At 69.0% G+C, this 45646-nt stretch carries 48 protein-coding genes and 1 pseudogene (1 of these 49 only partly in view); 28 read left to right on the top strand and 21 right to left on the bottom strand.

Translation table 11 applies throughout. From position 1 onward, the window contains the following. From VEC11_RS08375 to hemC, 3 genes and pseudogenes are all read right to left on the bottom strand, one after another. Nucleotides 1–357: pseudogene (locus VEC11_RS08375) on the bottom strand (hypothetical protein); the annotation flags it as partial. After that, on the bottom strand, nucleotides 354–1016 hold the full coding sequence (locus tag VEC11_RS08370) for a uroporphyrinogen-III synthase (RefSeq protein ID WP_464130251.1): 663 nt from the start codon (nucleotides 1014–1016) through the stop codon (nucleotides 354–356). The pseudogene VEC11_RS08375 and the gene VEC11_RS08370, both read right to left, overlap by 4 nt. Next, on the bottom strand, nucleotides 1013–1873 hold the full coding sequence (gene hemC / locus VEC11_RS08365; RefSeq protein WP_464130249.1) for a hydroxymethylbilane synthase: 861 nt from the start codon (nucleotides 1871–1873) through the stop codon (nucleotides 1013–1015). The genes VEC11_RS08370 and hemC overlap by 4 nt, the downstream gene beginning before the upstream one ends. A gap of 44 nt (nucleotides 1874–1917) precedes the next feature. Between hemC and tsaD the strand changes: the two genes are divergently transcribed. Both tsaD and VEC11_RS08355 read left to right on the top strand, forming a co-directional pair. Further along, a complete protein-coding gene (gene tsaD / locus VEC11_RS08360) occupies nucleotides 1918–2952 on the top strand; it encodes a tRNA (adenosine(37)-N6)-threonylcarbamoyltransferase complex transferase subunit TsaD (RefSeq protein ID WP_464130248.1) in 1035 nt (344 codons plus the stop codon). Beyond that, on the top strand, nucleotides 2949–3929 hold the full coding sequence (locus VEC11_RS08355; RefSeq protein WP_464130247.1) for an NAD(P)H-dependent glycerol-3-phosphate dehydrogenase: 981 nt from the start codon (nucleotides 2949–2951) through the stop codon (nucleotides 3927–3929). Before tsaD ends, VEC11_RS08355 begins: the two co-directional genes overlap by 4 nt. A gap of 109 nt (nucleotides 3930–4038) precedes the next feature. Here VEC11_RS08355 and VEC11_RS08350 read toward each other — a convergent pair whose 3' ends face one another. Beyond that, nucleotides 4039–4242, bottom strand: coding sequence for a DUF1674 domain-containing protein (locus VEC11_RS08350; protein ID WP_464130246.1), 204 nt, complete (start codon nucleotides 4240–4242; stop codon nucleotides 4039–4041). 29 nt (nucleotides 4243–4271) lie between these two features. Between VEC11_RS08350 and htpX the strand changes: the two genes are divergently transcribed. From htpX to purH, 5 genes are read left to right on the top strand one after another with little or no spacing between them, the layout of a single operon-like run. Beyond that, the gene (gene htpX, locus VEC11_RS08345; RefSeq protein WP_464130245.1) at nucleotides 4272–5225 is read left to right on the top strand and encodes a zinc metalloprotease HtpX; all 954 of its coding nucleotides are present in this window, start codon (nucleotides 4272–4274) and stop codon (nucleotides 5223–5225) included. Then, on the top strand, nucleotides 5222–6451 hold the full coding sequence (locus VEC11_RS08340; protein WP_464130254.1) for an RsmB/NOP family class I SAM-dependent RNA methyltransferase: 1230 nt from the start codon (nucleotides 5222–5224) through the stop codon (nucleotides 6449–6451). The genes htpX and VEC11_RS08340 overlap by 4 nt, the downstream gene beginning before the upstream one ends. 51 nt (nucleotides 6452–6502) lie before the next feature. Beyond that, nucleotides 6503–7162, top strand: coding sequence for a ribulose-phosphate 3-epimerase (rpe, locus tag VEC11_RS08335; protein ID WP_464130244.1), 660 nt, complete (start codon nucleotides 6503–6505; stop codon nucleotides 7160–7162). Next, nucleotides 7159–8901 (top strand): heparinase II/III family protein, encoded by a 1743-nt coding sequence (locus VEC11_RS08330; RefSeq protein ID WP_464130243.1) that lies wholly within the window; start codon nucleotides 7159–7161, stop codon nucleotides 8899–8901. The genes rpe and VEC11_RS08330 overlap by 4 nt, the downstream gene beginning before the upstream one ends. A gap of 55 nt (nucleotides 8902–8956) precedes the next feature. Then, nucleotides 8957–10546, top strand: a complete 1590-nt coding sequence (purH, locus tag VEC11_RS08325) for a bifunctional phosphoribosylaminoimidazolecarboxamide formyltransferase/IMP cyclohydrolase (protein WP_464130242.1) — start codon at nucleotides 8957–8959, stop codon at nucleotides 10544–10546. A gap of 53 nt (nucleotides 10547–10599) precedes the next feature. On the opposite strand, the gene VEC11_RS08320 is transcribed toward purH, so the two are convergent. Both VEC11_RS08320 and polA read right to left on the bottom strand, forming a co-directional pair. After that, on the bottom strand, nucleotides 10600–12174 hold the full coding sequence (locus VEC11_RS08320; RefSeq protein WP_464130241.1) for a lipopolysaccharide biosynthesis protein: 1575 nt from the start codon (nucleotides 12172–12174) through the stop codon (nucleotides 10600–10602). Continuing rightward, nucleotides 12171–14936, bottom strand: a complete 2766-nt coding sequence (polA, locus tag VEC11_RS08315; protein ID WP_464130240.1) for a DNA polymerase I — start codon at nucleotides 14934–14936, stop codon at nucleotides 12171–12173. Before polA ends, VEC11_RS08320 begins: the two co-directional genes overlap by 4 nt. Nucleotides 14937–14995: 59 nt before the next feature. Here polA and VEC11_RS08310 point away from each other — a divergent pair, with 59 nt between their 5' ends. Next, the gene (locus VEC11_RS08310; RefSeq protein WP_464130239.1) at nucleotides 14996–15838 is read left to right on the top strand and encodes an alpha/beta fold hydrolase; all 843 of its coding nucleotides are present in this window, start codon (nucleotides 14996–14998) and stop codon (nucleotides 15836–15838) included. Here VEC11_RS08310 and VEC11_RS08305 read toward each other — a convergent pair. Genes VEC11_RS08305 through VEC11_RS08295 form a run of 3 tightly spaced genes read right to left on the bottom strand, consistent with a single transcriptional unit; the run spans nucleotide 15825 to nucleotide 19190 of the window. Further along, nucleotides 15825–16661, bottom strand: coding sequence for a hypothetical protein (locus tag VEC11_RS08305; RefSeq protein ID WP_464130237.1), 837 nt, complete (start codon nucleotides 16659–16661; stop codon nucleotides 15825–15827). The two genes, VEC11_RS08310 and VEC11_RS08305, sit on opposite strands and share 14 nt — an antisense overlap. 28 nt (nucleotides 16662–16689) lie before the next feature. After that, complete coding sequence (nadB, locus tag VEC11_RS08300) at nucleotides 16690–18270, bottom strand: L-aspartate oxidase (RefSeq protein WP_464130236.1); 1581 nt, start codon at nucleotides 18268–18270, stop codon at nucleotides 16690–16692. Further along, on the bottom strand, nucleotides 18267–19190 hold the full coding sequence (locus VEC11_RS08295) for an ABC transporter ATP-binding protein (protein ID WP_464130235.1): 924 nt from the start codon (nucleotides 19188–19190) through the stop codon (nucleotides 18267–18269). Before VEC11_RS08295 ends, nadB begins: the two co-directional genes overlap by 4 nt. Before the next feature lie 65 nt (nucleotides 19191–19255). Here VEC11_RS08295 and VEC11_RS08290 point away from each other — a divergent pair, with 65 nt between their 5' ends. The 8 genes from VEC11_RS08290 (at nucleotide 19256) to VEC11_RS08255 (ending at nucleotide 24606) form a co-directional block, all read left to right on the top strand. After that, the gene (locus tag VEC11_RS08290; RefSeq protein ID WP_464130233.1) at nucleotides 19256–19456 is read left to right on the top strand and encodes a zinc-finger domain-containing protein; all 201 of its coding nucleotides are present in this window, start codon (nucleotides 19256–19258) and stop codon (nucleotides 19454–19456) included. Nucleotides 19457–19623: 167 nt separating this feature from the next. Then, nucleotides 19624–21048, top strand: a complete 1425-nt coding sequence (gene tldD, locus VEC11_RS08285) for a metalloprotease TldD (protein ID WP_464130232.1) — start codon at nucleotides 19624–19626, stop codon at nucleotides 21046–21048. An 8-nt stretch (nucleotides 21049–21056) separates the two neighbouring features. Beyond that, entirely contained in the window at nucleotides 21057–21482 is a 426-nt protein-coding gene (locus VEC11_RS08280; protein ID WP_464130230.1) for a hypothetical protein, read from the top strand. Between the two features lie 7 nt (nucleotides 21483–21489). Further along, nucleotides 21490–22047, top strand: coding sequence for a pyridoxamine 5'-phosphate oxidase family protein (locus VEC11_RS08275; protein WP_464130229.1), 558 nt, complete (start codon nucleotides 21490–21492; stop codon nucleotides 22045–22047). Nucleotides 22048–22049: 2 nt separating this feature from the next. Then, a complete protein-coding gene (locus VEC11_RS08270; RefSeq protein WP_464130228.1) occupies nucleotides 22050–22589 on the top strand; it encodes a DUF924 family protein in 540 nt (179 codons plus the stop codon). Next, on the top strand, nucleotides 22589–22795 hold the full coding sequence (locus VEC11_RS08265; protein WP_464130227.1) for a putative signal transducing protein: 207 nt from the start codon (nucleotides 22589–22591) through the stop codon (nucleotides 22793–22795). The genes VEC11_RS08270 and VEC11_RS08265 overlap by 1 nt, the downstream gene beginning before the upstream one ends. Before the next feature lie 43 nt (nucleotides 22796–22838). Beyond that, the gene (locus VEC11_RS08260; protein ID WP_464130226.1) at nucleotides 22839–23768 is read left to right on the top strand and encodes an ABC transporter ATP-binding protein; all 930 of its coding nucleotides are present in this window, start codon (nucleotides 22839–22841) and stop codon (nucleotides 23766–23768) included. After that, complete coding sequence (locus tag VEC11_RS08255) at nucleotides 23761–24606, top strand: ABC transporter permease (RefSeq protein ID WP_464130225.1); 846 nt, start codon at nucleotides 23761–23763, stop codon at nucleotides 24604–24606. The genes VEC11_RS08260 and VEC11_RS08255 overlap by 8 nt, the downstream gene beginning before the upstream one ends. On the opposite strand, the gene VEC11_RS08250 is transcribed toward VEC11_RS08255, so the two are convergent. Beyond that, nucleotides 24599–25027 carry a protein tyrosine phosphatase family protein gene (locus VEC11_RS08250; protein WP_464130224.1) on the bottom strand — a complete coding sequence of 143 codons (429 nt, stop codon included), beginning with the start codon at nucleotides 25025–25027 and terminating at the stop codon, nucleotides 24599–24601. The genes VEC11_RS08255 and VEC11_RS08250 overlap by 8 nt on opposite strands. Before the next feature lie 24 nt (nucleotides 25028–25051). Further along, nucleotides 25052–26821 carry a DNA helicase RecQ gene (gene recQ / locus VEC11_RS08245; protein ID WP_464130223.1) on the bottom strand — a complete coding sequence of 590 codons (1770 nt, stop codon included), beginning with the start codon at nucleotides 26819–26821 and terminating at the stop codon, nucleotides 25052–25054. Between the two features lie 160 nt (nucleotides 26822–26981). Between recQ and VEC11_RS08240 the strand changes: the two genes are divergently transcribed. Then, nucleotides 26982–27899: a hypothetical protein gene (locus tag VEC11_RS08240; protein WP_464130222.1), complete on the top strand. Its 918-nt coding sequence runs from the start codon at nucleotides 26982–26984 to the stop codon at nucleotides 27897–27899. Between the two features lie 3 nt (nucleotides 27900–27902). Here the strand turns inward: VEC11_RS08240 and VEC11_RS08235 are convergent, their stop codons facing one another. From VEC11_RS08235 to VEC11_RS08225, 3 genes are all read right to left on the bottom strand, one after another. Further along, nucleotides 27903–28430: a hypothetical protein gene (locus VEC11_RS08235; protein ID WP_464130221.1), complete on the bottom strand. Its 528-nt coding sequence runs from the start codon at nucleotides 28428–28430 to the stop codon at nucleotides 27903–27905. A gap of 90 nt (nucleotides 28431–28520) precedes the next feature. Next, a complete protein-coding gene (locus VEC11_RS08230; RefSeq protein WP_464130220.1) occupies nucleotides 28521–30590 on the bottom strand; it encodes a putative bifunctional diguanylate cyclase/phosphodiesterase in 2070 nt (689 codons plus the stop codon). 120 nt (nucleotides 30591–30710) lie between these two features. Further along, nucleotides 30711–32552, bottom strand: a complete 1842-nt coding sequence (locus VEC11_RS08225) for an ABCB family ABC transporter ATP-binding protein/permease (protein WP_464130219.1) — start codon at nucleotides 32550–32552, stop codon at nucleotides 30711–30713. Between the two features lie 107 nt (nucleotides 32553–32659). Between VEC11_RS08225 and VEC11_RS08220 the strand changes: the two genes are divergently transcribed. Next, nucleotides 32660–32959 carry a hypothetical protein gene (locus VEC11_RS08220; protein ID WP_464130218.1) on the top strand — a complete coding sequence of 100 codons (300 nt, stop codon included), beginning with the start codon at nucleotides 32660–32662 and terminating at the stop codon, nucleotides 32957–32959. Here VEC11_RS08220 and VEC11_RS08215 read toward each other — a convergent pair. After that, complete coding sequence (locus VEC11_RS08215; protein ID WP_464130217.1) at nucleotides 32943–35093, bottom strand: TonB-dependent receptor plug domain-containing protein; 2151 nt, start codon at nucleotides 35091–35093, stop codon at nucleotides 32943–32945. The two genes, VEC11_RS08220 and VEC11_RS08215, sit on opposite strands and share 17 nt — an antisense overlap. Before the next feature lie 200 nt (nucleotides 35094–35293). Between VEC11_RS08215 and VEC11_RS08210 the strand changes: the two genes are divergently transcribed. The 3 genes from VEC11_RS08210 to VEC11_RS08200 all read left to right on the top strand — a co-directional run bounded on the left by VEC11_RS08210 (nucleotide 35294) and on the right by VEC11_RS08200 (nucleotide 37779). Next, complete coding sequence (locus VEC11_RS08210; RefSeq protein ID WP_464130216.1) at nucleotides 35294–36160, top strand: SDR family oxidoreductase; 867 nt, start codon at nucleotides 35294–35296, stop codon at nucleotides 36158–36160. A 196-nt stretch (nucleotides 36161–36356) separates the two neighbouring features. Then, a complete protein-coding gene (locus VEC11_RS08205; protein ID WP_464130215.1) occupies nucleotides 36357–36767 on the top strand; it encodes a hypothetical protein in 411 nt (136 codons plus the stop codon). 736 nt (nucleotides 36768–37503) lie between these two features. Further along, nucleotides 37504–37779, top strand: a complete 276-nt coding sequence (locus VEC11_RS08200) for a hypothetical protein (protein ID WP_464130214.1) — start codon at nucleotides 37504–37506, stop codon at nucleotides 37777–37779. A 67-nt stretch (nucleotides 37780–37846) separates the two neighbouring features. On the opposite strand, the gene VEC11_RS08195 is transcribed toward VEC11_RS08200, so the two are convergent. Continuing rightward, on the bottom strand, nucleotides 37847–38086 hold the full coding sequence (locus VEC11_RS08195; RefSeq protein ID WP_464130213.1) for a hypothetical protein: 240 nt from the start codon (nucleotides 38084–38086) through the stop codon (nucleotides 37847–37849). A gap of 148 nt (nucleotides 38087–38234) precedes the next feature. After that, complete coding sequence (locus tag VEC11_RS08190; RefSeq protein WP_464130212.1) at nucleotides 38235–38690, bottom strand: hypothetical protein; 456 nt, start codon at nucleotides 38688–38690, stop codon at nucleotides 38235–38237. 623 nt (nucleotides 38691–39313) lie between these two features. Here VEC11_RS08190 and VEC11_RS08185 point away from each other — a divergent pair. After that, nucleotides 39314–39499, top strand: a complete 186-nt coding sequence (locus VEC11_RS08185) for a PspC domain-containing protein (protein ID WP_464130211.1) — start codon at nucleotides 39314–39316, stop codon at nucleotides 39497–39499. A 136-nt stretch (nucleotides 39500–39635) separates the two neighbouring features. On the opposite strand, the gene VEC11_RS08180 is transcribed toward VEC11_RS08185, so the two are convergent. Further along, entirely contained in the window at nucleotides 39636–40103 is a 468-nt protein-coding gene (locus VEC11_RS08180; protein ID WP_464130210.1) for a DUF2721 domain-containing protein, read from the bottom strand. Between the two features lie 89 nt (nucleotides 40104–40192). Here VEC11_RS08180 and VEC11_RS08175 point away from each other — a divergent pair, with 89 nt between their 5' ends. Further along, entirely contained in the window at nucleotides 40193–41521 is a 1329-nt protein-coding gene (locus tag VEC11_RS08175; protein ID WP_464130209.1) for a dicarboxylate/amino acid:cation symporter, read from the top strand. A 44-nt stretch (nucleotides 41522–41565) separates the two neighbouring features. After that, nucleotides 41566–41970, top strand: a complete 405-nt coding sequence (locus VEC11_RS08170; RefSeq protein ID WP_464130208.1) for an addiction module antidote protein — start codon at nucleotides 41566–41568, stop codon at nucleotides 41968–41970. On the opposite strand, the gene VEC11_RS08165 is transcribed toward VEC11_RS08170, so the two are convergent. Further along, a complete protein-coding gene (locus VEC11_RS08165; protein ID WP_464130207.1) occupies nucleotides 41967–42431 on the bottom strand; it encodes a hypothetical protein in 465 nt (154 codons plus the stop codon). The genes VEC11_RS08170 and VEC11_RS08165 overlap by 4 nt on opposite strands. A 177-nt stretch (nucleotides 42432–42608) precedes the next feature. Between VEC11_RS08165 and VEC11_RS08160 the strand changes: the two genes are divergently transcribed. From VEC11_RS08160 to ung, 4 genes are read left to right on the top strand one after another with little or no spacing between them, the layout of a single operon-like run. Continuing rightward, nucleotides 42609–43160: a peroxiredoxin gene (locus tag VEC11_RS08160; protein WP_464130206.1), complete on the top strand. Its 552-nt coding sequence runs from the start codon at nucleotides 42609–42611 to the stop codon at nucleotides 43158–43160. A gap of 12 nt (nucleotides 43161–43172) precedes the next feature. Beyond that, nucleotides 43173–44018 carry an SDR family NAD(P)-dependent oxidoreductase gene (locus tag VEC11_RS08155; RefSeq protein ID WP_464130205.1) on the top strand — a complete coding sequence of 282 codons (846 nt, stop codon included), beginning with the start codon at nucleotides 43173–43175 and terminating at the stop codon, nucleotides 44016–44018. Nucleotide 44019: 1 nt separating this feature from the next. Further along, nucleotides 44020–44442: a DUF1810 domain-containing protein gene (locus VEC11_RS08150; protein WP_464130204.1), complete on the top strand. Its 423-nt coding sequence runs from the start codon at nucleotides 44020–44022 to the stop codon at nucleotides 44440–44442. Then, the gene (ung, locus tag VEC11_RS08145) at nucleotides 44439–45137 is read left to right on the top strand and encodes a uracil-DNA glycosylase (protein WP_464130203.1); all 699 of its coding nucleotides are present in this window, start codon (nucleotides 44439–44441) and stop codon (nucleotides 45135–45137) included. Before VEC11_RS08150 ends, ung begins: the two co-directional genes overlap by 4 nt. On the opposite strand, the gene VEC11_RS08140 is transcribed toward ung, so the two are convergent. Continuing rightward, nucleotides 45134–45448, bottom strand: a complete 315-nt coding sequence (locus VEC11_RS08140; RefSeq protein WP_464130202.1) for a hypothetical protein — start codon at nucleotides 45446–45448, stop codon at nucleotides 45134–45136. The two genes, ung and VEC11_RS08140, sit on opposite strands and share 4 nt — an antisense overlap. 69 nt (nucleotides 45449–45517) lie before the next feature. Beyond that, nucleotides 45518–45646 carry the 3' portion of a peptidylprolyl isomerase gene (locus tag VEC11_RS08135; protein WP_464130201.1) on the bottom strand. The gene runs 546 nt beyond the window's last position, so 129 of the gene's 675 nt are visible here — the last part of the coding sequence; its start codon lies off the right edge, out of view; the stop codon is at nucleotides 45518–45520.

The raw sequence follows: 45646 nt of genomic DNA, 5'->3' as shown, positions 1-45646 counted from the left end.
GACGCGCGAGGAGGTGTCGATCTGGCCAAATCTCTGCTCCAGCGCCGCCAGCCGGCGCGCGACATCCTGCTCGGCGGGGGTGCCGGGCGCGGCGGTACCGGCCGTCGGCGGCGGCTCATATTGCACGACCGGCGGCGGTGCCTGCTGCTGCGGCGCCGGCTCGGGCGCCCTGGCCTCGGCCGCGGCCGGCTGCGGCGCGACGCCGAGGAAGCGCGCGCCCGCCTCCCAGTGCGAGAGCAGATAGCCCATCACCCCGAGCCCCAGCACGAAGCAGATAGCCGGCACCGCCGCCTTGCGCAGCCAGGGCCGGCGCGGCGGCAGCGGCGCCGTCTCGATCGGGTCGTAATCGCCGTTCATTCGCCCGCTTTCTGGCACAGCTCGGCGGCAAGCTCCAGCAGCGCCTGATCGCGGGGTCTGGGCGCGACCGAGACCGATTGCCAGCCCTCACCCGCGGCGCGGGCCGTCTTCATGCTGATCGCGGCGATCCCGATGCGCCCCTTGTCGCCCGCCAGCCCCGCGAACAGGGTCGCGGCGCGCGGCGAATGGAGCAGGGCCAGATGGTCCTCGGCCGCGACCGGCAGCCGCTCCAGCGCCTCGGCGGCATAGACCGGGATGCGGGTGATCGCGACCGCGGGATGGCCGATCGCCAGATGGTCCTCGCCGCAGGCGTGGAAGGCGCTGCGCACCTCGTCCTCGGCCATCATCAGCAGCAGCGCCTTGCCGTCGTCGGGGCCGACGCGGAGGTCGGTGAACCCGGCCTCTTCGGCGGCCGCCGCCGTCGCCTCGCCCACCGCATAGCAGGGCAGGGCCCTGAACGCGGCCAGCCCCGTGGCAGCCTGCCGGGCTGCACTCGCGCTGGTCAGCATCACCGCGTCGAAGCCGGCCGGGTCGGGCGGCGTCCAGGGCAGCGGCCGGACCGCGAAGAGCGGCGCCACCACCGGGTCCAGGCCCAAAGCCCGCGCCCGCGCCGCCGTCTCGTCGGCGCCGGGCTGCGGGCGGAGGATGAGGAGCTTCACGGCGCGAAGCTCGCGCGCAGCGCCGGGCTGGCGGCCTCGAGCAGGCGCCGGGCAAGCTCCGCTGGTTCGCCCTCGCCTGCATGCACCTCGCGCCCGTCCGCGCTCAGGATCTCTGCCTGCACGACGCCCCCCGTTGCCAGGGCCGCGACCGCGCTGTGGCAATTGCCTCCCAGGGCAGCGAGGAAGGCGCGCTCCGCATTCACGGCCTCATGCGTCGGCCGATGGTCGATCCTCTCTAGAAGCCGCCGCAGGTCGCCGCGTTCCGCCAGGATTTCGACCCCGATCGCGCCCTGCGCCGGGGCCGGCAGCAAATCGAGCGGCGCGCCCAGGTCGAGCCCGAGCCGGTCCAGCCCCGCCGCTGCGAGCAGGGTGGCGTCGAACGCCCCCGCCTCGATCCTGGCGAGGCGCGTCTGCACGTTGCCGCGGATGATCGCGCAGCGCAGGTCGGGCCGCCGTGCGAGCAATTGCGCGGTGCGCCGCGGCGAGGAGGTGCCGACCCGCGCGCCTTCGGGCAAGGCCGCGATGCTGTCCGCCCCGATCAGCCGGTCGCGCGTGTCCGCCCGCTCCAGCATGGCGGCGATGACCAGGGCGTCGGGCCGGAGCGTCTCCACATCCTTCATCGAATGGACGCTGAAGTCGGTGCGCCCATCGGCCAGCGCCCGGTCCAGCTCCTTGGTCCAGAGCGCCTTGCCGCCGACCTCGGCGAGGGCCCGGTCCTGGATCACGTCGCCCGTCGTGGTGATCGGCACGATCTCGGTCTCAACGCCGCAGCTTGCGTGCAGCGCGGCCGCCACCATCTGCGCCTGGGCGAGCGCCAGCGGCGAGCCGCGTGTTCCGATCCGCAGGGGCTGGGTCATGCGGCGCTTGAACTAGCGGGATCGCAAATGGCAGGGAAGCAAAGATGAGCCTCATCCTCGGCATCGAATCCAGCTGCGACGAGACGGCGGCCGCTCTGGTCACGTCGGAGCGGCGGATTCTCGCCCACCGCCTGGCCGGCCAGGAGGCCGCGCACCGGCCCTATGGCGGCGTCGTGCCCGAGATCGCCGCGCGCGCCCATGTCGAGATCCTGCCCGAGCTGATCGAGCAGGTGCTGCACGAGGGCCAGGTCGAGCTCGCCGAGGTCGACGCCATCGCCGCGACCGCCGGGCCCGGGCTGATCGGCGGGGTGATGGTCGGGCTGGTCACCGCCAAGGGGCTGGCTTTGGCGGCGAACAAGCCGCTGGTGGCCGTCAACCATCTGGAAGGCCACGCGCTCTCGCCGATGCTGAGCAGCCCGGACCTCAAATTCCCCTATCTGCTGCTGCTCGTCTCGGGCGGCCATTGCCAGCTGCTGCTGGTCGCTGGCGTCGGGCGCTATCGACGCCTTGCCACCACGATCGACGATGCCGCTGGCGAGGCCTTCGACAAGACCGCCAAATTGCTCGGCCTCGGCTTTCCGGGCGGCCCGGCCGTCGAGCGGGCCGCGGCCGGGGGCGATCCGCAGGCCGTGCCGCTGCCGCGTCCTTTGGTCGGCTCCGGCGAGCCGCATTTCAGCTTCGCGGGTCTGAAGAGTGCGGTGCTGCGCGCCAAGGAGAGCGGACGCTACAGCAACGCGGACATCGCCGCGAGCTTCCAGCAGGCCGTGGTCGATTGCTTCCTCGACCGCACCCGCCTGGCGCTGGAGGCGGCGGACGGCGCGACCGCGCTCGTCGTCGCCGGCGGCGTCGCGGCCAACGCCGAGGTCCGCACCGCGCTGAAGGCGCTCGCTGCCGGCCATGGCCTGCCCTTCGTCGCTCCGCCTCTGTGGCTCTGCACCGACAATGCGGCGATGATCGGCTGGGCCGGCGCGCTTCGCTTCGACGCGGGCCTGGTCGACGGCCTCGATGCGCCCGCCCGCGCCCGCTGGCCGCTCGATCCCGAGGCCGAGAAGGCGCGCGGCGCCGGGGTGAAGGCGTGAGAATCGGAATCGTCGGCGCAGGCGCCTGGGGCACGGCCCTCGCCCAGGTCGCCGCGGCCAATGATGAGCCCGTTTTGCTCTGGGCGCGCGAGCCCGAGGTGGTCGAAGCGGTCAACCGGGATCACGAGAACCCGCTGTTCCTGAAGGGCCTCGCCCTCAGCCCCTCGATCCGCGCCACCGGCGACCTCGCCGAGCTGGCGGCCTGCGAGGCGCTGCTGGTGGTCAGCCCGGCGCAGTTCCTGCGCGCGGTGCTCGGCGGCCTGCCCGCGAGCGGGACGCCACTGATCCTCTGCGCCAAGGGGATCGAGGACCGGACCGGCCTGCTCATGCACGAGATCGCGCACGAATTGCGCCCGGAGGCGCCGATCGCGGTGCTTTCCGGGCCAACCTTCGCGCATGAGGTCGCGGCGGGGCTGCCGACCGCGGTGACGCTGGCGGTCGAGGACCAGGCGCTTGGCGAGCGGCTGACGGCGCGGATCGCCCGGCCCTGGTTCCGGCCCTATCTCAGCGACGACGTCGCCGGCGCCGAGGTGGGCGGCGCGGTCAAGAACGTGCTCGCCATCGCCTGCGGCGTGGTCGAGGGCCGGCGGCTCGGCCAGAATGCCCGCGCCGCGCTCATCTCGCGCGGCTTTGCGGAAATGACCCGCTTCGGCCTCGCCAAGGGCGCGAGGGCCGAGACCCTGGCGGGCCTCGCCGGGCTCGGCGACCTCGTCCTCACCTGCTCGTCGACCAGCTCGCGCAATTTCTCGCTCGGCAAGGGGATCGGCGAGGGCGCGCGGCCGGCGGAGCTGCTGTCCGACCGCCGCACCGTCGCCGAAGGCGCCTTCACCGCCCCGGTGCTGAAGCGCGCGGCCGAGGGGCTCGGCGTCGACATGCCGATCGTCGCCGCGGTCTGCGCTTTGCTGGCGGAAGAGGCGTCGGTGGATGACGTGGTCGGCCGGCTGCTGGCGCGGCCGCTCAGGGCGGAGGGGGTCTAGGCACGACCGTGCTCCGGCGAAGGCCGGAGCGTTGCGACGCTCCATGGGATGCCATCGTCCAGCGCTCCGGCCTTCGCCGGAGCACAACGGAGCGTGCCTGCCGCGGGGCTCAAAAATCCCAGCAGATCCCCTTATTCTCCCAGTCGCCGTAGCGCGTGGGCTCCTTGCCCCTGGGGCCGCCGCTTTCGGAGCTCTCCTTCGCCTCCTCCGGCTCCGGCACGGGCGGGCTCGGCGTCAGATAGGCGGGGGCTTTGATGTGGGGCGGGCGCTCGGCCATGGTCCGTCCGTTGAATTCGACCTTTGATCCGCCCACATTTCATCCTCGGAGGATCGAAAGGCAAGATGAACACCATTCGCACGGCCATGCTGCTGGCGGCGCTGACCGCCTTGTTCATGGGCCTGGGCTATCTGATCGGCGGTACGAGCGGGGCGCTGATCGCGCTCGTCATCGCCGCCGGTATGAACCTCTTCACCTACTGGAATGCCGACAAGATCGTCCTTCGCATGCACAATGCGCAGGAGGTCGACGCCCGTTCCTGCCCGCAGCTCTTCGGCATCGTCGAGGAACTGGCCCGGCGCGGCGGCCTGCCAACCCCCCGCGTCTACCTGATCGACGAGCCCCATCCCAATGCCTTCGCCACCGGCCGCAACCCCCGGAATGCCGCGGTCGCGGCGACCACGGGCCTGCTCGCGATCCTCGACCGCGACGAGGTCGCGGCGGTGATGGCGCACGAGCTCGCCCACGTGAAGAATCGCGACACTCTGGTGATGACGATGACCGCGACCATCGCCGGCGCCATCTCCATGCTTGCCAATTTCGGCCTGTTCTTCGGCGGCGGTGACCGTGACCGGGGCGGCAACATGATCGCGATGATCCTTGCCGTGATCGTCGCCCCCTTCGCCGCGATGCTGGTCCAGCTCGCGATCAGCCGGGCCCGCGAATATGGCGCCGACGAGGGCGGCGCGCGCATGCACGGCAATCCGCGCAAGCTCGCCTCGGCGCTCGCCAAGCTGGCGCGCGGCGCCCAGGCCGTCCCCAATCCGATCGCGGCGCGCAACCCCGCCGCCGCCTCGCTCTACATCGTCCCCGGCCTCGGCCGCGGCGATTCCTGGTTCTCCACCCATCCGGCCACCGAGAACCGGATCGCGGCGCTCGAGCAAATGGCCGGCGAGATGGGCCTGCACAGCCCGCCGCCTCTGTTCGACCGGCCCATCGAGGCGCCGCGCGGATCCTCGTCGGTGCCGCGCAGCCATAAGCCGGCGAGCGCGCTGGATCCGCACGGGCGCCGGCGCTGAGCAGCAACGATCCTCCCGGCACGGAGGCACGCCGCACCGCGCTGCGCCTGCTCGACGCGGTGCTGCGCAAGGGCCTGCCGCTTGAAGCCGCGCTCGACAATGCGGCACGCGACCTGACCCGTGCCGACGACCGCGCCTTCGCCCATGCCATCGCCGCCGAGGCGCTGCGCCGGCTGCCCGATCTCGACGCCCTGATCGACGGCGCGACCCGCAAGCGCCTGCCCGACGATGCCAAGGCCCGCTTCGCCCTGCGCCTCGCCCTCGTCCAGGCGCTCGCCCTCGGCACGCCGCCCCATGCGGCCATCTCCACGGTGCTCCCTTTAGTCGACGGCGGCCCGCGCAAGCTGGTCCATGGCGTGTTCGGCGCTCTGATTCGGCAGCAGGCCGCGCTGCCCGAATTGCCCAGCCTGCCCGCGCCGGTCGCCGAGCGCTGGCGCGAGCAATGGGGTGAGGCGGTGGTCGCCGCCGCCGCCCGCTCCATCGCTGCGCCGCCGCCCGTCGACCTGATCGGCGCGCCACCGGCCGGTCTCGAGGGGATCAGCCTGGAACCGGACCATCTTCGCCTGCCGCGCGGCACCGCCGTCGCGGGCCTGCCGGGCTATGAGGAGGGCAAATGGTGGGTACAGGACATTTCGGCCTCCATGCCGGCCCGCCTGCTCGGCTCTGGCGAGGGGCGCACGGTGCTCGATCTCTGCGCCGCGCCCGGCGGCAAGACCATGCAGCTGGCCAAAGCCGGCTGGAACGTCACCGCAATCGACATTTCCGAAAGTCGTCTCGCGCGACTTTCGCAGAATCTGGCGCGCACCGGCCTTTCGGCCAGGGTCGTGGCCGCTGACGTCATGACGTGGTCGCCGCCGGCTTTGGTCGACGCGATCCTGCTCGACGCGCCCTGCTCCGCCACCGGCATCTTCCGCCGCCATCCCGACGTGCTGCACCGGGTCCGCCCGAAGGCGATCGCCGCGCTGGCCGAGGTCCAGGGCGCGATGCTGACGCGCGTGGCGGGCTGGCTGAAGCCGGGCGGCAGGCTCGTCTATTCGGTCTGCTCGCTGGAACGGCGGGAGGGGGAGGAGGTCGTCGGTGCCTTCCTCGACCGGCGCGACGATTACCGGATCGAGGAGGAGCAGCGCCTCTTGCCGGGCCGCTACGAGGCCGAGGGCGGCGCCGACAGCTTTTTCATCGCGTCCCTGACTCGGCTCGGCTCGCCGCCGTCCGATAACCGGGGATAAGTCCGGCACTTTCCTTGCTCCCCGAGTCGCGCCTCTGTTAGGCTCGCGGGCGTGCAGCAGCCGGTCCGCATCGCTCCCTCCATCCTCTCCGCCGATTTCGCGCGGCTGGGCGAGGAAGTCCGCGCCGTCGACGCGGCCGGCGCCGACTGGATCCATGTCGACGTCATGGACGGGCATTTCGTGCCGAACCTCACGATCGGGCCGATGGTGGTGAAGGCGCTGCGGCCGCACACTGCCAAGCCGCTCGACGTTCATCTGATGATCTCGCCGGCCGAGCCCTTCCTCGAGGCCTTCGCCGAGGCGGGCGCGGACATCATGACCGTCCATCCCGAGGCGGGTCCGCATCTGCACCGCACGCTCCAGGCGATCCGCAAGCTCGGCAAGCGCGCCGGCGTCTCGCTCAACCCGGCGACCCCGGCCAAGGCGCTCGATTATGTGCTCGAGGAGGTCGATCTCGTCCTGGTGATGAGCGTCAATCCCGGCTTTGGCGGGCAGGGCTTCATCGAGAGCCAGCTCAGGAAGATCGATGCGATCCGGAACCGGATCGACAAGGAGGGCCTGAAGGTCGACCTGGAGGTGGACGGCGGCATTGACCAGGGCAATGCCAGGCGGGTGATCGCGGCGGGCGCGGACGTGCTCGTCGCGGGCACCGCAACCTTCCGCGGCGGCGCGGAATCCTATGCGGAGAATATCAAGGGCCTCAGGGGATGAGCATCCTCGGACGGGTGGAGAGCGAGACGGGCGAGGAAGAGATCGGGGCGGGCAAAAGGCTGATCCGCGTCGGCGACGACCGCGGCCTCTCCCTGTTCGAGCGCCTGAGCTACAGGCTGCACCGCTTCGGCTGGCGCACCCCGCTCCATGCCCTGCGCCTGCGCGGCAAGGTCCCGCTGAAGCTGATCGCCGTGCCCAAGGACCCGATCGCCGGCGACAAGGCGGCGGGCGAGGCCCTGCTCGAAGGCGTGATCCGCCACGGCGGCACCGAAGTGCCGGTGCCCCAGTTCGATTTCGCGACTTTGGGCTATGCCGCCGATTTCAGCGACTATCTGCAGAGCTTCGCCTGGCTGCGCGACCTCTCCGCCGCGGCGACCCGCGAGCGCGGGGCGGTCCGCGCCGAGGGGCTGATGCGCAAATGGCTCGCCGCCCATGCCGACGAGGTCAGCGAGCCCGCCTGGCGCGCCGACCTCTGGGGCCGCCGCATCCTCTTCTGGACGGCCTATGCGCCCTACATCCTGTCCAGCGCCGATCCGGTCTACCGCTCCTCGGTCCTCTACGCCCTCGCGCGGGGCGCCCGCCATCTCGAGCGGGGCGCCGACAAGGCCCCGCCCGGCCTCGCCCGCATCGCCGCCTGGAGCGGGGTGATCGCCGCCGCTCTGGTCGTGCAGGGCGGGCCGGCGCGCCTCAGGACGGGCGAGGTCGGCCTGTCGCGCGCGCTCGGCGTCTCGCTGCATGACGATGGCGGCCTGGTCAGCCGCTCGCCGGCCGAGCAGGTCTCGGTCGTCGAGATATTGGGCCAGCTGCGCGGCGTCTACATTGCCGGCCGCCGCGACGTGCCGGAATGGCTGACCGACGCCCTCTCCGCCGGGGTCGCGGCCCTGCTCTCGATCACGCTCGGCGACGAGGCTTTGTCGAGCTGGCAGGGCGGCAACATGGCGAGCCGCCGCCGGGTCGCGGCCGCAATCGAGGGCGCCGGCATCGCGGTCAGGCCGCTGCGCCAGGCGCGCGGCTGGGGTTATCAAAGGCTGCAGGCGAAGCAGAGCATCCTCGTCTTCGACGCCGCCCCGCCCCCGCCGCCGCGCTCCCTGTCGGGCGCCTGCGCCTCCACGCTCGCCTTCGAGTTCAGCGACGGCCCGGCGCGGCTGATCGTCAATTGCGGCGGCGCCGGCGACGCGGCGGGCGCCCTGCCCGCGGAGCTCAGCTTCGCCTTGCGCACCACCGCCGCCCATTCGACCCTGACCTTGGGCGACCGCAATTCGACCGCGATCCACGAGGACGGCTCGCTGGGCAAGGGCGTGGCCGAGGTCGAGCTGGTTCGCGACGAGACCGCCGGCGTCGCCCGCTGCGAGGCCAGCCATGACGGCTATGTCCGCCGCTACGGCCTCGTCCACGAGCGCCGGCTCAACCTCTCCAGCGACGGCCGGCTGCTGAACGGCGAGGACCGGCTGATCGCTGCCGGCCGCAAGCGGAAGCAGGAGACGATCGCCTTCGCCGTCCGCTTCCACCTCGCCCCCGCCGTCGAGGTGACCAGCACCGCCGACGGCCAGGGCGCGCTCCTGCGCCTCAGGGGCGGCGCGGTCTGGCAGTTCCGCTGCCGGGGCGGCCAGCTCGCCGCGGAGGACAGCCTCTGGATCGACGGCGAGGCCCGTCCCCATGCCTCGCTCCAGCTCGTCATCACCGGCGAGACGCCCTCCGACGGCATGACCATAAGCTGGGAATTGAAGCGGGCGGGGTGACGCCCCGGAAGGGCGGCGCTAAGGCGTCCCCGAATCCAGCTTCGAAGGACCTTCCATGACGGACGTGAAAGTCGCCCGCGCCCTCCTGTCCGTGTCGGACAAGACCGGCCTCGTCGAGCTCGGCCAGGCGCTGGCCCGGCACGGGGTCGAGCTGGTCTCGACCGGCGGCACCGCGAGGGCGCTGCGCGAGGCCGGGCTCGAGGTCCGCGACATTGCCGATCTGACCGGCTTCCCGGAGATGATGGACGGCCGCGTGAAGACGCTGCATCCGAAGGTCCATGGCGGCCTGCTCGCGGTCCGCGACGATCCCGCGCATGCGGCGGCGATGGCCGAGCACGAGATCGGCGCGATCGACCTCGTCGTGGTCAATCTCTACCCCTTCGCCCGGACCGTGGCCCGGGGCGCCGACCGGCCCGAGATCATCGAGAATATCGATATTGGCGGCCCGTCCATGGTCCGTTCGGCCGCCAAGAATCACTGCTTCGTCGCCATCGTCACCGATCCTGCCGATTATGCGGAGCTGGTCGAAGCGCTGGACGGAAGCGGTGGCAGGACGTCACTCGATCTGCGCAAGCGTCTCGCCGCAAAGGCCTTTGCCGCCACTGCGGCCTATGATGCCGCGATCGCCGGCTGGTTCGCCCATGTCGACCAGGGCGAACGTTTCCCCGCCCGGGTCGCCCTGCCGATGATCAAGCAGGCGGAGCTCCGCTATGGCGAGAATCCGCACCAGATCGCGGCGCTCTACACCCAGGCGGCGGGCGGCGTGAACGGCATCGCCCAAGCCCGCCAGATCCAGGGTAAGGCGCTCAGCTACAACAATTACAACGATGCCGACGCCGCGCTCGAGCTGGTCAGCGAGTTTCGCGGTGGCCCGCCGACCGTGGTCATCGTCAAGCACGCCAATCCCTGCGGCGTCGCCACGGCGGACAATCTGGCCGCGGCCTATGACGCCGCCTTCGCCTGCGACACTGTCTCGGCTTTCGGCGGGATCATCGCGGTCAACCGCCCGCTCGACGGACCGACCGCGGAGGCGATCTCGGGCATCTTCACCGAGGTCGTCTGCGCCCCCGATGCCGATGAGGCCGCCTTGGCGGTCTTCGCCCGCAAGAAGAACCTGCGCCTGCTGCTGACCGGCGACCTGCCCGATCCGGCCCGGCGCGGGCGGGCGATGAAGTCGATTGCCGGCGGCTTCCTGGTCCAATCGCGCGACGACGGCATGATCGGCCCCGACGACCTCCGGCTCGTCACCAGGCGCGCGCCGACCGGACGGGAGCTGGCCGACTGCCTGTTCGCCTGGACGGTTGCCAAGCATGTGAAGTCCAACGCCATCGTCTATGCCAAAGACGGCGCCACCGCCGGGATCGGCGCGGGCCAGATGAACCGGCTCGAATCCGCGCGCATCGCCGCCTGGAAGGCGAAGGATGCGGCGGACAAAGCCGGCTGGCCTGAGCCGCGCACGATCGGCTCCGCGGTCGCCTCGGACGCCTTCTTCCCCTTTGCGGACGGCCTGCTGGCCGCGGCGGAGGCCGGGGCGACGGCGGTGATCCAGCCCGGCGGCTCGATCCGCGACGAGGAGGTGATCGCCGCGGCCGACGAAGCCGGCCTCGCCATGGTCTTCACGGACATGCGGCACTTCCGCCACTGAGCGATTTCAAGTCGGGCAACGTCCGACGACCCGGAAATCGCGGCACCAGGGAGTCAGGGCGTGGCGGGCTCCGAGCCCGGGAGGCCCGGTTTCTCCTTCTTGCCCATGCGGAACAGGGTCCGGTCGTCGTCGGTGAAGCCGCGATACCAGACCACCAGGCCGAAGGTGAGGAGGATGGCCGGCGCGCCGACGCTGAGCTCCAGCCATTCCGGCAGCAGGGTGCCGAGAAAGCCGACCAGGGACGCCGCCGCGCCCGCGAGGATCAGGGACCAGCGCCAGCCCTGCACGGGCGCGCCGAGCAGCCGCGCGAGCAGCCGGGACTTGAGGATCGAGGCCATGCCGAGCGCCAGCGCCAGGCCGGCCGCCGCGCCCGCCGCCTGATAGGCCTGCAGGTCGCTCGGGCTCAGCGGCAGCGAGCGCATGCCGAGGATCAGGCCGACGGTCAGCGCCGCCTGGGTCGCGATCATCAGGCAGGAGATCATCAGATTGCGGTGCCGCGCGACATAGACCAAGGCCGCCTCCGACACTGCCGCCGTCGCCGCGACCACCTCGGCGGCGAGCAGGAAGGCGAGCGCCGCGGTGCCGCCGACGAAGGCGCTCTCCTTGCCGAACAGGCCCATCAGCGCCTCGCCGGGAATGCCGAGCGACAGCGCGATCCCGGCCTGGGCGGCGATGATCCAGAAGCCGACCTGCCGGACCTGCTTGGCTACTGCCACGCGGTCGCCCTCGGCCAGTTTCTGCGTCACCACGGGGGCGAGGATCGGGTCGAAGCTGGTCTTCAGCTTCTGCGGCATCGAGGCGACCTGCTGCGCCACATAGTAGATGCCGACATATTGCGGCGCCACGAACAGGCCCAGAATGGCGATGTCCAGCCGGCGCGAGAACCATTCGATCGCATCGGCCGCGGCCAGCGGGATGTTGCGCTGCGCGAGATAGATGAGGCTGCCCGGATAGGGCCGCCAGCCCTTGGCCATCCCGTAGGAGCGGAACAGCCGCCAGAGCGCGGCGGCGAGCCCGGCAATGACCGACGCGACATAAGCGAGGATCAGGCCGTCGTCCCGGAACTGGGTGTAGAAGAAGGCGCCGGCGGCGATGCTGATCACCCAGGGCTCGACGATCGCGCGAACGTGCACGGTCGACTTGACGTCATGCTTGTAGGCCAGGGCGGCGAGCGCGACGTCGGCGCCGGCAATACCGAAAATGACCAAGGGCAGCAGGAATTCCAGGTTGCGCACGTCGTTCTGCGGGAACATCGCCTGCGGGAAGACCATCAGCAAGGCGCTCGCCAGCGCCGAGGCGATGAAGGCGCAGAGCAGGCCGTCGGCGATGACGTGGCTGTGCGGCTTGTCGGTCGTCGACAATTGCTGGGCGAGCCCCCGCTTCAGCCCGAGCGTCGAGAGCTGCGCGGCAAGCTCGACGACGATCACCGCATAGGCGAAGCGGCCGAGCAGAGACGGGCCGTAGAGCTGGCCGGCGATGAACAGGAAGGGGATCCGCGCCAGCAGGCGGATGACGAAGCCGAAGAAATTGGTCCGTCCGCCCTTGGCGAGGGCGGCGATGTCGTCATCGGGGCGCGCGGCAGCCGCTTCGGCCTCTGTGGCCCGCGAAGAGCCTGCGCCCTTCGTCAATGCGCGGCGCCCCAGTTCGGGCCGGTCCCGATTTCCACACCCAGCGGCACGCTGAGCTCAATCGCCGGCTCCGCCGCGCGTTCCATGACCCGGCGGATCACCCCGGTGGCCCCCGCCACCTCCGCCTCGGGCACCTCGAAGACCAGTTCGTCATGGACCTGCATCAGCATCTTCGTGCCGGTCAGCCCCTCCTCGTGCAGCGCCGGCCCCATCCGGGCCATGGCGCGCTTGATGATGTCGGCGGCCGTGCCCTGGATCGGCGCGTTGATCGCGGCGCGCTCGGCGCCCTGGCGCTCGTGCTGGACGTTGGACCTGATCCGCGGGAAATGCGTCTTGCGGCCGAACAAAGTGGTGGTGAAGCCGGTCTCGCGGGCGAAGGTGAGCGTATCGCCGATATAGGCGCGGATGCCCGGGAAGCGCTCGAAATAGGCGTCGATCATCGCCTGCGCCTCGTCGGGCGTGGTCTCCAGCCGCTGCGCCAGGCCCCAGCGGGAAATGCCGTAGAGGATCGCGAAGTTGATCGTCTTCGCCCGGCCGCGCGTGTCGCGGTTCACCTCGCCGAACAATTCCTGCGCGGTGCGGTTGTGGATATCCTCTCCGGCCTCGAAGGCGGCCTTGAGCGGCGGCACGTTGCAGATATGGGCGGCGAGGCGGAGCTCGATCTGGCTGTAGTCCGCCGACATCATCACGAAGCCCGGTTCGGCGACGAAGGCGTCGCGGATCCGCCGGCCGATCTCGGTGCGGATCGGGATGTTCATGAGATTGGGGTCGGTGGAGGCGAGGCGGCCGGTCTGCGCGCCGGAGAGGCTGTAGCTGGTATGGACCCGGCCGGTGTCGCGGTTGATCTGCTCCTGGAGGGCGTCGGTGTAGGTGGACTTGAGCTTGGTCAGCTGCCGCCATTCCAGCACCAGCCGGGCGATCGGCACGCCCTCGCGCTCCAGCCGCTCGAGCTCGTTCTGGTCGGTCGAATAGACGCCCGACTTGCCCTTGCGCCCGCCCGAAAGCCCCATCTTGTTGAAGAGGATGTCGCCGAGCTGCTGCGGCGAGCCGATCGTGAAGCGGCAGCCCGCCTCGCCGCAGATCGTCTCCTCGAGCGCGGCGATCTCGGTGTTGAACTCGGCCGAGAGGCCCTTCAGCACCGCGCGGTCGACCTTGACCCCGTCCCGCTCCATGGCGCCGATCACGGCGACCATCGGCCGGTCGACCAGCTCGTAGACCCGCGTCGCCTTCTCGAAGGGCAGCCGCGCCCGGAAGCGGAGCCAGAGCCGCAAGGCGACGTCCGCATCCTCCGCCGCATATTCGGTGGCGCGGTCGACCGGGACCTTGTCGAAGGTGATCTGCTTCTGCCCGGTCCCGCAGAGGTCCTTGTAGGCGATGCAGTCATGGTCGAGATGCTTCTTCGCCAGGTCGTCGAGCGCATGGCTGTTCAGCCCGCCCGCGTCGAGATTGAAGCTCATGACGAGCGTGTCGTCATAGGGCGCGACGCGGATGCCCCTTTTCTCGAGCACCACCCAGTCGAACTTGAGATTGTGCCCGATCTTGAGCACCGCCGGGTCCTCGAACAGCGGCTTCAGCTTCGCGAGCACCAAGGCCGACGGCAGCTGCTCCGGCCGCTCCGCGAACATGTCGTCCCCGCCATGTTCGAGCGGGATGTAGCAGGCCTTGTTGCAGTCGGTGGCGAGGCTGATCCCGACCAGTTTAGCCGAGACGCAGTCGCGCCCGTCCGTCTCCGTGTCGAAGGCGACCAGGCCCTTGGCGTTTGCTTCCGCGATCCACCGGTCGAGCGCGTCCTCGGTCGTCACCGTCTCGTAGAGCGACCGGTCGATCTTCGGCTCGGGCCGGACCTCGCGCTGGGTCGTGGTCTCGGTCGCGACTGGCGCGGCCGTCGCCTGCGACTGCGCCCCCAATCGGGCGAGCAGCGAGCGGAAGCCGTGATGGTCGAGGAACTCCCGGAGCGGCTCCTCCGGAATCCCCTTCATCGCCAGCCCCTCGAGCGGCTCCGGCAAGGGCGAATCGCAGATCAATTCGACCAGCTTGCGCGAGATCCGGGCCTTTTCCGCATGCTCGATCAGATTGTCGCGCATCTTCGACGGCTTCATCTCCGGCGCCGCCGCCAGTACCGCCTCGACGTCGCCATATTCCTGGATCAGCTTGGAGGCCGTCTTCGGGCCGATGCCGGGGACGCCGGGGACGTTGTCGACGCTGTCGCCCATCAGCGCCAGCACCTCGCCCACCTTCTCGGGCCCGACGCCGAACTTCTCGATCACCTCCTCGCGCCCGATCCGCCGGTCGTTCATCGTGTCGAGCATGTCGACGCCCGGCTCGATCAGCTGCATCAGATCCTTGTCCGAGGAGACGATGGTGACCTGCCAGCCCTCGCGCACCGCCGCCTTGGCATAGCAGGCGATGATGTCGTCCGCTTCCAGGCCGTCCTCCTCGAGGCAGGGGATGGAGAAAGCGCGGGTGGCGTCGCGGATCAGGGGGAATTGCGGGACCAGCTCGGGCGGCGGCGGTGGCCGGTTCGCCTTGTACTGGTCGTAGAGCTGGTTGCGGAAGGTGCTCTCCGACGCGTCGAGGATGACCGCCAGATGGGTCGGCCCGTCCGCCTTGTTGAGGCTGTCGGCCAGCTTCCAGAGCATCGTCGTATAGCCGTAGACCGCGCCGACATTGAGCCCGTGCTTGTTGGTCAAAGGCGGCAGCCGGTGGAAGGCGCGGAAGATGTAGGACGAACCGTCGACGAGGTAGAGATGCGGGGAAGCCATGAAGGCGATCTAAACCAAGGTAAGGCGCCGTTCAAACATTCGGCGCTAGGAAGGCAGGCGTGAATCGCCGTCTTTTCATGCTTTGCGTCGCCGTTCTGGCGCTCGCCCCCGGCGCTGCCGCCGCGGCGCCCTTCACCTCGACCCGCCTCAGCGTCGAGACGCGGGGCGCCGGCCCCGACGTGATCCTGATCCCGGGGCTCAGCACCGGGCGCAGCGTCTGGTCGTCGACCGTGCGCGCCGTCCCCGGCTATCGCTATCACCTCGTCCAGGTCGCGGGCTTCGCCGGCGACCCGGCGCGCGGCAATGCAAGCGGCCCCGTCGTCCAGCCGCTGGCGCGCGAGCTCGCCCGCTATATCGAGCAGAGCGGGCTCCGCCGGCCCGCGATCATCGGCCATTCGATGGGTGGCACGCTGGCGATGTTGCTCGCCGCCGATCATCCGCGCCTCGTCGGCCGGATCATGGTCGTCGACATGCTGCCCGCGCCCGCCGGCCTGTTCGGCCAGACCAGCGCCGATGCCGGCATCTTCGCCCGCAGCATCGAGAGTCTGACCCGGACCGAGGGCGGCCGCCGGCTCTATTCCTCCTTCGTCAACGTCTTCGCCCCGCCCGGCTCCGGCTTCCGCACCAGCGACCCCGCTCTGGTCGGCCGGACGATGACCGAGCTTGCGGCGATGGACCTGACGGACAGGCTCCCCGCGATCCGCGTGCCCTTCACGATCGTCTATGCCGCGCTCGACGCGCGCCTCGCCCCGGCCGCCGACCGCCGCTACCGCACCGCCTATGCCGACGCGCGCAATCCCCGCTTCGTCCGCATCGACGACAGCGGCCACATGATCATGCTCGACCGGCCCGAGCGGCTGGCGGAGGCGATGCGGGAGTTTCTGGGGGCTAGTCCCACATGACGACAAACCGGCTCACGCGCATGGGGCCTATTCGGACAACACGATGCGCTGCGGCCGTTTCAACATCGATTTGAAGGCCGAGGGTGATCTCGCGATCCCTGTGTGCAGGATCACGGAAATGGGCTTTGACTCTGTAGAGTGAGGGGCCGATGGCCTCGCTGTCGATGTTCGTGAGATCGTCCAGCGTAACCGGTCGGAGAACTACACGCGGATCGCGACAGGGGTCGAACACGAAATGTGGCCCGGCGCACTGCAGGTCAGTCGCTGTGCCGGCGCGGGCCTCGGCCGAGGCCCGCTGCACTGCGACGACTGCGGGCCTGATATCGAGCGCTCCATCGAAGAAAAAATAGGCTGGCCTCGACGTGCCGCCGGTGTCGCTCGTGAGTACGGGGCCTGCCTGCCGGCATCTGGCAAGCTGTCGAGCCCGGTCCTCGGTCTGCCATTCGCCGTCCCAGTTGAAATCCCCGGCGAGGCGATAGACTGAATGGACGGAGATGTGGCTCGGACGAACAGGCAGACTCTCTCCGTTGGCACTTTCCGGTGCGTCGCTCTCGTAGCTGACATTGATCACTCTCGCGCTGCAGAGCCCGGGCCCAGCTGCTTCGGGTGCGAAAGCGAAACTCAGGAATTTCAGGCGGTCATCGGGATAGGGCGCGCCCTGACGAATGGGCCTTGCCACTTCCTGCACCTGCTCCGCCAGGTCGTTCAGGGTAATCCGAGCGATATCCCGAGGGGACAGGGTGCGCGCCTGCTGGCGTGTGAGACCGGCGGGGTTCTCTGCGGTCTCTGGCAAGGAGACAATTGCCGCGAAGGAAAGCACCATCGTCCATAGCGATAACATCGATTCCTCCCTAAGGTGCCAGCACCGTATCCACCGCCTTCGCCAGCGTCTTCGGATAATCCAGCGTATAGTGCAGCCCGCGGCTTTCCCGCCGCTTCAGCGCCGAGCGCACGATCAGCTCCGCGGTCTGCAGCAGGTTGCGGAGCTCGACCAGGTCCGGCGTCACCCGGAAATGGCCGTAATAATCCTCCACCTCGTCGGTCAGCAGCTTGATCCGGTGCTGCGCCCGCTCGAGCCGCTTCGTGGTCCGCACGATGCCGACATAATTCCACATGAAGCGGCGGATCTCGGTCCAGTTCTGCTTGATCACCACCTCCTCGTCGGAATCGGTGACCCGGCTCTCGTCCCAGGCGCGGATCGGCGGCGGCGGGGGGAGCTCGTCCCAGTTAGCGTCGATGTGCCTGGCCGCCGCCTCGCCGAACACGAAGCATTCGAGCAGGCTGTTGGACGCAAGCCGGTTCGCCCCGTGCAGCCCCGACTGGCTGACCTCGCCCACCGCATAGAGGCCCGGCAGATCGGTCCGCCCGTCCAGGTCGATCACCACCCCGCCGCAGGTATAATGCTGGGCCGGCACGACCGGGATCGGCTCCCTGGTCATGTCGATGCCGAGCCCGAGCAGTTTCTCGTGGATGTTCGGGAAATGCCCGCGGACGAAGTCGGCGCCCATCGCGCTGATGTCGAGGTGGACGTAGTCGAGGCCGTAGCGCTTGATCTCGGCGTCGTTGGCCCGCGCCACCACGTCGCGCGGCGCCAGCTCCAGCCGCTCCGGATCATAGTCGGTCATGAAACGCCTGCCGGTGACCGGATTGATCAGCCGCCCGCCCTCGCCGCGCACCGCCTCGGTGATCAGGAAGTTCTTGACCTCCAGATTGTAGAGGCAGGTCGGGTGGAACTGCATGAACTCCATGTTGGAGACGCGGCAGCCCGCCCGCCAGGCCATGGCGATGCCGTCGCCGGTCGCGCCGCTCGGCGCCGTCGAGAAGAGATAGACCCGGCCCGCCCCGCCGGTGGCGAGGATGGTGGCCCGGGCGCAGAAGGTCTCGACCTTCCCCTTCGCCTTGTTCAGCGCATAGACGCCCCAGACATGGCCGTCCCCTGAGTAACGGTGGCCGTGGCGGCTGGTGACGAGGTCGATCGCCACCATGTCGGGAATGAGCGTGATGTTCGGATGCGCTGCCGCCGCTTTCTCCAGCGCCTGCTGCACCGCCCAGCCGGTGGCGTCGTCGACATGGACGATGCGCCGGTGGCTGTGCCCGCCCTCGCGGGTCAGGTGCCAGCCCTCGCCGTCGCTGTCGCTGTTGAACGGCACGCCGAGCTCCGCCAGCCGGGCGATCGCCGCCGGCGCATGCTCGACGACGAACTCGACCGTGGCGCGGTTGTTGAGCCCCGCGCCGGCGATCATCGTGTCCTCGACATGGCTCTCGAACGTGTCGCCGGGCTCCAGCACCGCCGCGATCCCGCCCTGCGCCCAGCCCGTCGCGCCTTCCCCTTTGGCCAGCACCGCCACCCTGAAGCGCGGCGCGAGGTTCAGCGCCGCCGTGAGCCCGGCCGCGCCGGAGCCGAGGATCAGGACGTCCCAGGCGCTGCTCAAATGTTCGCCGCCCTGGTGAGGTTGAGGAACACGTCCTCCAGGTCCGCCTCGCGGGTGGAGACGTCGACTACGCCGAGCCCTTCCCGCTGCACCGCCGCCAGCACCTCGCCGGCATTCACCCGGTCCTTGCGATAGGTGATGGTGAGCGTGCGCTCGCCCGCCAATTCGATCTTGTCGAAGCAGAGATTCTCCGGCGCCTTCTCGATGTCGCGGTCGACGGTCACCTCGACCACCTTCTCCTGGGCCAGCGCCAGCAGGTCCCTCGTCGCCTCATTGGCGATCAGCCTGCCATGGTTGATGATCGCGATCCGGTCGCAGAGCTGCTCCGCCTCCTCCAGATAATGGGTGGTGAGCACGATGGTGACGCCCTGGGCGTGCAGCGAGCGCACATAATCCCAGAGCTGCTGGCGGAGCTCGACGTCGACACCCGCGGTCGGCTCGTCGAGGACGAGGATGGGCGGCGCATGGACCATCGCCTTGGCGACGAGCAGCCGCCGCTTCATGCCCCCGGAGAGGGTACGCGAATAGGCGTTGGCCTTGTCCTCGAGATGGACGGCGCGGAGCAGCTCCATCGTCCGCCGCTCGCTTTTCGGGATGCCGTAGAGGCCCGCCTGGATCTCCAGCGCCTCCTTCGGCGTGAAGAAGGGATCGAAGAGGATTTCCTGCGGCACGATGCCGATGGCGCGCTTGGCGTTGCGCGGATGCGCGTCGATGTCGAAGCCCCAGATGCTGGCGGTCCCGCCGCTCTTCATGACCAGGCCGGCGAGGATGTTGATCATCGTCGACTTGCCGGCCCCGTTCGGCCCGAGCAGCCCGAAAATGCCGCCGCGCGGGATTTCCAGGCTGACCCCGTCCAGCGCGCGCTTGCCGCCCTTGTAGGTCTTCTGCAGGTCGACGATCGAGATGGCCGCTTCGCTCATGCGGCAAGCGCATAGCTGCTCTTTCCCGTCTGGCGAAGCCCCATCGCCTTCGCTAAGGCTCGCTCATGGCCGATATCGACCCCTATGAGCCCGAGCTCGCCTATACCGAAAGCGCCCGCGTCGCCTGCGACGGCGCCGCCGACATCTCGCCCGCGCTCGGCCATCCGCGCGTCTGGCTGCAGATCGACGAGAAGGGCTATGTCGATTGCGGCTATTGCGACAAGCGCTTCATCCTGAAGGGCGGCCCGGCGGACAAACGGCACTGAGCCTCGGCTGACGGGCCCCCTCCTCCGTTCGTCCTGAGCCTGTCGAAGGACCGCTTTCTTGCCGCGAAAGGGAAGGGCAGGGCTTTGACAGGCTCAGCCCGAACGGTTTCGGGAATTGCGCTGCGTCCCTTTCGACATTTGCCCTGGCCCTCCCTATATCCGGTCTGATGACCACTGATCCCCGCGCTTTCCTCTATCGCCCCGGCGGCCTCGATCCCGACGCCGCGCTCCGTCTCACCGCCGATGCGCTGAAGGGCTGCGACGATGGCGAGCTCTATCTCCAGTATACCGCCTCGGAGAGCTTCGGCTTCGACGACGGCCGGCTGAAGACCGCGGATTTCAACACCCAGGCGGGCTTCGGCCTGCGCGGCGTCTCGGGCGAGACCACCGCCTTCGCCCAGGCGAACGAGCTCAGCGAGTCCGCGATCCGCCGCGCCGCCGAGACCATGCAGGTGCTCGATCCGATGAAGGGCGCGCGGCAGGGCCCGCCCCTCAGGACCAACGCGAAGCTCTACACCGACGCCGACCCGCTCAGCCTGATCCCCTTCGCGAGGAAGGTCGCGCTCTGCCAGCAGATCGACGCCGCCGCCCGCGCCCGCGATCCGCGCGTCTCGCAGGTCTCGGTGATGCTCGCCGGCTCGTGGAGTGTGATCGACATCGTCCGCCCGGACGGCTTCGTCGCCCACGACATCCGCCCGCTCGTCCGGCTCAACGTGCAGATCGTCGCCGAGCAGAACGGCCGGCGCGAGAGCGGCTATCACGGCCTTGGCGGCCGCTATCTCTATGACGAGCTGTTCGAGCCCGCGACCTGGAACCGGGCGATCGACATCGCTTTGGCCCAGGCATTGGTGAACCTCGATTCGGTCGACGCCCCCGCGGGCGAGATGACCGTCGTGCTCGGCCCCGGCTGGCCCGGCGTGCTGCTGCACGAGGCGGTCGGCCACGGTCTCGAGGGCGATTTCAACCGCAAGGGCACCTCGGCCTTCTCCGGCCGGATCGGCGAGCGCGTCGCCGCGCCCGGGGTCACCGTGATCGACGACGGCTCGATCGGCGGCCGCCGCGGCTCGCTGACCATCGACGACGAGGGCACGCCGACCCAGCGCAACGTCCTCATCGAGGACGGCATCCTCAAGGGCTATATCCAGGACCGGCTCAACGCGCGCCTGATGGGCGTCGCCCCCACCGGCAACGGCCGCCGCGAGAGCTACGCCCACGCGCCGATGCCGCGCATGACCAACACCTTCATGCTCGGCGGCAGGGACGATCCGGCCGGGATCCTCTCCCGGGCGAAGAACGGCATCTATGCCAAGAGCTTCGGCGGCGGCCAGGTGGACATCACCTCGGGCAAGTTCGTCTTCTCCTGCACCGAGGCCTACCGGATCGAGAACGGGAAGCTCGGCGCGCCCGTGAAGGGCGCGACCCTGATCGGCGACGGCCCGACCGTGCTCACCCGCGTCGCCGCGATCGGCGACGACATGTGCCTCGACGAGGGCGTCGGCGTCTGCGGCAAGGGCGGCCAGTCCGTCCCCGCCGGCGTCGGCCAGCCGACCCTGCTGATCGAGGGGCTGACCGTTGGAGGGACTGCGGCATAGCGGGGGAAATGATGACAGAAGAGCAGTATCTAATGCTCTGCCAGCGGCGGCAGGGATTTGATTCTTTTGTTTGGCAGACGCCACCTCTCGCGATTGCCGCTCAAGCATTTCTCTTAACGGCCTCGTTCGACCACGATACCACGCGGTGGGTAGCCGTTCTCTTGGCAATATTTTCCGGACTGCTGGGGGCAGCTTCCGTGCAGCTCCTGATGAAACACCGGCTGTGCGAAATCGAAGATTCCGAGCGCCTTCGTGTATTTGAGGAAGCCAATGCAGCCAAAGGGTATGCTGTGCTGCACGGCCCGAGAGGTCCCGTTGCGGGAGTGCCGAGAAATTGGATTGTTCGTAGAAGTTCGTTTCGTGTCTGGACTGGCACCTTGTTGGGGTTCGTCGGGTTGGCAATTGTTGCGGCGATAACCGCAGTCATAGGATAGTTGGAATATGGCGGACTTCACCGATCACCTGACCGAGGACCACCAAGCCTTCATCGCCAGGCAGCCCGTTTTCTTCACCGCCACCGCGGCGGCGGACGGGCGGATCAACCTCTCGCCCAAGGGCTATGACGTCTTCCGTATCCTCGACGCCAACCGCGTCGCCTGGCTCGATCTCGGCGGTTCGGGCAACGAGACCCACGCCCATCTCACCGCCGACGGCCGGATCACGATGATGTTCTGCGCCTTCGACAATCCGGCCCTGATCCTGCGCATCTACGGCCGCGGCCGCCCGATCCTGCCGCAGGACGAGGGCTTCGCGGATCTCGCCGCTCTGTTCCCGCGCCTGCCCGGCGCCCGCCAGGTTTTCGACATCCAGGTGGAGAGCGTGCAGACCAGCTGCGGCTGGGGCGTGCCGCGCATGACGCTCGAAAAGGAGCGGCACACTTTGGTCAAATATCACGCCCAGCAGGACCCGGCCGCGCGGCTCGCCAAGATCGCCGGCCGCACCGAGAGCATCGACGGCCTGCCGGTGCGGGTGCAGACCATTATCCCGGCCTGGGATTGAGCATGACGCCCGATCAGGTCCAGGCGGTCCTCACCTTCTGGTTCTCCCGCGGCTGGGACGATTGGTGGAAGGCGAACCCGGCCTTCGACGAGGAAATCCGCAAGCATTTCCTCAGCTTGTGGGAGGAGGAGCGCGGGCATGAAGCGGACGATTTCCTCACCGACCCGGACGCCGCCCTCGCCGCAGTGATCCTGTTCGACCAGTTCCCGCGCAACATGTTCCGCGGCCATGCCGACCAATTCTCCACCGATCCGCTCGCCCTCGCCATTGCGAAGGGCGCGGTCGAGCGCGGCTATGACGACGGCATGACGTCAGCGCAGCGCGGCTTCCTCTATATGCCCTTCGAGCATAGCGAGAACCTGGCCGACCAGCGCCAGTGCCTGCTGCTGTTCACTGCTCTCGGGGACAGGGACATGCTGACTTATGCGAAGAAGCATCACGACGTGATCGAGAGGTTCGGCCGCTTCCCGCACCGCAACAGGATGCTCGGCCGCAAGCCGACCGCGCTTGAGGAAGCGGCGGGCGAAGTGGTGCCCTGGTAATGGCCTTGGTCGAGGCCGCCCGCTTCTTCACGCGCATCGAGGCGGAGATCGCCAGGGGCGCGCTCGAGGCGGCCGACATTCCGGCAATCCTGTTCGACACGGAGACCAATTGGGGCGGCGCCGATCTCGGCGTCGTGCCGGTCCGGCTGATGGTCCATGAGGACGATCTCGCCGAGGCGCAGCGCCTGCTTGCCGAAGGCGCTTGACACCAAGCTGTATTATATCTCTAATACACCAATGGATGTGAGCGTGACCGAAGCCGGCGCCCCGGTGCTGGCGCTGACCGATCTCGGCAAGACCTACGGGCGGCGCGGCGGCGCCGTGCGGGCCGTGCGCGGCGTCTCGCTCGCGGTCGGCGCGGGCGAGGTCTACGGCTTTCTCGGGCCCAACGGCGCCGGCAAGAGCACCACGATCCGCATGCTGATCGGGCTGATCGCGCCGAGCGCGGGGCGGGTCTCCCTGTTCGGCCAGGACCTGGCCGCCGAGCCGTCTTTGCTCCGCCGGGTCGGCTCTTTGGTCGACGGCGGCGCCTTCTATCCCTTCCTGTCCGGCCGCCGGAACCTCGAAGTGCTGGCGCTGACCCATGGCGGCGGTGCCGAACGGATCGACGCCCTGCTCGACCAGGTCGGCCTCGCCAAAGACGCGAAGCGCAAGGTGAAGGCCTATTCCACCGGCATGCGCCAGCGGCTCGGCGTCGCCGCCGCCCTGCTCAACGATCCCGAGATCGTGATCCTCGACGAGCCGGTGAACGGCCTCGACGTCGCCGGCATCCAGGAGATGCGCCAGCTGATCCGCAGCCTCGCCTCGGACCGCGGCAAGACCGTCTTCCTCTCCAGCCATCTGCTCAGCGAGGTGCAGCAGGTCTGCGACCGCGTCGCCATCATCAACAAGGGTGAGCTGGTCCGCGAAGCCACCGTCGCCGGCCTGCTCGACCAGGAGTCGACGCAGCTCAGGGTCGAGGCCGCGCCGCTCGACGCCGCGGAGGCGGCGCTGCGCCCGCACTGGCCCGTGACGCGGGAGGGTGCTGGCCTCATGGTCACCGCCGCGCGCGCCGAGGCGCCCGAGGTGGCAAGGCGCCTGGTCGAGGCCGGGGCCGCCCTGTTCAGCCTGGCGCCGGTCCAGGCCAATCTGGAGGAGGTCTTCCTCGCCTTGACCCAGGAGGATCCCGCCGATGCTTGATCCGATCCGGGCCGAAGCGCTCAAGTTCCGCCGCCACCGCGCCACCTGGGGCCTGGTCTGGATCTGGCCGATCGGGGTCACCCTGATCCTGTCGCTCGCCATCGCCATTCAGGTCGCCAAGGGCGAGGTCGGCCGGCCCGAAAGTGCCGCCGGCTGGATCGCGGACGCGGTCGGCTTCTGGAACGTGCCGCTCGAGCCCTTGGGCCGCTATCTGGTCTGCGCCTTCGTCGCGGTGGTCTTCGCCGGCGAATATGGCTGGAACACCTGGAAATTGATCGTCCCGCATCGCGCGCGGAGCAGCCTGATCGCCGCCAAATATGTCGTCGCTTTGGCCCTGCTCGCTCTGGGCTTCGCGCTCGGCGCGATCCTGTTCAACCTGCTGAGCTGGCTCAAGGACCTCGCCACGGGCACGCCCGTCCCTCCGGACCTCGGCACGGCGGCGCTGGTCAAGGCGCACGGCCTCGCCGCCTTGGCCGCGCTCGGCCCGCTCCTGCTCAGCGTCGCCTATACCAGCCTCGCCGCGATCCTGACGCGTTCGACCATCGCCGCGCTCGTCATCGGCCTGGTCATCACCACCGTGGAGCGGCTGTTCCGCTTCTTCGCCCCGATGCTCGAGCCCTGGGCCCCGGGCCTGATCGGCGGCCTCTACCAGATCCTGCCCGGCTACCATCTCGCCAATCTGGCGGAATGGCTGACCGGGGGCCATGTCCTCGTCATCCCCTTCCCCTCGGGGCCCTTCTCGATGGCGCCGGCGGCCTCGCTCGCCATCGTCGCGGCCTGGACGCTCGCTTTGGTCGTTCTGACCTTCCGGCTGTTCCGCCGGCAGGACATCAACTAGGCGAAGCGCCCTCGCCCTCGCGCGGCTTCAGCCACTTCATCAGCGGACCCAGATTATAGCCGGCCCGCGCCGCATTCTGCGCCAGCGCTTCCGGCACCGCCCCTTCCCGGGCCCGGGCCAGCGCCCAGAGATAGGCCGAGCGCGTCCCGCTGCGGCAGAAGAGCAGGACGCGGCCCTCGGCGCTGTTCATCGCGTCGAGCAGGGCCTCGACCTTGTCCCCGCTGAACTCCAGCTCGATCGGGAGGTGCAGATAATCGAGGCCCGCCGCCCTGGCGGCCTCGCCGAGCGTCGCCGCGTCGAGCTGGTCGAAGGCCTCGCCGTCCGGCCGGTTGTTGACCGCCAGCGTCACCCCGCGCGCCGCCGCCGCTGCCATGTCCTGCAGCCGCATGGGCGAATCCGCGACGAGCACCTTTTTGTCCAATTCCCTGAAAAACATGCGCGTCCCCTAGACGGTCGAGAGATGGGCGTCGATCACTTCGACGAAGTCGGCGCCGTAGCGCTCGAGCTTGGCATCGCCCACGCCCGAGACCTGCGCCAGGGCCTGCAGCGTCGCCGGCTTCCGCTCCGCCATCTCGCGCAGGGTGGCATCGTGGAAGATGACATAGGGCGGCACGCCCGCCGCCGCCGCCAGCTCCCGCCGCCGCGCGCGCAGCGCCTCGAACAGGGGATCGTGCGGATAGTCCCGCGCCGCCCTGCCGCGGCTGCGCGCGCGCTTCGGCGGCAGCACGATCTCGAGCCCCGCCTCGCCCTTCAGGATCGCCCTGGCCGAGGGGCCGAAGGAGAGGCCGCCGAAATCGTCGGCGCGCAGCGCGTCGCGGGCGATCAGCGCCCGGGCGACCGGCTTGAGCAGGGCCAGCTCCTCCGCCCCGGCGATGCCGAACACGCTGAGCCGCTGGTGGCCGAAGTTCAGCACCTTGTCCGTCTCCCGCCCGGCGAGCACGTCGGTCAGGTGCTGGACGCCGAAGCGCATCTCCGTGCGGAAGGCGGCGGAGAGCAGTTTCTGCGCGACCAATGTGACGTCGAGCGCGGTCGGCGGGCTCAGACAATTGTCGCAATTGCCGCATTCGGCCGGCGGCTGTTCCCCGAAATGCCTGAGCAGGATGGCGCGGCGGCAGGTCGCGGCCTCGACCAGGGAGGCGAGCGCGTTCAGCCGCTCGCGCTCGGCGGGACGGCGGCCCTCCTCCACCTCGCTCTCGATCCGCCGCCGGGCGCGGGCGAAATCCTCGGCGCCCCAGAACAAGACCGCCTCGGCCGGCTCGCCGTCGCGCCCGGCGCGCCCCGTCTCCTGATAATAAGCCTCGATCGACCTGGGCGCGCCGAGATGCGCGACGAAGCGGACGTCCGGCTTGTCGATGCCCATGCCGAAGGCGATGGTCGCGACCATCACCATCTCCTCGCTTGCCACGAAAGCCGCCTGGTTGCGGGCGCGGACCTGCGGCTCGAGCCCGGCATGATAGGGCAGAGCCGGCCGCCCCGTCGCCGCGATCTGCGCGGCGATCTGCTCCGCCTTGTCGCGGCTCTGGACGTAGACGATGCCCGGCCCGCCCTGCTCGCCGAGCAGGGCCTTGAGCTGCGCCGCATGGCCGTCGCGCGGGCGGATCGCGTAGCGGATGTTGGGCCGGTCGAAGCCGGCGACGATCAGCCCGTCCCCCGGAATGCCGAGCTGGCCGAGGATGTCGGCCTGCGTCCGCGCGTCGGCGGTCGCGGTCAGTGCCAGCCGCGGCACCTCCGGAAAGGCGTCGAGCAAGGGGCGCAGCAGCCGATAGTCCGGCCGGAAGTCGTGCCCCCATTCCGACACGCAATGCGCCTCGTCGATCGCGATCAGCGCCAGCGGGATTCGCGCGATGAGCTGGCGGAAGCCCTCCCCCGTCGCCCGCTCCGGCGCCACATAGAGCAGATCCAGCTCGCCCCGCTTCAGCCGCTCGACCGTCTCGGCGCGGTTGGCGTCGGCCGAGGTCAGCGACGCCGCCTTGATCCCGAAGGCTTCGGCCGCCCTGATCTGGTCGTGCATCAGGGCGATGAGCGGCGAGACGACCAAAGCCGTCCCTTCCCGCGCCAGCGCCGGAATCTGGTAGCAGAGCGACTTGCCCGCCCCGGTCGGCATCACCGCGAGGCTGTGCTTTCCCGCCATCACCCGGCCGATGACCTGTTCCTGCACGCCGCGGAAAGCGGGGAAGCCGAACACATGATGGAGGATGTCGAGCGGGTCGGTCACCGGCCCCGCCTAGCGCGTCGCCCCGGGCAAATCACCCCCGCCGGACGGCAATTGCATCCGATTTGCGACCGTCTTCGCCGCCTCGCCTCGGCACGCCGGGGCCCCATTCCCGCCGCAATCGCGCGCCAGCCTGCGCGGCGCAGGGGATCGGGGAGGTTGTATGCGTTTCAGTCCATTGCTCTGTCTCGTCCTCGTTTCCGCTTCCGCCGGCGCACAGCGGCGCCAGCCGGAGGAAAGGGTGGTGAGCGGCGACGGCATCGTCGCCGTCACCCTCAACGGCGCGCCCGGCCGGATCCGGATCGATCCCGCCGCGCCCGCCATCCCGATGTTCACCGCGCCCTTCGCTGCCGGTCAGGCGCGCCTGCGCGCCGGGCCCTTCGCCTTCGGCTATATGGTGGGCCCCCAGCAGGTGCCGGGCCTCACCGCGGTCGGCCGGATCGCGATCGGCGACGGCGCACGCCCGCGCAAGCGTCGGATCGGCTGGACCCCCCGCACCTATGTCCAGGGCGCCGACGGCGTGATTGGGCCCGGCGGAGTGCCCGAGCGGGTGGTCCGCTTCGTGCTCCGTCCCTCGCTGCCCGGCGAACGCACCGTGACCCTGCCGCTGGAGGATGAAGGCGGCCTGTTCGGCGGCTGGGGCGGATCCTATGCGCTGATCGACCTCGCCGGCCAGCCGCTGCGCGTCCGCTTCGATCCGCATGCACCGCGCACCCTGGCCACGGCCGGCGCGGCGGTGCGGATCGCCAACGCGCAGGACGGCATCGTCAGCGGCGATGCCGTCCCGATGCACATCGCCTTCGGGATCAGCCGGCCCGTACGCAATATGCGGCTCGGCCGGCCGCTGACGGTGGGCCCGCTCACCATCACCGAGCTCGGCATCCGCACCGGCGACTTCGGCAATACCGCGACGATCCGCGAGGCAGGCGGGGACCCCGACGAGATCGTCGTCACCGGCGACCGCCGCCGCACCAGCCGGTGGGACCGGCTCGCCCTCGGCGCGGACCAGCTGCGCCACTGCTCGTCGATCGTCTTCGACCGGCGCCGGCGCGAGGTCAGGCTGACCTGCGCCCCGGGCTGAGGCTCATTCGCAGGTCGGCCTGCGCCCCGGCGCCCAGGGGATGAAGCGGAAGTCGTAGAGTTCGAGCCGGTGGATCGGGAAGGCCCAATGCTCGTAGCTGGGCAAACGGGGGAGGACGACGCAGACGTCGGTCGGGTGCGTGCCCTGGTCCGTCGTCATCCGCGCGCGATAGGCGAGCGCCCGTCCCTGGCCGTTCTCCACCACCAGCAAGGTATGCCGGCCGTCGATCGAGAGCGCGCGCACCCGCACCACGTCCGCCGGGATCGGGTCGGGCCGCGCCTCGTCGGTCGAGGGCAGCAAGGTGCCTTCCGTCTCCGGCGCCTCGGGCGGCGCGATGCCCGCGAGATGACGGGCGGCGAACAGATCGTAGCGGGACCAGGCGGCGCGGCCCCGCTCGGGCGGCCCGACCCGGCCGCCATCGTCGAAGCGCAGGGTAATTGCTTCCCCGGGCGCCAGGCTGAGGGCCGGGATCTCCTGCGCCGCGGCCGGCGCGGCGGCCAACAGGCCCAGCAGCAAAGCGACAGCCTTCATCCCGTCCTCCTTCGGCCGGAGCCGAGGAAACACCGGCAGGCGCTGGATTTCAATCGCTTCCTGGACCGCTGCCCGTGCAGGAGCGGCCGGTCAGGCGGCGTCGCTCAACCCGTCCTTGGCCGGCCGCTGGGAGCTCTCGTCCTCGCAGGGCTGCGTCATCACCACGGGCGACGGGCCCGGCAGGCCGAGCAGGAAGCCCTGCACCTCGTCGCAGCCCTCGCGGATCAGCACGTCGAGCTGGTCGCGCGTCTCGATGCCCTCGGCCAGGATCGGAATGGAGAGGCTCCGGCCGAGCGCGAGCACGGCGCGGATGATCGCCGTCGCCTGCGGGCTGCCCTCCAGTTCCGAGACGAAGAAGCGGTCGAGCTTGATCTTGTCGAAGGGGAAGGCACGCAGGGTCTCGAGCGAGGAATAGCCCGTCCCGAAATCGTCGAGCGCGACGCCGACGCCGAGCGCCTTGATCTGCCGCAGCACGTGGAGCGCCCGCTCCCGGTCCGCCATGATCGCGCTTTCGGTCAGCTCGACCTCGAGCCGGCGCGGCGGCAGCCCGGTCTCGAGCATCACCTGGTGGAAGAGCTGCGGCAGGTCGATATGGGCGAGCTGCAGTGCGGAGACGTTGACTGCGACCTTCGATTCATGGTCCCAGCCCGCGGCATCCGCGCAGGCGCGGCGAAGCACCCATTCGCCGAGCTGGAGGATCAGGCCGTTCTCCTCGGCGATCGGGATGAACACTGCCGGCGGGATCTGGCCGCGCTCGGGATGGGTCCAGCGCAGCAGCGCCTCGTAGCCGGTAATCTCCCGGGTCACGACCGAGGCCTGCAACTGATAATGCATTTCCAGCTGGTTGCGGTCGATCGCCAGCCTGAGGTCGTTGGCGAGCTCGCGCCGTTCGCGAATGGCCTCGTCGAGCGCCGAATCGTAATAGCATGGCGCGAGCGAGCCTTCGCACTTGGCCCGGTACATGGCCAGATCGGCATTGTTGGCGAGGGTCTGGGCGTCGGCCGCGTCGCGCGGATAGACGGCGATGCCGATGCTCGCCCCGACCCGGGTCGTGAAATGGCTGAGGTCCAGCGGCTGCTTCAGCGCGCTCTCGAGACGGTTGACGAGCGTCGCCAGGCGGGCCGGGTCCTCGAAGCTGGCGATCGCGACGAACTCGTCGCCGCCGAGGCGGGCCACGATGTCGTCCGGGCCCATCGCCTCCCGCATGCGGTCCGCCAGTCTGGCGAGCACCTCGTCGCCGGCCTTGTGGCCGTGGACGTCGTTAATCTCCTTGAAGCGCGTCAGGTCGATCGCGCAGAGGCCGATCTGCGTTCGCCCGTCCCGCGCGGCGCCGAACCGGCGGGCCAGCTCGGTCTGGAAGGCCACGCGGTTCGGCAGGCCGGTCAGCGCGTCATTATTGGCCATGTGGTGCAGCCGGCGCATCGCGTCGGAGCGGGTGTGGCGGTCGATCAGCGCCGCGAAGATGCCCGCGGCGATCACGATCAGGCCGACCAGGGCGGTCGCCAGCGCCAGCGCGCGCATCTCCGCCGGGTCCAGCGGCGTCTCGCTGATCCTGAGCGGGGTGATCTGCATCGCGGTCATCGCGACGAAGTGCAGGGTGGCGATCGCCACGACGATCAGGCCGGTCCCGAGCAGGATCCGATTCCTGTCGCGGATCGCCGAGCAGAGGACGCTCAGGGCCAGCGCCGAGAAGATGGCGGCGCAGAGCACCGACGCCGTGACATAGGTCCAGCTCCAGGTCACGATGCCGTCGACCCGATAGGCGGCCATGCCGGTGAAATGCATGGCCGAGATGGCGCCGCCGAAGATGGCGCCGCCGATCGGTGCATGGGCTCGGCCGCGCGCCCAGCCCGCCACGGCGAAGCCGGCGAGCGAGCCGACGACGGCGATCATCAGCGAGGCGATGGTCAGCACCGGATCGAGATGGACCGGCGCGCCGGCCTCGAACGCCAGCATCGCCACGAAATGCGTGCACCAGATCGTCGCGCCGGCGGCGACCGAGGTGAGGAAGGCCCAGCCGAGCCGCGGCACGCCCTCCGTGTGGCGCGCCCGCTCGAACATCTGGACGATCGAAAAGGCGCCCGCGCAGCAGATGATCACCGCCAGCCCGACCAGCCAGGGGTCGTGCTGCATGGCGATGCAAAAGGCGACGTCGAACATTAGCCACTCCAGTCATGGCGAAAGACACGCCGCGTCGACATATTCCGCCGCCTTGGAGGAAAGCGGTTACAATGCAGTAAATGCAGAAGGCCGGGTTATACAATCTGGGTTAAGACCCGCTTACTCCGCCGCTTCGGCTTCTGCGGTCTCGGCGTCGCGCTCGCTCTGCTGGCGCGTCCACATTTCGGCATAGAGGCCGCTGCGGCGCAGCAATTGCGCATGGCTGCCGCGCTCGGCGACGCGGCCCTCGTCGAGCACCACGATCTGGTCGGCGTCGACCACGGTCGAGAGGCGGTGGGCGATGACCAGGGAGGTGCGCTTGCGGGTGACGTCGCTGAGCGTCTCCTGGATCGCCGCCTCGGTGCGGCTGTCGAGCGCGCTGGTCGCCTCGTCGAGGATCAGGATCGGCGGGTCCTTCAGCAATGTCCGGGCGATGGCGACGCGCTGCTTCTCGCCGCCGGACAGCTTGAGGCCGCGCTCGCCGACCATCGCCTCATAGCCTTCGGGCAGGCTGGCGATGAAGTCGTGGATCGCCGCCCCGCGCGCCGCCGCCTCGATCTCCTCCGGCCCGGCACCCTCGCGGCCATAGCCGATATTGTAGCCGATCGTGTCGTTGAACAGCACCGTGTCCTGCGGGACGATGCCCAGCGCCGCGCGCAGGCTCTTCTGGGACACCTGCCTGATGTCCTGCCCGTCGATCGTGATCCGCCCGGCCTGCGGGTCGTAGAAGCGAAACAGCAGCCGCGAGAGGGTGGACTTGCCGGCGCCCGACGGGCCGACGATCGCCGTGGTCGAGCCGGGCTTCACCTCCAGGTCGACGCCCTTCAGGATCATTCGCTCCGGTTCGTAGCCGAAATGCACGTCCTCGAACCGGATCAGCCCGGCGGAGACGCGCAGGTCGGGCGCGCCCGGCACGTCGACCACCTCGGCCGGCGTGTCGACCAGCTCGAACATCGCCTCCATGTCGATCAGGCCCTGGCGGATCGTGCGGTAGACCATGCCGAGCAGGTCGAGCGGCCGGAAGAGCTGGGCGAGCAGGGTGTTGACCACCACCACGTCGCCGACGCTGAACCGCCCGACGCTCCAGCCCCAGACGGTGAAGCCCATCGCTCCGGCCATCATCAGATTGGTGATCAGCGACTGGCCGATATTGAGCCAGGCGAGGCTGGTCTCGTTCTTCACCGCGGCCTCGGCATAGCGCTTCACCGCCTTGCCGTAGCGCGCCGCCTCCCGCTCCTCGGCGCCGAAATATTTGACCGTCTCGTAGTTGAGCAGGCTGTCCACCGCCCGCGCCACCGCGCCGGTGTCGAGATCGTTCATCTCGACGCGCAGCTTGGTCCGCCAGTCCGTCACCACCCGGGTGAAGCGGATGTAGGCGGCGACCATCACCGCCGTCGCCGCGACCAGGCCGAGCCCGAACTTCACCCAGAAGAGCGAGAGCACGATCAGCAGCTGCAGCACCGTCGGGCCGATGTTGAACAGGATGAAATAGAGCATCATGTCGATGCTCTTCGTCCCCCGCTCGACGATCTTGGTGACCGCGCCCGTCCGGCGCTCGAGATGGAAGCGGAGCGACAGGTCGTGCAGGTGCCGGAAGGTGGTCTCCGCCAGCCGCCGCGTCGCATCCTGCCCGACCCGCTCGAAAATCCCGTTCCTCAGATTGTCGAACAGCACCCCGCCGAACCGTGCCGCCGCATAGGCGACGACGAGCGCGATGGCGATCGGCACGCCCGGCTCCAGCCCCGCCGTCATCCGGTTCACCGCCGCCCCGAAGGCCAGCGGCATGACGAGGGTGGTGACTCCGATCGAGACCAGAACCAGCGAGAGCGACAGCAGCACGCGCGCCTTCAGGGCCGGCTCGCCCGCCGGCCAGAGATAGGGAAGGAACCGGCGGAGCACGGCAAGGCCCGGCTCGCCCCGCCTGGCAATCCTGTTCGCGGTCCCGGTCGCAGCGTCCGTCATCTTCGTCGCTAGATAGGCGAGGGCGTGCGCGATCCCAAGTAACGGCCGCGCAACAACTGGAACAAGCGGCGCGGCTGAGGGATTTGGCGCTGTGAAGGAGCGGGTCAATGCAGTCCCTGATGTACGTGATGGCGATCCTCGGGTGCGGCGAAAGCGACGCCGCCTGCCGCGAGGTGAGGACCGAGCCGCAGAGCTATGCGAGCGAGGCGAGCTGCCGCGCCGCGACGGCGTCGGCGCTCGCCCGCCACACCGATCTCGAATTCCCGACCGTGGTCGCGCGCTGCCGCCGCGCCGACGCCCGCGCCCGGGTGCTGCGCGGCAGCGACGTGCTGCTCCCGGGCCCCGGCCGCCTGGCCGCCGAGGGCGTCCGCTACGCGGCCGGCTGGACCGCTAGATCGTCCCGCTGATCGTCAGGGTGAAGATCGGGCCGTAGAAGCGGTCCCGATGCTCGGTGAACAGGATCGGGCTCGGCCGGTTGCCGGCGAAGAAGGTCCGCTCGAAGCTCTCGTTCGTGTCGAGCAGATTGTCGACGCTCGCCCGCACCGTCAGCCCGAACACGTCCTTGTGCTCGACATAGGCGCCGAGGCTGCCCGGCGTGTCGAGATAGTGGAAGCGCTGGTCGAGCCGGAAGCCCTCGGCCTGGCGGAACTGGTAGAAGTTGACGCCATAGGCCCACTGGCTGCGCGGGATGTCGTGGCGGAACTGCAGGTTCACCTCGCGGGTCAGGTTCTCGTTGATCGCCCTGTGCTGCCCGGTCAGCGGGTCGGTCAGCCGTGACCTTTGCAGCGTGATGTTGGCGTCGAGCTTGGCGCCGGGGATGCCGATCGGATCGAAGTTGAACGTGCTCGTCCACTGGATGCCGTAGATCCGCGCCGTGCCCTCGAGGTTGCCCGGCGACTGGCCGCCGCCGGCGATCGGCACGACGTCGACGATGTCGGAGATCAGCCGCCCGTAGAGCCGCGCCGTGATCGTGCCCCAGGCGCCGAGGTTGCGCGTCGCCTGCAGCTGCGCGTTCCAGTTCTGCGGCGGCACCAGATTGGCGTTGCCGGCATTGGTCGTCCCGCCCGACACATTGGCCGAGGCGACGAAATCGAAGAAGTTGAGCTGACCGACGGCGCGCTCGATCCGCGCGCTGATGTCGAGCCCCGGCCGCGGCCGCCAGGCGAGGTTCAGGAAGCCCTTGGGCCGGAAGAAGGTGCGGCTGAGCCCGCCGGCGCCCTCCTGGGTGAGCTGCGAATATTCGCCGGCGAGCGAGACCTGCAGGGTGAGGTTCGAGGTCAGGGGCCGGCCATAGGTGATCGCCGCCTCCGCGCGCCGCTCCTGCACGATGGCGGTGCTGTTCGGGAAGGGGATCGGCACGAAGTCGCCCGCCGGGTTGATCTCGAACAGCCCGTTCTCGACCTCGAGCCGGTTCAGCGCGCCCTCCAGGCTGACCTGCCAGTCGGCGCTGCCGCCGCGCCAGCGATATTCGCCGCGCCCGATCGTCTCGCTCTCGTCGCCGACCTGGCTGAAGCGCTGGCCGAGCGTCGGCGTGTTGTCGGAGAAGGTCTGGATCAGGGTCTGGCGGAACCTTGTGTTGGTGAAGCGGTGCAGCCCGATCAGCTTCAGCCGCCCGCCGCCGAGCCCGAACTCATAGTCGCCGCCAAGCTCGTAATTATGGCCCCGCGTCCTTTCCTCGACGAAGCGCGTCCGGTCCGGCTGGCCCGGGCCGATGCGGATTCCGTTCTCCTCGACGTCCTGCCAGCGCATGCCGCCCGCGGCATTGAGGTTGAGCACCGAGCCGCCCGCGAAATTGTGCCGGAGCGAGCCGGACAGGCGCGGCTCGTCGCCGTTCACGCTCAGCACCTCGTCGCGCGTATCGATGATATTGCCGGCGCCGTCCGTGACCAGCTCGGGCCCGGCATTGCCGTTGCGGAAGCTGTTGTTGCGCGCGCTCAGCGTATAGGTCGTGCCCGTGCCGAGCGCGCCGTTCACCGAGACCTCGCCCTGGAGCAGCCGCGCCGGGGTGCGGTGGGCGCGGATCTGCGGGCTCCAGCGATAATTGCCGGAAAGGCCGCCGGACCGGGTCACGACATTGGCGACTTGGCCGCTGAGCCCGGAAATGTTCAGCGTGGCGCCGTCGACGATCTCGATCCTGACGACGTTCGAGGCGCTGATCCGCTGCAGCTCGGTCAGCACGCTGGTCGACTTGCCCGAATAGCGCTCGCCGTTGATCAGCACGTTGCCGGTCGCCTGGCCGAGCCCGCGCCGCTCGGTGTCGCCCTCGTTGATCGAGAAGCCCGGCACGTTGTTCAGCATGTCGAGCGCGTTGCGCGGCGCGAAGCGGGCGAAGTCGGCGGGCGTGTAGGTGCGGCCGCCCTGCGCCTGCGAGGCGGGCTCGGTGGCGACCGGCGGCGGCTGGTCTCCCGTGGCCGGAGGTGGCGGGGCCGGCGTCGGCGTGGGCTGGGGCTCGGCCGGCGGCGCGTCCTGCGCGAAGGCGGGTGAAGCCGAGCTGAGCAAAAGAACGAGCAGCGCCTTGCGCGCGCCGGACGGCGTGATCATGGGTCGATCCCCTCTCCCCGCCGCCGTCCCCTGCGGCAAAGCCTTACAAAGCCACGTTTTATGGCCCGCTACGTTTGTGGCACTTACGCAGCGCGGTCAAGCAGGTTTTCCCCGCTTCATCGCAGCCCCGAAACGATCCGGCAGGAACGGCTTTTCGACCAAAAGGTTGTTCCTTTCGACCGGGGCAGGACGAGGACGCGATGGCCGACGACAGAGCAGGCGACACGATCGAGATGATCCGCGAGGACGATCTCCCCGGCCACGAAAGCAGGCTGGAGCCGAAGCCGGACTGGCAGCCCTTCTACCCCGGCTCGGGCCGCCTCGAGGGGAAGGTCGCCCTGATCACCGGCGCCGACAGCGGCATCGGCCGCGCCGTCGCCGCCCTGTTCGCACGCGAGGGCGCCGACATCGCCATCCTCTATCTCTGCGAGCATGACGATGCGGCGGAGACGAAGCGCATCGTCGAGGCCGAGGGCCGCAAGGCCTTCACCATCGCCGGCGATCTCGGCGACAAGGCCTTTTGCGACCGTGCCGTGGCGCAGGTGGTCGAGCAGCTCGGCGGCATCGACATCCTCGTCAACAATGCCGGCGAGCAGCATCCGGACGAGGATATCCGCGACATCACCGAGCAGCAGCTGAAGCGCACCTTCCAGACCAACATCTACTCGATGTTCTTCCTGACCCAGGCCGTCCGCCCGCACCTGAAAAAGGGGTCGGCGATCATCAACTGCACCTCGGTCACCATGTACGAGGGCTCGAAGCAGCTGCTCGACTACAGCGCCACCAAGGGCGCGATCACCGCCTTCACCCGCTCGCTCTCCGAAAATCTCGTCGGCGACGGCATCCGCGTGAACGCCGTCGCCCCCGGCCCGATCTGGACCCCGCTCAACCCCTGCGGCGGCTCGACGCCGGAGAAGATGGAGCATTTCGGCGAGAACACCCCGATGGGCCGCCCCGGCCAGCCCAACGAGGTCGCCCCGAGCTTCCTCTTCCTCGCCTGCGAGGACAGCCGCTACATGTCCGGCCAGGTGCTGCACCCGAACGGCGGGACGATCGTCGGGAGCTGATCCCCTCTCCCCCGCGGGGAGAGGGTAGGGAGAGGGGGCCCGGCGGCTGCGGAAAACTGTCCAGCGCCCGACACCCCCCACCCAACCATTGCAGCCGCAGGTTCGTCCCCCGGACGAACCCAAGGGCGGCCGCAATCCCTCAAGGGGGAGGGGAACCCGCTGGCCCCAATCCCCAAAACCCTCTAACCTCGCTCGCATGAGAGCCTTCCTCGCCCTCCTCGCCGGCCTCGTCGCCGGCGCCCTGGTGATGATGCTGGTCGGCTATGTCGGCACCTCGATCTGGCCCCTCCACGTCCCCACGGATCCGAACGACCGCCAGGCCCTGATCGAAGGCATCCGCACCGCCCCCGCCGGCGCCCAGATCTCCGTCCTCCTCGCCTGGTTCCTCGGCACCTTCGCCGCCGCGGCGGTGGCGAAGGCGATCTCCGGTTACGCCTGGCCCGGCTGGACGATCGGCGGCATCCTCGCGGCCCTGCTGGCATTCATCTTCTTCGTGCCGCTGCCGGTGTGGATGCAGACTTTGGCGCCGATCTCGCCGCTGCTGGGGGCGGCGGCGGGGGATGTGTTTGTGAAGGGGCGGAAGGCGGAGGCTGCGGGCGAGGCTTAAGCTGCGGGCCTGCGTTCGCACCGGCACAAAGGGGATTCTCACCGACTCTTGAAGAGTTTATGCAATCCCAGACTTGGGAGAGCTCCAATGCAAAATACGACACACGCGGTTATGTCGCAGCGTGTTGAACCGGGCGACAGCCCCGACGATTTTCCGACGCCTCCTTGGGCGACAAGGGCGTTACTCGAACACGTGATCGGCGTAGATGGCCTAGATAGATTGTCCTGTCTCGAGCCAGCGTGTGGCGCCGGACATATGGCTAAGGTGCTGAGGGAATATTTCAAAGAGGTTCGCTGCGCCGACGCCTACGATTATGGTTTCGCCCCGGTCCGTGACTTCCTGTCTTATCCTTACGAAACGAATGCTGTGGATTGGGTGATAACCAATCCCCCTTTCCGGCTGGCGGAGGAGTTCGTCCAACGGTCTTTCGATGTAGCTCGTCGGGGCGTAGCGGTGCTCGTGAGGACGGTTTTTCTCGAAAGTGTCGGGCGATATACTCGGCTCTTCAGGGATGACCCGCCATCTAAATTCGCTCAGTTTGTTGAGCGAGTTCCTATGGTGAAGGGCCGGTTGGATGAAAGAGCGTCGACCGCAACGGGCTATGCGTGGCTAGTTTGGGAACACCACGTAAGGGATCAGTCCAAGGTTGTTTGGATCCCCCCTTGTAGGAGAAGCTTGGAGCGACCAAATGACTACGGGGCAGCACAACTGCCGCTGATTTAGTCATGAGGTGCTCATGCGGAATTACATCAGTATTCCGGATGCTCGTGTCCGCCTACGAGAACTTGCGGAAGCCCATGGTATCGACGAGCTGCACGAGATTGCAGACTCCATGTACCGGCGAACAGCAACTCGACGCGCTCAGGTTCGCAGTCCCAAGGTGACGGCGGAAATGGCGGAAGAAATCCGCCAATTCGCGGCTGCCAATCCCGACCTGCACCAGCAGGATATCGCAAATCACTTTGGCGTGAATGTCGGTCGCGTTTCCGAGGCGCTTCATCACGATAGATGAAGCCCTGGAAATCCAAAGCTTGAGCGGCTGGGGAGAGCCCGGACGGGTGGCCGCCCGGGCTTCCTGACTATTTCTTCTCGTGATCCGCGTACACGATCAGCTTCCAGCGGATTGCACCTTCAGAAGCGCTATGCTGATGAGAGTTTTGCGGCGGCAACGGCTCGCCCTTGTTGGAAGCCACCTCGCTCCCGCACCCCATGCAGCGATAAATGCCCGAAAAGGGCGCCGCCGTTCCGGGCGTATACACCGTATCGAATGCGGTGTGATCGACTTGGGCAAGGTAATGCCCATACTTGTAGGTTGCCATCTTGGGCCTTTCTGTTCGCCAACCCTGGCACCGAGAGTTGGTTGACGATGAATCGGAGGCCCACTAAGATTTCGACGCTTGATAAGAGCATGAGGTGGGGTGCCTGCCTCCGGTTAGGGTCACCGCTCCAACGGTGACCCTAATTCGTTCAGGAGTCGTCTGGATCTCCTCCCAAAAGCTCGTCAATGTCGGCAGACGCATACGCGGGCATACGCCAGTACCGACCGTTCTGGGATTTTACCGTCCAGCTCTTTTCCGAGCCTTGGATCACCCTTTTCTGTAGGCGCCAAAGCGCAGTTCTGAAGGCATCCAGATTGAGCGCTCCCCCATGCTCTTCCACGTACAGGGGGTAAAGTTCGGCAGGCGTTTTCGCATCCTCCAGCGTAAGGCCCAGTAGCTTCGCGATATCTTTATCTCGCTCGGAAGTTGCCCCGCTTGCTGCCTTCACCTCCACCGATTCGCCCGTAATGTCCGCCATCACTCGCTCTGCGGCCGCCACATCTTCCAATTCTTTTTTAGCTGAATCCAATGCCTTAGACGCGCGTAGGACCTTGGCCTCAGCCTTGGCTCGGCGGTCTTTCAGTGCTGCCATGACATCGATCATTGAGACTGCATACATCATACGCCATACGCAGGCAAATACATACGTGGCAGACATGCGTAATTGGTCGGCGTCGGATCTGGAGCCGCTTCATTCCATCCAAAACGGATCATTTCCCCTCCTAATGTAGGAAAATGCGAAGCGCGAGACCGCCGGCCTGCTGCCGCTCGGCGAAGGCGACGGCGAGGAGGACGATGCGTTTTTGGTCTGACCTTTCCCTGACCTTCCCGACCTTTCCATGTCCGATCGCGACACTGTCCGGAAACGGGCACGGCGTTCGCGGGCGTTCACCGACTGTTGGTGAAAATTCCCAATGCTTGGCGCTGGCGAAGGGGCCCGCAGCCGGGCCAATTTCAGAAAACTGCAGATTTCCGCCATTTCTCGCATTTGGCACGGTGCTCGCAGTACCTTTTGCATGACCGACGGATGGTCCGCCGGTCGCCAAAAAGGAGATTGCAATGTCTGTCACGTTCAACCTGCAGAAACTGGCCATTTCGGTGTTCGGCGCGCTCGTCGCCTCCAGCCTCTTCCTCACCGCCGCGGCGGGCCCGGTCCTGGCTTAAGACCAGGCCGGTCCCTCCCGGACCGTTCCAACCAACCACCCATTGCCATCAGGAACCAAGACCATGTCCAGCTACGCCCTCGACAAGCGCAATGCCAAAGTCCTCGGCGTCTGCGCCGGCCTCGCCCGCAGCGCCGGCTGGGATCCGACCCTGGTCAGGATCGGCGCCGTCGCCCTGACCCTGTTCGCCCTCGGCCCGCTGATGATCCTCTTCTACATCCTCGTCGGCGCCTTCACCCCCGCCCGCTGAGGTCCATGTCCGCCCTGCCGCCGCTATCCCGCGAGCGGCAGGAAGAGGCCGAGGATCGCGATGGCGAGCGCCACGGCCGAGACGATCAGCGCCACCCGCGCCAGCTGCTCGCCGCTCCCCGGATTGCCGTTCCCGCTCATTCCGCCAGCCTTTCCATCCGCCGCTCCCGGCTGATCTTCAGCGCCCTGGTCGCGAGCCGGACCTCGTAGAGGAACAGGAGCAGGCCGGCGACCAGCAGCAGCATGGTCAGGACGAACAGCACCGCGATCAGCTGGGCGAAGCCGATCTTGCCCACGCCCGCGACGAACAGCACCCCGACCAGCACGCAGACGAAGAGCGCACCCGCCGTGCAGCAGGTCAGCGACCAGTTCACCACCCGCATCCTCCGGTCGAGAATCCCGAGCTCCGCGAGCCAGAGCCGGCGGACCAGCTCGCTGTCATCGGGCGGTTCCGCCTCGAGCTGGCGCGAGCGGTCGACGACGCGGGCGAGCCGGTGCGCGAGCACGTTGATGATCCCGGCAATGCCCGCGAGCAGGAAGACCGGCGCCACCGCCAGCTGGATCTGGTGGGCGATGCTCGTGACCGCGGCCGCGCTCTCGTTCATGGCCGTCCGCTAGGCCCGGCCCGGAGCAAGATCAATGGCCTGACAGCGCCCGCTCCGCCCTCTATCAAGGGGGACGAGGGGGAGGGCCCATGACGAAGGCGCGGCGGCCGGTCTGGCGGACGCTTTATTTCTGGGTGCTGGTCGCGATCGCGTCCGGCATCCTCACCGGCTGGGCCGCGCCCCGCCTCGGCGAGAGCCTGGAGCCGCTCGGCACCGGCTTCGTCAGCCTGGTCAAGATGATCATCACCCCGGTCATCTTCCTCACCGTGGTCACCGGCATTGCCGGCATGGCCGACCTGAAGGCGTTCGGCCGGGTCGGGCTGAAGGCGCTCGGCTATTTCCTCGCCGTCTCCACCCTCGCCCTCGCCATCGGCCTGGTCGTCGCCAATCTCGTCCATCCGGGCCACGGGATGAACGTCGACCCGCGCAGCCTCGACGCGGCCAAGGTCGAGTCCTTCGTCACCCGCGCGCACGACCAGAGCGTCACCGGCTTCCTGCTCGAGATCATCCCGACCACCTTCTTCAGCGCCTTCACCGAGGGCAAGATCCTCCAGGTCCTGTTCGTCTCCATCCTGTTCGGCATCGCCCTCGCTTTGCTCGGCGAGAAAGGGGCGAAGCTGCAGGACGGGCTGAAGATCCTGACCGCCGTCATCTTCCGCATCGTCCATATCCTGATGTACGCCGCCCCCGTCGGCGCCTTCGGGGCGATGGCCTTCACGATCGGCAAATATGGCATTGGCGCCCTGTTCAACCTCGGCGCCCTGATCGGCACCTTCTACGCCACCTCCCTGCTGTTCGTGATCCTCGTGCTCGGCGCGATCGCGCGGGCGGCGGGCTTCTCGCTCTGGGGGCTGGTCCGCTACATCAGGGACGAGCTCTTCCTCGTCCTCGGCACTTCCTCCTCCGAGAGCGCGATGCCGAGCCTGATGGAGAAACTGGAGCGCGCCGGCTGCCCGAAGCCGATCGTCGGCCTGGTCGTGCCGACCGGCTACAGCTTCAACCTCGACGGCACCTGCATCTACATGTCGCTCGCCGCTTTGTTCATCGCCCAGGCCTGCAACATCCCGCTCTCGCTCGGCGACCAGCTCGCCTTGATGGCGGTGGCGATCATCTCCTCCAAGGGCGCCGCCGGGGTCACCGGCTCGGGCTTCGTCACCCTCGCCGCGACCCTCTCGGTCGTGCCGGGCATCCCGGTCGCCGGCATGGCCCTGATCCTCGGCGTCGACCGTTTCATGAGCGAATGCCGCGCGCTGACCAATTTCGTCGGCAACGCCGTCGCCACCATCGTCATCGCCCGCTGGGAGAAAGGCGTCGCGCCGGAAACCTTGCGCGCCGCCTTCCGCGGCGAAGGGGGCGATTTCACCGAGCGGGAAAGCGACGTCCTGCAGATCGAGGGACGAAGCGACGTGCGGACCTGACGATCACTATTGCTATTGCGAACTACTCGCAATAAAGTCTGGTCATGCTCTCCGACCTGCTGCTTCATGTGCGCGATGTTCGCGATCTTCCGCCCTCCGAAGCCCGCCTCGCCCGGGGGATACGCCTCTGGGTGATGCTGGGCAGGAACGGTCGCTGCCCGATGCAGGCGGTGGCTGAAAAGCTCGGCTCGGTCCGCGCCGCCGCCCATTTGCAGCTGCTGCTGGTCGAGGTCGGCGCGGCCTGGCCCGATCCCTTCTGCATCGCCCCCTTCTGCTGCCCGCGGCTCAGCCATGACGAGGCGCTGGCGCTCGACATGGTCCGCAGCGCCTCCCTGGGCGACCGGCCCGCCTTCGATCGCCTGCTCCAGGAGATGCTCCCCGCCGACATCAGGGACCGGCTCTACGTCTCCGCGGGCGCGCTGGGCCGGACGCTCGGCCTCCCGGCCTAGGGACCGACATCCTCCACCTGGCAGCCCGCCAGTTGCGGGCTCCGCCAGCAGCGCAGCGCCCGCTCGATCTGGGCGGCGCTCGGCGCGGCACTTTCGAACACATATTCGATGATCAGCGCCCCCGGCTGCTCCTCGGCATCGTCATAGATATTGGGCTCGGTCGCCGCCTCGGCATTGCGCACCAGCAGCTTGCGATAGGGCCGGAGATTGGCGGCGCTGAGCACGCGCGCCGTGCAGAGCCGCGCCGCCGCCTGCGCAAAATTGCGCCCCGTCTGCTGCACCAGGGCCGCCTGCGCGGCGCCCTCGGCGCGGCCGGCCATCTCGAAGCTCTCGCCGTCTGCCTCCGCGGCGAGCCCGATCGCGCAGGCACCGCCCGCGGGCTGGACGGAATGGGCGGGTCCGGTGCCCGCAAAGGCGGCCAGCGCACCCGCTGCCGCCAGGGCAAGAAGCTTCAATTTCATCCTTCGTCTCCCGCTCCGTGCCCCCACGCCATGGCTAGCAAAGCGCCGGGCCGCCGCCAAGTTCCGGCGGGCGCAGCCGCGGGCCGATCCGGCGCGCCGAAGCCGCTCGTTGCGCTGGCGGCACGCAGGCTTTGCGTCTATTCGAAGGCCCGACCAGAAGAAGGGAGTCGCCCGAACATGCGTCTGCTCGCCCCCGCTCTCGCCCTGAGCCTCGCCGTCCTGCCCAGCGCCGCTTATCCGTCGCTGCCGGAGGGGCAGGTCGCGCCCGATTTCAGCACCAGCGGCGCGCTTGCGGGCCGGCCCTTCCAGTTCAACCTTCGCCGCGCGCTGCGCAACGGCCCGGTCGTGCTCTATTTCTATCCGCGCTCCTTCACCGAGGGCTGCACGCTGGAGGCCCACGCCTTCTCCGAGGCGGCGCCCGAGTTTCGCAGGCACGGCGCGCAGGTGATCGGCCTCTCCGCCGACAGCTACGACCTGCTCCGCCGCTTCTCTGTCGAGGCCTGCCGCAACGCCTTCCCGGTCGGCATGGCGAGCCGCTCGATCATCCGCGACTATGACGTCCAATTCTCCGCCCAGCGGGGCAACCTCACCAACCGCACCTCCTATGTGATCGCCCCGAACGGGCGGATCATCCACGTCTATTCGAACCTCGACTGGCGCAATCATGTGACCGAGACGCTGCGTGCGGTGCGCCAGTGGCGGGCCCAGCAGCGCCGCCGGCGGCGCTGACCGGCGGCCGTCATGTCCTGGCAGGGGGAGACGATCTGGATCACCGGCGCCTCGTCGGGGATCGGCGCGGCGCTGGCGGAAGCCTTTGCGGCCGAAGGCGCGACCCTGATCCTCTCGGGCCGGCGGCAGGACGCGCTGGAGAAGGTCGCCGCGACCTTGCCGACGGAGAGCCTGGTCTTGCCCTTCGAGGCGACGGACTGGACGAGGCTCCCCGCCACGGTCGAGACGGCATGGCGCTGGCGCGATGGCGTCGCCCTGCTGGTCAACAATGCCGGCGTCAGCCAGCGCAGCCTCGCCGTCGACACCGTGGCCGAGGTTTATGACCAGCTCATCGACGTCGACCTCCGCGCCCCGATCCGCCTCACCCAGGCCCTGCTCCCCCGCCTCGTCGAGCGGCGGTCGGGCACGATCGTGATGATCGCCTCGGTCGCCGGCCGGCTCGGCCCGGTGCTGAGGACCGGCTATGCCGCCGCCAAGCACGGGCTGATCGGCTATGCCGACGCGCTGCGCGCCGAGGTCGAGAAGGCCTATGGCATCCAAGTGATGAACGTGCTGCCCGGCTCGGTGCGGACGGGCGTCGCGAGGAACGCGCTGCAGGCGGACGGCAGCGCGCGCGGCGAGTCCGACGCCAATATCGATGCCGGGATGGAGCCGGCCGAATGCGCCCGCCAGATCCTCGAGGGCCTGGTCCAGGGGAAACGGGAGATCGTCGTGGCGGAGGGCCGCGAGGCGCTCGCCGCCGCGCTGCGCTGGCAGGATCCGGACCAGTTGTTCGACATGCTCGCCGCGGAGGGCGCGCGGCTGGCCGAGGCGCGGGCGGCGGGCGAACGCCCCGATCCGACGCCGCTCAAGCGCTGAGATGGCGGATTTCGATCTCGGCCGCTTCGTCGAGGCGCAGGCGCAAATCTGGCCGACGGCGCTCGCCGAGCTCCGGGCCGGGCGCAAGCAGAGCCACTGGATGTGGTTCGTCTTCCCGCAGCTGGCCGGGCTCGGCTCAAGCCCGATGGCGGTCCATTATGCGATCCGTTCGGCGGACGAGGCCCGCGCCTGGCTCGCCCATCCGCTGCTCGGCGCGCGGCTGCGCGAGGGCGTGGCGGCGATGCTGGCCCACCCCGGGCGGAGCGCCGACGCCACATTGGGCGGCATCGACGCGCTCAAATTCCGTTCCTCGCTGACCCTGTTCGAGGCGGTGGCGGCGGAGCCCGCGCTTTTTGCCGAGGCGCTCGATCTCTTCTACCACGGCGCGCGCGACCAACGCACGCTGGAGCTGCTGGCGGGATGAGCGAAATCAGGCTGCACGAAAGCTGGCTCGGCCCGCTCGGGGCCGAGTTCGAGCAGCCCTATATGCAAGGGCTCAAGGACTTCCTGCTCGCCGAGAAAGCCGCGGGGCAGCGCATCTTTCCGAAGGGCAGCGAATATTTCCGGGCGCTGGACCTGACGCCTTTGGGCGCGGTCCGCGTCGTCATCCTCGGCCAGGACCCCTATCACGGCCTCGGCCAGGCGCACGGCCTCTGCTTCAGCGTCAAGCCCGGCACGGCCGCCCCGCCCAGCCTGGTCAACATCTACAAGGAGATGCAGAGCGATCTCGGCATCCCGCCGGCCCGGCACGGCTTTCTCGAGCATTGGGCGAAGCAGGGCGTGCTGCTGCTGAACTCGGTGCTCACCGTGCGCATGGGCCAGGCGGCGTCGCACCGCGAGCGGGGCTGGGAGCGCTTCACCGACGCGGTGATCGCCGAGGTGAACCGGCAGCAGAGCCCGGTCGTGTTCATGCTCTGGGGCAGCTACGCCCAGAAGAAGGCGGCGCAGATTGACAGCGTGGACAAGGGCGGGCGCCACCTCGTGCTGAGGGCGCCCCACCCGAGCCCGCTTTCCGCCCATAGCGGCTTCTTCGGCTGCCGCCATTTTTCGAAAGCGAACCAGTTCCTCGAAACAAACGGCCTGCCCCCGATCGACTGGGCGCTGCCCGCCGACGTCTAGTGCTGCCGGTCGCGGCGCTGCCGGTAGATGTTGCGGCTGGCGCGGTCCTGCATGCGCTCGAGCCGGTAGCGTTCGCGGCCGGTGAGGCCCGGACCGTCGCGGCGGCTGCGCGCCTCGTAGCGGGCGATGCGCGCCTGCTGGCGCTCCAGCCGCCAGACCTCGCGCCCGGTCAGCTGGCCGGAGACGACGCCGCGGTAGATGCGGTGCTGCTGGTGGCCCTGGCGCTGGTTGATGCGGGCCTCGGCGGGCGCCGCGGCGGCGAGGGTGGCGGCGCCGAGCAACGCGGCGGCGAAGAGATGACGGATACGCATGGCACTTCTCCTCGGGATCGAAATCTGTCCCGGGGAGCCTAACGGGCGGTGCGCCTTTGCCCTTCGCCGCTAGTCCGCGCGGACCGCCCGCCTGATCCGCACCGGCCGCTCCAGCATCTGGCCGCGCATCGCGCCGGCGCCGGCATTCTCGACGGTGGCGCCGGCGAGGATGCGGCGGACGACGTCCATCCCCTCCAC

Origin of the sequence: Allosphingosinicella sp., assembly GCF_035626655.1 — a bacterium.
GTDB lineage: Bacteria > Pseudomonadota > Alphaproteobacteria > Sphingomonadales > Sphingomonadaceae > Allosphingosinicella.
This window is presented reverse-complemented; position numbering and strand designations above follow the sequence as displayed.

Bases quoted from the DNA above. Each gene is read 5' to 3' on its own strand.
- hemC (WP_464130249.1), bottom strand. From the start codon at position 1,873: ATGACCCAGCCCCTGCGGATCGGAACACGCGGCTCGCCGCTGGCGCTC.
- tsaD (WP_464130248.1), top strand. From the start codon at position 1,918: ATGAGCCTCATCCTCGGCATCGAATCCAGCTGCGACGAGACGGCGGCC.
- htpX (WP_464130245.1), top strand. From the start codon at position 4,272: ATGAACACCATTCGCACGGCCATGCTGCTGGCGGCGCTGACCGCCTTG.
- VEC11_RS08330 (WP_464130243.1), top strand. From the start codon at position 7,159: ATGAGCATCCTCGGACGGGTGGAGAGCGAGACGGGCGAGGAAGAGATC.
- purH (WP_464130242.1), top strand. From the start codon at position 8,957: ATGACGGACGTGAAAGTCGCCCGCGCCCTCCTGTCCGTGTCGGACAAG.
- polA (WP_464130240.1), bottom strand. From the start codon at position 14,936: ATGGCTTCCCCGCATCTCTACCTCGTCGACGGTTCGTCCTACATCTTC.
- VEC11_RS08305 (WP_464130237.1), bottom strand. From the start codon at position 16,661: ATGGTGCTTTCCTTCGCGGCAATTGTCTCCTTGCCAGAGACCGCAGAG.
- VEC11_RS08295 (WP_464130235.1), bottom strand. From the start codon at position 19,190: ATGAGCGAAGCGGCCATCTCGATCGTCGACCTGCAGAAGACCTACAAG.
- VEC11_RS08290 (WP_464130233.1), top strand. From the start codon at position 19,256: ATGGCCGATATCGACCCCTATGAGCCCGAGCTCGCCTATACCGAAAGC.
- tldD (WP_464130232.1), top strand. From the start codon at position 19,624: ATGACCACTGATCCCCGCGCTTTCCTCTATCGCCCCGGCGGCCTCGAT.
- VEC11_RS08280 (WP_464130230.1), top strand. From the start codon at position 21,057: ATGATGACAGAAGAGCAGTATCTAATGCTCTGCCAGCGGCGGCAGGGA.
- VEC11_RS08275 (WP_464130229.1), top strand. From the start codon at position 21,490: ATGGCGGACTTCACCGATCACCTGACCGAGGACCACCAAGCCTTCATC.
- VEC11_RS08270 (WP_464130228.1), top strand. From the start codon at position 22,050: ATGACGCCCGATCAGGTCCAGGCGGTCCTCACCTTCTGGTTCTCCCGC.
- VEC11_RS08265 (WP_464130227.1), top strand. From the start codon at position 22,589: ATGGCCTTGGTCGAGGCCGCCCGCTTCTTCACGCGCATCGAGGCGGAG.
- VEC11_RS08255 (WP_464130225.1), top strand. From the start codon at position 23,761: ATGCTTGATCCGATCCGGGCCGAAGCGCTCAAGTTCCGCCGCCACCGC.
- VEC11_RS08240 (WP_464130222.1), top strand. From the start codon at position 26,982: ATGCGTTTCAGTCCATTGCTCTGTCTCGTCCTCGTTTCCGCTTCCGCC.
- VEC11_RS08235 (WP_464130221.1), bottom strand. From the start codon at position 28,430: ATGAAGGCTGTCGCTTTGCTGCTGGGCCTGTTGGCCGCCGCGCCGGCC.
- VEC11_RS08230 (WP_464130220.1), bottom strand. From the start codon at position 30,590: ATGTTCGACGTCGCCTTTTGCATCGCCATGCAGCACGACCCCTGGCTG.
- VEC11_RS08225 (WP_464130219.1), bottom strand. From the start codon at position 32,552: ATGACGGACGCTGCGACCGGGACCGCGAACAGGATTGCCAGGCGGGGC.
- VEC11_RS08220 (WP_464130218.1), top strand. From the start codon at position 32,660: ATGCAGTCCCTGATGTACGTGATGGCGATCCTCGGGTGCGGCGAAAGC.
- VEC11_RS08215 (WP_464130217.1), bottom strand. From the start codon at position 35,093: ATGATCACGCCGTCCGGCGCGCGCAAGGCGCTGCTCGTTCTTTTGCTC.
- VEC11_RS08210 (WP_464130216.1), top strand. From the start codon at position 35,294: ATGGCCGACGACAGAGCAGGCGACACGATCGAGATGATCCGCGAGGAC.
- VEC11_RS08205 (WP_464130215.1), top strand. From the start codon at position 36,357: ATGAGAGCCTTCCTCGCCCTCCTCGCCGGCCTCGTCGCCGGCGCCCTG.
- VEC11_RS08200 (WP_464130214.1), top strand. From the start codon at position 37,504: ATGCGGAATTACATCAGTATTCCGGATGCTCGTGTCCGCCTACGAGAA.
- VEC11_RS08195 (WP_464130213.1), bottom strand. From the start codon at position 38,086: ATGGCAACCTACAAGTATGGGCATTACCTTGCCCAAGTCGATCACACC.
- VEC11_RS08190 (WP_464130212.1), bottom strand. From the start codon at position 38,690: ATGATCGATGTCATGGCAGCACTGAAAGACCGCCGAGCCAAGGCTGAG.
- VEC11_RS08185 (WP_464130211.1), top strand. From the start codon at position 39,314: ATGTCCAGCTACGCCCTCGACAAGCGCAATGCCAAAGTCCTCGGCGTC.
- VEC11_RS08180 (WP_464130210.1), bottom strand. From the start codon at position 40,103: ATGAACGAGAGCGCGGCCGCGGTCACGAGCATCGCCCACCAGATCCAG.
- VEC11_RS08175 (WP_464130209.1), top strand. From the start codon at position 40,193: ATGACGAAGGCGCGGCGGCCGGTCTGGCGGACGCTTTATTTCTGGGTG.
- VEC11_RS08170 (WP_464130208.1), top strand. From the start codon at position 41,566: ATGCTCTCCGACCTGCTGCTTCATGTGCGCGATGTTCGCGATCTTCCG.
- VEC11_RS08165 (WP_464130207.1), bottom strand. From the start codon at position 42,431: ATGAAATTGAAGCTTCTTGCCCTGGCGGCAGCGGGTGCGCTGGCCGCC.
- VEC11_RS08160 (WP_464130206.1), top strand. From the start codon at position 42,609: ATGCGTCTGCTCGCCCCCGCTCTCGCCCTGAGCCTCGCCGTCCTGCCC.
- VEC11_RS08155 (WP_464130205.1), top strand. From the start codon at position 43,173: ATGTCCTGGCAGGGGGAGACGATCTGGATCACCGGCGCCTCGTCGGGG.
- VEC11_RS08150 (WP_464130204.1), top strand. From the start codon at position 44,020: ATGGCGGATTTCGATCTCGGCCGCTTCGTCGAGGCGCAGGCGCAAATC.
- ung (WP_464130203.1), top strand. From the start codon at position 44,439: ATGAGCGAAATCAGGCTGCACGAAAGCTGGCTCGGCCCGCTCGGGGCC.
- VEC11_RS08140 (WP_464130202.1), bottom strand. From the start codon at position 45,448: ATGCGTATCCGTCATCTCTTCGCCGCCGCGTTGCTCGGCGCCGCCACC.